This is a genomic window from Kitasatospora sp. NPDC087315, from assembly GCF_044744345.1.
Taxonomy (GTDB): domain Bacteria; phylum Actinomycetota; class Actinomycetes; order Streptomycetales; family Streptomycetaceae; genus Kitasatospora.
The window spans coordinates 1-41,961 of sequence record NZ_JBIUYD010000027.1 but is presented as its reverse complement, the minus strand read 5'-3'; the positions used below and the strand labels follow the sequence as shown (position 1 = coordinate 41,961).

36 protein-coding genes and 1 pseudogene are annotated in these 41,961 nt (G+C 73.2%); 26 read left to right on the top strand and 11 right to left on the bottom strand.

Going from position 1 to position 41,961, the window contains the following annotated elements:
- The first annotated feature begins 215 nt into the window (after positions 1 to 215).
- The 5 genes from ACIO5D_RS31495 to ACIO5D_RS31475 all read left to right on the top strand — a co-directional run bounded on the left by ACIO5D_RS31495 (position 216) and on the right by ACIO5D_RS31475 (position 4,937).
- Positions 216 to 701, top strand: a complete 486-nt coding sequence (locus tag ACIO5D_RS31495) for a DUF1453 domain-containing protein (RefSeq protein ID WP_363613163.1) — start codon at positions 216 to 218, stop codon at positions 699 to 701.
- A 34-nt stretch (positions 702 to 735) separates the two neighbouring features.
- On the top strand, positions 736 to 1,926 hold the full coding sequence (locus tag ACIO5D_RS31490; RefSeq protein WP_363613165.1) for a histidine kinase: 1,191 nt from the start codon (positions 736 to 738) through the stop codon (positions 1,924 to 1,926).
- A gap of 114 nt (positions 1,927 to 2,040) precedes the next feature.
- Positions 2,041 to 2,688: a response regulator gene (locus ACIO5D_RS31485; RefSeq protein ID WP_400657440.1), complete on the top strand. Its 648-nt coding sequence runs from the start codon at positions 2,041 to 2,043 to the stop codon at positions 2,686 to 2,688.
- A 123-nt stretch (positions 2,689 to 2,811) separates the two neighbouring features.
- Positions 2,812 to 3,270, top strand: a complete 459-nt coding sequence (locus ACIO5D_RS31480; RefSeq protein ID WP_363613169.1) for a DUF485 domain-containing protein — start codon at positions 2,812 to 2,814, stop codon at positions 3,268 to 3,270.
- Positions 3,267 to 4,937, top strand: coding sequence for a cation acetate symporter (locus ACIO5D_RS31475; RefSeq protein ID WP_363613171.1), 1,671 nt, complete (start codon positions 3,267 to 3,269; stop codon positions 4,935 to 4,937). The genes ACIO5D_RS31480 and ACIO5D_RS31475 overlap by 4 nt, the downstream gene beginning before the upstream one ends.
- A 77-nt stretch (positions 4,938 to 5,014) precedes the next feature.
- Here the strand turns inward: ACIO5D_RS31475 and ACIO5D_RS31470 are convergent, their stop codons facing one another.
- Both ACIO5D_RS31470 and ACIO5D_RS31465 read right to left on the bottom strand, forming a co-directional pair.
- Entirely contained in the window at positions 5,015 to 5,704 is a 690-nt protein-coding gene (locus tag ACIO5D_RS31470) for a response regulator (RefSeq protein WP_400657353.1), read from the bottom strand.
- Positions 5,704 to 7,275 (bottom strand): sensor histidine kinase, encoded by a 1,572-nt coding sequence (locus ACIO5D_RS31465; RefSeq protein ID WP_363613175.1) that lies wholly within the window; start codon positions 7,273 to 7,275, stop codon positions 5,704 to 5,706. The genes ACIO5D_RS31470 and ACIO5D_RS31465 overlap by 1 nt, the downstream gene beginning before the upstream one ends.
- Before the next feature lie 357 nt (positions 7,276 to 7,632).
- On the opposite strand from ACIO5D_RS31465, the gene ACIO5D_RS31460 reads away from it, so the two are divergent.
- From ACIO5D_RS31460 to ACIO5D_RS31450, 3 genes are read left to right on the top strand one after another with little or no spacing between them, the layout of a single operon-like run.
- On the top strand, positions 7,633 to 8,469 hold the full coding sequence (locus ACIO5D_RS31460) for an ABC transporter ATP-binding protein (protein ID WP_400657350.1): 837 nt from the start codon (positions 7,633 to 7,635) through the stop codon (positions 8,467 to 8,469).
- Positions 8,459 to 9,337, top strand: coding sequence for an ABC transporter permease (locus tag ACIO5D_RS31455; RefSeq protein WP_400657348.1), 879 nt, complete (start codon positions 8,459 to 8,461; stop codon positions 9,335 to 9,337). Before ACIO5D_RS31460 ends, ACIO5D_RS31455 begins: the two co-directional genes overlap by 11 nt.
- Positions 9,338 to 9,373: 36 nt before the next feature.
- A complete protein-coding gene (locus ACIO5D_RS31450; protein WP_400657346.1) occupies positions 9,374 to 10,447 on the top strand; it encodes an ABC transporter substrate-binding protein in 1,074 nt (357 codons plus the stop codon).
- 90 nt (positions 10,448 to 10,537) lie between these two features.
- Here ACIO5D_RS31450 and ACIO5D_RS31445 read toward each other — a convergent pair whose 3' ends face one another.
- Positions 10,538 to 11,440: a sucrase ferredoxin gene (locus ACIO5D_RS31445; RefSeq protein WP_400799336.1), complete on the bottom strand. Its 903-nt coding sequence runs from the start codon at positions 11,438 to 11,440 to the stop codon at positions 10,538 to 10,540.
- A 212-nt stretch (positions 11,441 to 11,652) separates the two neighbouring features.
- On the bottom strand, positions 11,653 to 14,103 hold the full coding sequence (locus tag ACIO5D_RS31440; RefSeq protein ID WP_400657341.1) for a DNA topoisomerase (ATP-hydrolyzing) subunit A: 2,451 nt from the start codon (positions 14,101 to 14,103) through the stop codon (positions 11,653 to 11,655).
- A gap of 238 nt (positions 14,104 to 14,341) precedes the next feature.
- Between ACIO5D_RS31440 and ACIO5D_RS31435 the strand changes: the two genes are divergently transcribed.
- From ACIO5D_RS31435 to ACIO5D_RS31425, 3 genes are all read left to right on the top strand, one after another.
- Positions 14,342 to 15,703 (top strand): pitrilysin family protein, encoded by a 1,362-nt coding sequence (locus ACIO5D_RS31435; protein ID WP_363613185.1) that lies wholly within the window; start codon positions 14,342 to 14,344, stop codon positions 15,701 to 15,703.
- A 20-nt stretch (positions 15,704 to 15,723) separates the two neighbouring features.
- Positions 15,724 to 17,091, top strand: coding sequence for a M16 family metallopeptidase (locus ACIO5D_RS31430; RefSeq protein WP_400799385.1), 1,368 nt, complete (start codon positions 15,724 to 15,726; stop codon positions 17,089 to 17,091).
- Positions 17,092 to 17,404: 313 nt separating this feature from the next.
- Entirely contained in the window at positions 17,405 to 18,598 is a 1,194-nt protein-coding gene (locus ACIO5D_RS31425; protein WP_363613189.1) for an RtcB family protein, read from the top strand.
- A gap of 141 nt (positions 18,599 to 18,739) precedes the next feature.
- Here the strand turns inward: ACIO5D_RS31425 and ACIO5D_RS31420 are convergent, their stop codons facing one another.
- The gene (locus ACIO5D_RS31420) at positions 18,740 to 19,021 is read right to left on the bottom strand and encodes an HPr family phosphocarrier protein (protein WP_363613191.1); all 282 of its coding nucleotides are present in this window, start codon (positions 19,019 to 19,021) and stop codon (positions 18,740 to 18,742) included.
- Positions 19,022 to 19,322: 301 nt separating this feature from the next.
- Here ACIO5D_RS31420 and ACIO5D_RS31415 point away from each other — a divergent pair, with 301 nt between their 5' ends.
- The 4 genes from ACIO5D_RS31415 (at position 19,323) to ACIO5D_RS31400 (ending at position 24,840) form a co-directional block, all read left to right on the top strand.
- Positions 19,323 to 22,199, top strand: a complete 2,877-nt coding sequence (locus ACIO5D_RS31415) for a GNAT family N-acetyltransferase (RefSeq protein WP_363613226.1) — start codon at positions 19,323 to 19,325, stop codon at positions 22,197 to 22,199.
- A 94-nt stretch (positions 22,200 to 22,293) separates the two neighbouring features.
- Complete coding sequence (locus ACIO5D_RS31410; protein ID WP_363613193.1) at positions 22,294 to 22,893, top strand: DUF5998 family protein; 600 nt, start codon at positions 22,294 to 22,296, stop codon at positions 22,891 to 22,893.
- A 41-nt stretch (positions 22,894 to 22,934) separates the two neighbouring features.
- Positions 22,935 to 24,122, top strand: a complete 1,188-nt coding sequence (locus ACIO5D_RS31405) for a nucleotide pyrophosphatase/phosphodiesterase family protein (protein ID WP_363613195.1) — start codon at positions 22,935 to 22,937, stop codon at positions 24,120 to 24,122.
- Between the two features lie 61 nt (positions 24,123 to 24,183).
- Positions 24,184 to 24,840 carry a thymidine kinase gene (locus ACIO5D_RS31400; protein WP_363613197.1) on the top strand — a complete coding sequence of 219 codons (657 nt, stop codon included), beginning with the start codon at positions 24,184 to 24,186 and terminating at the stop codon, positions 24,838 to 24,840.
- Between the two features lie 3 nt (positions 24,841 to 24,843).
- On the opposite strand, the gene ACIO5D_RS31395 is transcribed toward ACIO5D_RS31400, so the two are convergent.
- A complete protein-coding gene (locus ACIO5D_RS31395) occupies positions 24,844 to 25,593 on the bottom strand; it encodes a VOC family protein (protein ID WP_363613199.1) in 750 nt (249 codons plus the stop codon).
- Between the two features lie 153 nt (positions 25,594 to 25,746).
- Here ACIO5D_RS31395 and ACIO5D_RS31390 point away from each other — a divergent pair, with 153 nt between their 5' ends.
- The gene (locus tag ACIO5D_RS31390) at positions 25,747 to 26,607 is read left to right on the top strand and encodes a sulfurtransferase (protein ID WP_400799332.1); all 861 of its coding nucleotides are present in this window, start codon (positions 25,747 to 25,749) and stop codon (positions 26,605 to 26,607) included.
- Between the two features lie 77 nt (positions 26,608 to 26,684).
- Here ACIO5D_RS31390 and sepH read toward each other — a convergent pair whose 3' ends face one another.
- Complete coding sequence (gene sepH, locus ACIO5D_RS31385) at positions 26,685 to 27,758, bottom strand: septation protein SepH (RefSeq protein WP_363613202.1); 1,074 nt, start codon at positions 27,756 to 27,758, stop codon at positions 26,685 to 26,687.
- 624 nt (positions 27,759 to 28,382) lie between these two features.
- Here sepH and ACIO5D_RS31380 point away from each other — a divergent pair.
- Complete coding sequence (locus ACIO5D_RS31380) at positions 28,383 to 29,153, top strand: hypothetical protein (RefSeq protein WP_400657330.1); 771 nt, start codon at positions 28,383 to 28,385, stop codon at positions 29,151 to 29,153.
- Positions 29,154 to 29,187: 34 nt separating this feature from the next.
- Here ACIO5D_RS31380 and ACIO5D_RS31375 read toward each other — a convergent pair whose 3' ends face one another.
- Entirely contained in the window at positions 29,188 to 30,510 is a 1,323-nt protein-coding gene (locus ACIO5D_RS31375) for a D-arabinono-1,4-lactone oxidase (protein WP_400799329.1), read from the bottom strand.
- 103 nt (positions 30,511 to 30,613) lie between these two features.
- Positions 30,614 to 31,879, bottom strand: coding sequence for an MFS transporter (locus ACIO5D_RS31370; RefSeq protein WP_400657326.1), 1,266 nt, complete (start codon positions 31,877 to 31,879; stop codon positions 30,614 to 30,616).
- A gap of 129 nt (positions 31,880 to 32,008) precedes the next feature.
- Between ACIO5D_RS31370 and ACIO5D_RS31365 the strand changes: the two genes are divergently transcribed.
- Both ACIO5D_RS31365 and ACIO5D_RS31360 read left to right on the top strand, forming a co-directional pair.
- On the top strand, positions 32,009 to 33,166 hold the full coding sequence (locus tag ACIO5D_RS31365; protein ID WP_363613210.1) for a ferrochelatase: 1,158 nt from the start codon (positions 32,009 to 32,011) through the stop codon (positions 33,164 to 33,166).
- Between the two features lie 21 nt (positions 33,167 to 33,187).
- Positions 33,188 to 33,997, top strand: coding sequence for an inositol monophosphatase family protein (locus tag ACIO5D_RS31360; RefSeq protein WP_363613212.1), 810 nt, complete (start codon positions 33,188 to 33,190; stop codon positions 33,995 to 33,997).
- A gap of 153 nt (positions 33,998 to 34,150) precedes the next feature.
- On the opposite strand, the gene ACIO5D_RS31355 is transcribed toward ACIO5D_RS31360, so the two are convergent.
- Complete coding sequence (locus ACIO5D_RS31355) at positions 34,151 to 34,336, bottom strand: hypothetical protein (protein ID WP_363613213.1); 186 nt, start codon at positions 34,334 to 34,336, stop codon at positions 34,151 to 34,153.
- Between the two features lie 443 nt (positions 34,337 to 34,779).
- Here ACIO5D_RS31355 and ACIO5D_RS31350 point away from each other — a divergent pair, with 443 nt between their 5' ends.
- The 4 genes from ACIO5D_RS31350 to ACIO5D_RS31335 all read left to right on the top strand — a co-directional run bounded on the left by ACIO5D_RS31350 (position 34,780) and on the right by ACIO5D_RS31335 (position 38,951).
- Complete coding sequence (locus ACIO5D_RS31350) at positions 34,780 to 35,433, top strand: response regulator transcription factor (protein WP_363613214.1); 654 nt, start codon at positions 34,780 to 34,782, stop codon at positions 35,431 to 35,433.
- 83 nt (positions 35,434 to 35,516) lie between these two features.
- Entirely contained in the window at positions 35,517 to 36,815 is a 1,299-nt protein-coding gene (locus ACIO5D_RS31345; RefSeq protein WP_400657322.1) for a sensor histidine kinase, read from the top strand.
- A gap of 242 nt (positions 36,816 to 37,057) precedes the next feature.
- Positions 37,058 to 38,041: an acyl-ACP desaturase gene (locus tag ACIO5D_RS31340; RefSeq protein WP_363613216.1), complete on the top strand. Its 984-nt coding sequence runs from the start codon at positions 37,058 to 37,060 to the stop codon at positions 38,039 to 38,041.
- Positions 38,042 to 38,651: 610 nt separating this feature from the next.
- On the top strand, positions 38,652 to 38,951 hold the full coding sequence (locus ACIO5D_RS31335; RefSeq protein ID WP_148642658.1) for a DUF4193 domain-containing protein: 300 nt from the start codon (positions 38,652 to 38,654) through the stop codon (positions 38,949 to 38,951).
- A gap of 281 nt (positions 38,952 to 39,232) precedes the next feature.
- Here ACIO5D_RS31335 and ACIO5D_RS31330 read toward each other — a convergent pair whose 3' ends face one another.
- The gene (locus ACIO5D_RS31330) at positions 39,233 to 39,682 is read right to left on the bottom strand and encodes a DUF3093 domain-containing protein (RefSeq protein WP_363613218.1); all 450 of its coding nucleotides are present in this window, start codon (positions 39,680 to 39,682) and stop codon (positions 39,233 to 39,235) included.
- A gap of 144 nt (positions 39,683 to 39,826) precedes the next feature.
- On the opposite strand from ACIO5D_RS31330, the gene ACIO5D_RS31325 reads away from it, so the two are divergent.
- The 3 genes and pseudogenes from ACIO5D_RS31325 to ACIO5D_RS31315 all read left to right on the top strand — a co-directional run bounded on the left by ACIO5D_RS31325 (position 39,827) and on the right by ACIO5D_RS31315 (position 41,748).
- Positions 39,827 to 40,411 (top strand): PaaI family thioesterase, encoded by a 585-nt coding sequence (locus ACIO5D_RS31325; RefSeq protein WP_363613230.1) that lies wholly within the window; start codon positions 39,827 to 39,829, stop codon positions 40,409 to 40,411.
- Positions 40,408 to 40,942 (top strand): annotated as a pseudogene (gene dut / locus ACIO5D_RS31320) (dUTP diphosphatase). Before ACIO5D_RS31325 ends, dut begins: the two are co-directional and overlap by 4 nt.
- A gap of 2 nt (positions 40,943 to 40,944) precedes the next feature.
- Complete coding sequence (locus tag ACIO5D_RS31315; protein ID WP_363613222.1) at positions 40,945 to 41,748, top strand: DUF3710 domain-containing protein; 804 nt, start codon at positions 40,945 to 40,947, stop codon at positions 41,746 to 41,748.
- Positions 41,749 to 41,961: the final 213 nt, after the last annotated feature.

The window sequence follows — 41,961 nt, the reverse complement described above, 5'->3', positions numbered from 1 at the left end:
TGTGTGTGCCCCGGCGGGCGCCCGCCCCCCCCCCCCCGCCCCCCCCCCGGGGGGCGGGGGGGGGGGCCGCCCCCCCCCCCCCCCCCCGGGGGGGGGGGGCCCCCCCCCGCTGCCGGTTCCACCCCCGGTCCACCCCGGCTCCGATCACCGGGCGGCGCCGGATCCGTAGCGTCGGAGAGGTCAGCCCAGCCCTTCCCGTCGGGACGGAGAGTCCGATGACCGGCCTCGTCAACGTACTTGTGATCATCGCGGTGATCGCCCTGGTGGCCCGCCGCCAGCTGCGCGCCCAGCGTCTGGACACCGAACGCCGCTTCTGGCTGCTGCCGGTGATCCTGGCCGTGCTCGCGCTGCGCGACCCGCGGCTGGTCGACCAGGCGCACCCCGGCCTCTCGGTGGCGCTGCTGGCCGCCTCGCTGCTGGCCGTGCTCGCGATGGGCTGCGTCTGGGGCTGGACCGTCCGGCTCTGGCACGGCAAGGACGGCGCGGTCTGGGCGCAGGGCACCAGGGCCACCGTGGCCGCCTGGGCCGGCCTGATCGCCATCCGGCTGGGCCTGTACGGCCTCGGAGCCGCGCTGCACGTCCACCAGGGCGCCAACGCGCTGCTGCTCGGCCTGGCGGTCCTGCTGCTGGTCAGGGCCGGCGTGGTGAACTGGAGGGCACGGACCCTGGAGAGCCCGCACCGCGTCGGCCTGGCCGGCTGAACCGCCGCCGTCCACCGGTCGGTCCGATGAGCCGATGAGCCGCCGAATCCAGGAGGAGGTACCCGTGCCCGGGTGGAACCGGACCCGCTGGCCGTCCCGCGAGGGGCTGGAACGGGAGCCCGAGAGCCCGGCCCGGCGGACCCTCTCGCTGATCGGGCGGACCGTGCTGGTCGCCACCGTGGTCTGGGGGACGTATTCCGGGGGCGGGTACAGCGGCTGGGGCGCGGTCGCGGTCGGGGCCGGACTGGTCGCGACGGTCGCGCAGGCGGCGGCCTTCCTGCGGGTCAGCCGCGAGCAGCTGCTCCGGCCCACGCTCGCGCTGGCCGTCACCCTGGTCGGCAGCGGCTGGCTCGCCGAGTGGGGGCGGGCCCACCTGCTGGCCGACTTCGTCTGGGGCGGGCTGGCGCTCACCGCGCTGGTCCGGCTGCCGTCCGTCGCCGCGCTCGGCACGGCGGTGGCGGGCTTCGGCTCCTACACGGTGGCCGGCTGGGAGAACTGGCTGGGCATCACGGCCACGGTCGGCGGGCTCGGGCTGCTGGGCTACCTGCTGCGGATGGACACCGAGGCGCGCGGCACGGCCCGCCGGCTGCTGGCCCAGGAGCGCGCCGCCCGGGCCGCCGAGGCGGAGAGCGCGGCGCTCGCCGAACGGGCCAGGATCGCCCGGGAGATCCACGACGTCCTGGCCCACAGCCTCTCCGCGCAGCTCGTCCACCTGGAGGCGGCCCGGCTGATGCTGGACGCCGGGACCGACCGGGAGCAGATCCGGGAGCGGGTGGTGGCGGCCCGGCGGATGGCGCAGGACGGCCTGGCCGAGACCAGACAGGCGCTCTCGGCGCTGCGTGGCGAGTTCACCCCAGTGGGGGAGTTCCTGGTGGAACTGACGGGCCGGGAGCGGGCCGCGCTCACCGTCACCGGCACACCGCGCCCGCTCGCCGCCGAGGCCGGGCTGGCGGTTCGGCGCACGGCGCAGGAGGCGCTGACCAACGTCCGCAAGCACGCGCCGGGCGCGCGGTGCACGGTCGAACTGCGCTATCTGCCGGGGGCGGTGGAGCTGGAGGTGCGCAACGTCCGTGCCCCGCGCGGCGAATCGCCCGGTGAGCTGGCGGCCAGTGGCAGCGGGTACGGTCTGCTGGGGATGCGCGAACGTGCGGAACTGCTCGGCGGCACCCTGCTGGCGGGCCCGGAGGAGGGCGGCTGGCGGGTGCTGCTGCGGCTGCCGGGGTGAGCGGGCGGTACGAGGCGGACGAGCGCGGATGAGCGAGGTGGACACGTGAACGGGGAGCGGCCGACCAGGGTGCTGGTCGCGGACGACCAGACGGTGGTGCGCGAGGGCATCGTGATGCTGCTCGGGCTGCTGCCGGGCATCGAGGTGGTCGGCGCCGCCGCCGACGGCGAGGAGGCCGTCGCCCTGGTGGAACGGCACCACCCCGACGTGGTCCTGATGGACCTGCGGATGCCGCGCTGCGACGGCGTCGAGGCCACCCGCCGGATCCGGGCCGCCCACCCGGAGACCGAGGTGGTGGTGCTCACCACGTACGCCGACGACGACTCGCTGTTCCCGGCGTTGCGGGCCGGCGCGCGCGGCTACCTCACCAAGGACGCGGGCGGCGAGGAGATCGCCCGGGCCATCGCGGACGTCCGCTCGGGTGCGGCCGGGCTCTCGCCGCAGGTGCAACTGCGCCTGCTGGAGCGGCTGGCGGACGCCGGACCGGTGGCCCCGGCCGCTCCCGGGGCTTCGGCGGGCGCCGGGGCGTCGGCCGCCGCCGACCGGGGCGAGCTGCCCGACGGGCTGACCGCCCGGGAGGCCGAGGTCCTGGCGCTGATCGCCGAGGGCCTCTCCAACACCGAGATCGCCCAGCGGCTGTTCGTCAGCCCGGCCACCGTGAAGACGCACATCAACAACCTGTTCGCCAAGACCGCCGTCCGCGACCGGGCGCAGGCCGTCGCGTACGCCTTCCGACACGGAATCACGAGTACGCAGCAGTAGTCGGATGAGTGCCAGTCGGATGATCGATCACCTCATTGAGTGAACGTATCTGTATCCGGCGTTGGCGGTGCCCGGGGGCGCCCATCATGGTGTCGGTCAGACGACCCCGGCTCAGGAGCAGTAGTGCCACAGCAGCAGACGAGCAGCCCGGAGCAAGGGCGGCGATTGGACTCGTGGGCCGCTCAGGCCGCCGCCCCCGGCCAATCGGCCCAATCCGCCCCGCCCGTCCCCACCCGGTCGGCGCAGTCCGCCCCCGGCCGGGCCGCCGACAGCAGCGCGGTGTACCGCGCCGTCCAGGGCAGCGAGGCCTTCCAGGAGATCCGGCGCAGCTACCGGTCCTTCGTCTTCCCGGCCTGTGGGGCCTTCCTGGGCTGGTACCTGCTGTACGTCGCGGCCCAGGCGGGCGCGCCCGGTGTGATGCGCCGTCCGGTGGCCGGTCCGATCAATGTGGCGTGGCTGCTGGGCCTGCTCCAGTTCGCCTCCACCTTCCTGCTCACCTGGCTCTACGCCCGCCACGCGCGCACCCGGCGCGACCGGGCCGCCCTGGAGCTCCGCTGGGACACCCAGGACCAGCTGCGATGACGACCGCCACCCCGCCCCCCGTCGCCGCCACCGGCGACCACCACGACCTGGCCATCGTGCTGTTCGCCGTCATCGTCCTGGTCACCCTGGGGATCACCCTCTGGGTGGGCCGCCGGGGCGGCGCCGCCGAGGACTTCTACGTCGGAGGGCGCGACTTCACCCCGCTGCAGAACGGCTTCGCGCTCTCCGGGGACTACCTCTCCGCCGCCTCCTTCCTCGGTGTCGCCGGGCTGATCGCGCTGTACGGCTACGACGGCGCGCTCTACAGCATCGGCTTCCTGGTCGCCTGGCTGGTGGTGCTGATGCTGGTCGCCGAACTGGTCCGCAACGCCGGCCGGTACACCCTGGCGGACGTGCTGGCGCTGCGGCTGCGCCGCCGCAAGGTCCGGGCGGCGGCCGGCGGGGCCAGCGTGGTCGTGACGCTGCTCTACCTGGTCGCCCAGATGGTCGGCGCGGGCAGCCTGGTCGCCCTGCTGCTCGGCACCAGCAGTGCCCAGGCCCGGACATGGACCATCGTGGCGGTCGGCGGTCTGATGATCATCTATGTCACGGTCGGCGGGATGCGGGCCACCACCTGGATCCAGATCGTCAAGGCGTTCCTGCTGATCGCCGGATCGGTTCTGCTCACCGTGCTGCTGCTGATCCGGTTCCACGGGGACGTGGCCGAGCTGATGCGCCAGGCGGCCCAGCACAGCGGCGCCGGACAGCGCTACCTGGAGCCGGGGCTCAAGTACGGCGGGAGCTTCACCAGCCGGCTGGACTTCTTCAGCCTGGGCCTGGCCCTGGTGCTGGGCACCGCCGGTCTGCCGCACATCCTCTCCCGCTTCTACACCGTGCCGACCGCCCGGGCCGCCCGCCGCTCCACGATGTGGGCGATCGGGCTGGTCGGGAGCTTCTACCTGATGGCCATCGCGCTCGGCCTGGGCGCCACCGCACTGGTCGGCTCCGGCGAGGTCCGGCACGCCAACGCGGCGGGCAACACGGCCGTTCCGCTGCTGGCCCTGGTCCTCGGCGGCGGCAACGGCAGCACCGGCGGGGTCGTGCTGTTCGCGCTGATCTCGGCGATCGCCTTCGCCACCATCCTCGCCGTGGTCGCCGGGCTGACCCTGGCCTCCTCGGCGGCCTTCGCCCACGACATCTGGGCGGGCGCCTGGCGCGGCCGTCCGCGCCGCGGACAGGGCGCGGTACCGGCCTCCCGGCAGTCGGACGGCGAGGCCGTCGAGCACGAGGAGGTCGGCGTCGCCCGGATCGCGGCGGTGGGGATCGGGGCGATCGCGATCGTGCTCAGCCTCTTCGCCCAGCAGCTGAACGTCGCCTTCCTGGTCGGTCTGGCCTTCGCCGTCGCGGCCTCCGCCAATCTGCCGGTGCTGCTCTACAGCCTGTTCTGGCGGCGGTTCACCGCCCGGGGCGCGGTCTGGTCGGTGTACGGCGGGCTGATTCCGGCGGTGCTGCTGGTGGTCTTCTCACCGGTGGTCTCCGGCACCAGGACGGCGCTCTTCCCCGGGATGGACTTCCACTGGTTCCCGCTGGAGAACCCGGGAGTGGTCTCCATCCCGCTCGGCTTCCTGGCCGGCTGGATCGGGACGATGACCTCGGCCGAGCCGGCCGATCCGGACCGCTACGCCGAGCTGGAGGTCCGCGCCCTGACCGGCGCCGGTGCCGCCTGAGAAGCCGCTCCGCACCGAACGGCGACGGTGAACCCCGGTGGGGCCTCGGGCCCGCCGGGGTTCACCACGTCCGGGTCTCACGCCCTGACGGCCAGTCCGTAGCGGTGCTCGGGCCGCCCGGTGTCGCCGTACCGGAGGGTGAGCCGCAGCCGGCTGTCGCGTTCCAGCTGCTTGAGGTAGCGCTGCGCGGTGGACCGGCTCAGCCCGGTGGCGTCGGCGACCTCCTGCGCCGAGAGCGGCCGGGCGGCCCGGCGGAGCACCCCGAGCACCAGGTCGGTGGTGGGCGCCGAGTGCCCCTTGGGCAGGGCGGTGGCCGGGGAGGCGGTACCGCGCAGGGTCGCGAAGAGCCGGTCCACCTCGTCCTGCCCGGCCTCGCGTGCGGCCGGCCCGGCCAGCGCGTGCCGCAGCCGCGCGTACGCCACCAGCTTCTCCCGCAGCCCGCCGAAAGTGAACGGTTTGACCAGGTACTGCAACGCGCCGTGCTGCATCGCCGCGTGCACGGTGGAGACGTCGCGGGCGGCCGTCACCATCATCACGTCGCAGCTCACCTGCCGTTCGCGCAGCCGCCGTACCAGGGCGAGCCCGGTCTCGTCCGGCAGATGGTGGTCGAGCAGCAGGAGGTCCACCGGGCGGCGCTCCAGCGCGGCCAGCGCCTCGCCGGCCGAGTGCGCCGTGCCGGTCACCCGGAAGCCGGGCACCTTGGCCACGTACGCGGCGTGCACATCGGCGACCCGGAAGTCGTCGTCCACCACGAGTACGTCGATCATCACGCCTCCACGAGCGGTGCGGCGGGCAGGGCCCCGGTGCGCAGGGCCTCGGGCAGTTCCACGGTGAACCGGGCGCCGCCGAGCGGTCCGGTGTCGAGCACGATCCGGCCGCCGGTCCGTTCGACCAGCCGCCGGACCATCGCCAGCCCCAGCCCGCGCGGCCGGTGCGCCGGCGCGTCCTTGCTGCTCCACCCCTCCTCGAAGACCTGCTCACGCAGACGCTCCGGAACGCCCGGTCCGCTGTCCGCGACCTCGACCAGCAGGGTGGAGCCGGCCGCCGCCAGCGTCACCGCCACCTGCCCGCCCCCGCCGGGCGCCAGCGCGTCCACGGCGTTGTCGACCAGATTGCCGAGCACGGTGACCAGCGTCCGGGCGTCCACCACCGCGTCCGGCAGATGCGCGGCCGGGGCGACCACCAACCGGACCCCGCGCTCGCCCGCCACCGCGGACTTCCCGGCCAGCAGCGCCGCGACGTGCGGGTCCTGCACCTGTTCGGCGATCCGCGCCGCGACCGCCGCGTGCGAACCGGACTGCTCCGAGATGAACTCCACCGCCTGCTCGTGCCGGCCCAGTTCCAGCAGCCCCAGCAGGGTGTGCATCCGGTTGGCGTGCTCGTGGTCCTGCGCCCGCAGCGCCTCGGTGAGACTGCGGGTGGTGTCCAGCTCCCGGACCAGCGACTCCAGCTCGGTCCGGTCGCGCAGCGTCACCACCGCGCCGCCCTCGGCCGTCGCCATCCGGTTCACCACCAGCACCCGGTCGTCCCGGACGGCCGGCAGATCGGCGCCGGTGATCCGCCCGGTCAGGACATCGGCCAGCCGCCCGGCCGGCAGCACCTCGTCGATCGGCCGGCCGGCGCAGTCGTCGGGCAGGCCGAGCAGCCGGCCCGCCTCGTCGTTGGCCAGCCGGATCCGGCCCCCTTCGTCCAGCGCCACCATGCCCTCACGGATCCCGTGCAGCATCGCCTCGCGCTCGACCAGCAGCGCCGAGATGTCCGCCAGCGCGATGTTGTGGGTGCGGCGCTTCAGCCGTCGGGCCAGCGCCAGGGTGGCGACGGTGCCCGCGGTGAGGCCCGCGCCCGCGCAGAGCAGGATCCCGGTGAGCATCTTCAGCAGCCGGCGCCGGATCGAGTCGTCGCTGATGCCCACCGACACCTCGCCGACGATCCGCCCGTCGGCGACCCGCAGCGGCACCTTGCCGCGCGCGGTGCGCCCCAACGTGCCCTCCTGGATGGCGGTGATGCTGCGCCCGCTCAGCGCGGGCTCGGGATCGGTGCTGACCCGGTGGCCGATCCGGACCGGGTCGGTGTGCGAGAGCCGGATCCCGTCCAGGTCGGTGACCACGACGAAGCTGGCGCCGGTGGCCAGCCGGATCTGCTCGGCGTTGCGCTGGGCGGCGGCGGAGTCGCGGTCCTCGGCGGCCCGGGCGATCGTCTCGTCGGCGGCGGTGGCCTGGGCGATCGACAGCGCGCGCTGCATCGCGTCGTGGTCCAGCTCGGAGCTGACCGGTGCGAGGAACAGTCCGGCGGTGACGATGGTGACGCCGACGGTGACCACCGTCTGGCCGAGCAGCAACTGGGCGAAGACCCGGCGGGGCCACCGGGGACGGTGGGTCAGGCGGGGCCGATGGGACGGACGAGGCCCGTGCGGCCCGTGCGGTCGGTGTGGGCGGTGTGGGCGGTGGGGGCGCGACATCCGGGCCTCCTCTCGGCAGCGGACGGGCGGGTGGTGCGGCTGGTGCGCGCGGCAGGGGTGGTGGCACACCCTATGTTTCCGACGTGTTTCTGTCAGCCGCGCCCCCCGTTGTTGTAGCGGAAGCAAAACGAGCAGAACACCCCTCAACGCGGAGAACCCGCAGTACGCCGAGAAGCCTCCCGCCACCCCCCGGGCCACTCCTAGCCTCCCGGAGCAAGCACAGACCCGGGAGGTCATATGAGCACAACCCCGGCGCCGGTCCCGGCGATCGAGCTGACCGGCGCGACCAAGCGGTTCCGCACCCCCTCCGGGGGCCTGCACACCGCCGTCCGCGATCTCGGCCTCACCGTCGCCGAGGGCGAGTTCGTCGCCGTCGTCGGCCCCACCGGCTGCGGCAAGTCCACCACGCTGACCCTGGTCAGCGGCCTGGAGGAGCCCACCGAGGGAGAGGTCCGGGTGTACGGCGAGCCGGTCGACGGGATCAACCCGCAGGTCGGCTTCGTCTTCCAGCAGGACGCCGTGTTCCCCTGGCGGACCGTTCTGTCGAACGTCACGGCCGGCCCGCGCTTTCGCGGTGTTCCCGCCACCGAGGCCCGGGAACGGGCCCGGGACTGGCTGGCCCGGGTGGGCCTGGGCGCGTTCGAGGACCGCTATCCGCACCAGCTGTCCGGCGGTATGCGCAAGCGCGTCGCGCTCGCCCAGACCTTCGTCAACGAGCCGAAGATCCTGCTGATGGACGAGCCCTTCTCGGCGCTGGACGTGCAGACCCGCGCCCTGATGTCCGACCAGCTGCTGGAGCTGTGGGCCGGTGCGGGCACCGCCGGCAACGCGGCCTCGGTCGTCTTCGTCACGCACGACCTGGACGAGGCGATCGCGCTCGCCGACCGGGTCGTGGTGATGACGGCCGGCCCGGCCACCGTCAAGGAGATCTTCACCGTCGACCTGCCGCGCCCGCGCACCGTGGAGGCCGTCCGGCTGGAGCCGAGGTTCGTCGAGCTGTACCGCGAGATCTGGGCCTCGCTCGGCGAAGAGGTGCGCATCACCCGGGAGAGAGGAGCGGGTCGTGCCGCTTGAGACCGCTTCGACCGCCGCCGTCGCCGGGAAGCCCCCGGCCGTCGCCGCCAGCAGAACCGAGGCCCGCCAACGGGCCGCCCGCAACCGGAGACTGGGGGTGTACGGGGCCCGGGGCGCGGTGCTCGTCGCCTTCCTCGGCCTCTGGGAGCTCTGCGCCCGGACCGAGGTCGTCGACCCGTTCAACTTCTCGCAGCCGTCGAAGATCTGGGCGCAGATCTGGCAGTGGACCACCCACGGCACGGCGCAGGGCTCGCTGGGCGAGCAGATCGGCTACACCCTCTACGAGGCCCTCACCGGCTGGGTGATCGGCGTCACCGGCGGTGTGCTGCTGGGCATCGCGCTCGGCCGGATCCGCTTCCTGGCCGATGTGTTCGGGCCCTACATCAAGGTGCTGAACGCCATTCCGCGGATCGTGCTGGCCCCGATCTTCCTGATCTGGTTCGGTCTCGGCCCGGCCTCCAAGGTGGCCTCGGCGGTGGTCCTGGTGTTCTTCCCGGTGTTCTTCAACGCCTTCCAGGGCGCCCGCGAGGTGGACCGCAACCTCGTCGCCAACGCCCGCATCCTGGGCGCCGACAACCGCAAGGTCACCCTTCAGGTGGTCATCCCCGCAGCCACCACCTGGATCTTCACCAGCCTGCACGTCAGCTTCGGCTTCGCGCTGATCGGCGCCATCGTCGGCGAGTACATCGGCGCGACCAAGGGCCTCGGCCTGCTGGTCGCGGCCGCCCAGGGCACCTTCAACGCGGCCGGTGTGTACGCCGCCATGACGATCCTCGCGGTCGTCGCGCTGCTCACCGAGGGGCTGCTGACCTTCGCCGAGAAGAAGCTGTTCCGCTGGAAGCCCGCCGACTCCGGCGACGGCCGCTGACCCCCACCCCCGTTCCGTAGAGAGGCACCCCCACCCATGCGCCGCAACCCGATCGGCAGAACCACCGCAGCCGCCCTCGCCGCCGTCCTCCTCCTCCCGCTCGCCGCCTGCGCCAACGACGCCGCCTCCTCGCACAACGGCGCGGCCCCGGCCGGCCGGCAGGTCGACGGGCCCAAGGTCAAGATCATGGTCGGTGGCCTGGACAAGGTCATCTACCTGCCCGCCATGCTCACCCAGCGCCTCGGCTTCTTCGCCGACGCCGGTGTCAACGTCGAGCTGATGAGCGAGCCCGCCGGCGTCAACGCCACCACCGCGCTGCTCGCCGGGGACGTCCAGGGCGCGGTCGGCTTCTACGACCACACCATCGACCTTCAGGCCAAGGGCAAGAACGTCGAGTCCGTGGTCCAGTTCTCCCAGGCCCCGGGCGAGGTCGAGCTCGTCTCCACCAAGCAGGCCGAGGCCATCAGGTCCGGTGCGGACTTCAAGGGCAAGAAGCTCGGCGTGACCAGCGTCGGCTCCTCCACCGACTTCCTCACCAAGTACCTCGCCGTCAAGAACGGCACCGCGGTGGCCGAGTTCAGCCCGATCGCGGTCGGCGCCGGCCAGACCTTCATCGCCGCCCTCCAACAGGGCAGCATCGACGCCGGTATGACGACGGACCCGACGGTCGCGACCGTCCTCGACAAGGGCCTCGGCAAGATCCTCTACGACATGCGGACCCCCGAGGGCTCGCGCGAGGCGCTCGGCGGCCTCTACCCCTCGTCCTCGCTCTACATGAACACCGACTGGGTGGAGAAGAACAAGGACACCACCCAGAAGCTCGCCAACGCGTTCGTGAAGACCCTCAAGTGGATGTCCACCCACACCCCCGCGGAGATCGCCGAGAAGATGCCCGCCGACTACGCGCAGGGCGGGGCCGAGCAGTACGCGGCGGCGATCAAGGCGACCCTGCCGATGTTCACCACGGACGGCGTGATGCCGGCCGACGGCCCGAAGACGGTGCTCGCCGTGCTCGCGGCCTTCCACCCGGACGTCAAGGGCAAGGAGGGCTCGATCGACCTCGCCCGCACCTACACCACCGAGTTCGTCAGCAAGGCCGCCACGGGCTGACCACCGCGCCGACGGTCCCGCGTCCACCCCCACGGGCGCGGGGTCGTCACCGTGCCGGAAGCAGCGGGAGCCGACGACGGGGGAGGGCCGTCACCGCGCCCGGACGACCGTCACGTCCATCCGCGACGGCGTGCCCGCCGCCTTGCCACAGCTCTCCGGGCGCGGCGGCTCGCTCGCCCCCTCCACGACCTCGACCTCCCAGGCCCGGCCGTCCTCGTGCACCACGTCCACCAGCCAGCGCCCCTCGCCCGCCGGCGACTGGGCCAGGGTCAGCGCGTCCGCCCTGGTCTCCCCGGTGGCCAGCCGCACCGCGTGGTCGGCCGCCTGGCCCGGGCGGTCCCAGCCCGAGCAGCCCCGCGACCACTCCGGCACCATGTGTCCGGAGGCCGTCGCGGCCAGTACCTCCTTGGCGCTCTCCGGCGTCAGCCGCCCGTAGGCGTAGCCGTACGGCAGCACCAGCATGGTGGGGGAGAAGCGGTGCCCGCCCAGGTGCGTCACCTCCCACACCTCGCTGTGCCCGGCCGCCGCCAGCTCGGCCGCCAGCGGACGCCCCAGCAGCGCGCAGCAGCGGTCCCGCCGGCCGTTGGTGCACACCAGGGCGACGGGACCGCCGACGTGCGCCGTGCCGAAGCCTCCGTGGTCGCCCGCCCCGAGCTCGCCGAAGTCCAGCCCGAGCAGCTCCGCCGGGTCGGCCACCGTGGCCCGGCGCACCCAGCCCCGGCCCGGCACGGTGTGCGCCACGATCACCTCGTGCCGGGCGGTCGGCAGGCAGTCCGCGTGCCGCCCGGGCCGGCGGATCAGTGCCACCCGCACCCCGGTTCCCGCCGCGGCCGCCTCCAGGGCCCGGCCCACGGCGGCGTCCAGATGGCTCTCACCGAGCGCCTTCGCCCCCCACGGTCCGTTCTGCTCGACCAGCAGCCAGGTGGTGGCGGTCGCCGCCGTGGCGGCCAGTGGTTCGGACAGTTCACGCGACACGGTCGCACAGGTGCTCACGCAGGCAAGGCTACCCTTGGCGCCTCGGCCGACGGCGGCCCCGGCCCGGGGCGCCGCCGTGGGCTCCCGGGGCCCGCCCTGGACCGGGGGCCTGGCCCGACCCCGCTTCCACCGGGACCCGTACCGCAGCCGGTCTCCCGGCACAGGCCCGGAACGACGAAAACGGGGGCGGGGAACCGGCCTCCGGTGCCCCGCCCCCGCCCCGGACCCTGCTACGCCGGGCCCGCCACCACGGCGATCGGCGTCGTCACCGGAGTGCCCGAGCCGTCACGGCGCGGGTCGCGCTCGGGGAGGTCGACCGGGGCCGCCTTGGCCGTCGCGGCACGGGCCGGGGCCGCGCCCGCCCAGGCGAAGGCGAGGGCGTCCTCACCGCGGAGGAAGCGCTGGCAGCGCACGCCGCCCGTCGCCCGCCCCTTGCGCGGGTACTGCTCGAACGGCGTCACCTTCCAGGAGCTCTGCTCCTCGCCGGCCAGCGTGCCCGTGGTGCCCGCCACCGTGACCACCACCGCGTCCGCCGCCGGGTCCACCGCGGTGAACGACAGCACCCGGGCGCCGTCCGACAGCTTGATGCCGGCCATGCCGCCCGCCGGGCGGCCCTGCGGACGGACCTGGCCCGCCGGGTAGCGCAGCAGCTGCGCGTCCGAGGCGATGAAGACCAAGTCCTCCTCGCCGGTACGCAGTTCGACCGCACCGACCAGCTCGTCACCCTCCTTGAGGGCGATCACCTCGAACTCGTCCTTGTTCGCCGGCCACTCCGGCACCACCCGCTTCACCACGCCCTGCGCCGTGCCCAGCGCCAGACCCGGCGAGGACTCGTCGAGCGTGGTCAGCGCCAGCGCCCGCTCGCCCGCCTCCAGCCGCAGGAACTCGCCCACCGCGGCGCCGCCCGCCAGCGTCGGCGACGGCGTCGGCGGCAGCGCCGGCAGGTCGATCACCGGCAGCCGCAGCACCCGGCCCGCCGAGGTGACGACACCCACGTCCGCCCGCGCGGTGGCAGGCACCGCCGACACGATCACGTCGTGCTTGGCGCGCTTCTCCGACAGCTCGAACGGCTCGCCATCCGCCGTCCGCGCCAGCAGGCCCGTCGAGGACAGCAGCACCCGGCACGGGTCGTCCGCCACCTCCAGCGGCACCGACAGCGCCGCCGACGGCGCCGCGCCCGCCTCCAGCAGGACCGTCCGCCGCTCGGTACCGAACTGCTTGGCCACCGCGGCCAGTTCGCCCGACACCACACTGCGCAGCCGGGTGTCCGACTCCAGGATCTCGGTCAGCTCCGCGATCTCGGAGTTGAGCTTGGCCTGCTCCTCCTCCAGCTCCACCCGGTCGAAACGGGTCAGCCGGCGCAGCGGGGTGTCCAGGATGTACGCCGTCTGCGTCTCCGACAGCGAGAAGCGCTCCATCAGGCGCTCCTTCGCCTGCGCCGCGTTGTCGCTGGACCGGATGATCGCGATGACCTCGTCGATGTCGACCAGCGCCACCAGCAGACCCTCGACCAGGTGCAGCCGCTCCTGACGCTTGCGCCGACGGAAGTCGCTGCGCCGGCGGACCACCGAGAAGCGGTGGTCGACGTAGACCTCCAGCAGCTCCTTCAGGCCCAGCGTCAGCGGCTGGCCGTCCACCAGCGCCACGTTGTTGATGCCGAAGGTCTCCTCCATCGGCGTCAGCTTGTACAGCTGCTCCAGCAGCGCCTCCGGCACGAAGCCGTTCTTCACCTCGATCACCAGCCGCAGCCCGTGCGCGCGGTCGGTCAGGTCCTTGACGTCCGCGATGCCCTGCAGCTTCTTCGCGTTGACCAGGTCCTTGATCTTCGAGATGACCTTCTCCGGGCCGACGTTGTACGGCAGCTCGGTGACCACGATGCCCTTGCGGCGGGCCGTGACGCTCTCGATCGACGTGGTCGCGCGGATCTTGAAGGTGCCGCGCCCCGACTCGTACGCGTCCCGGATGCCCGACAGACCGACGATCCGGCCGCCGGTCGGCAGGTCCGGACCGGGGACGAACCGCATCAGCGTGTCCAGGTCCGCGTTCGGGTGCTTGATCAGATGCCGGGCGGCCGCGACCACCTCGGACAGGTTGTGCGGCGGCATGTTGGTCGCCATGCCGACCGCGATCCCGGTCGCGCCGTTCACCAGCAGGTTGGGGAAGGCGGCCGGCAGCGCCATCGGCTCCTGCTCGCTGCCGTCGTAGTTCGGGCCGAAGTCGACGGTGTCCTCGTGGATCGACTCCACCAGCGCCATCGACGCCGCCGTCAGCCGCGACTCGGTGTACCGCATCGCGGCCGGCGGGTCGTCGTTGCCCAGCGAACCGAAGTTGCCGTGGCCGTCGATCAGCGGCAGACGCATCGAGAACGGCTGCGCCATCCGGACGACCGAGTCGTAGATGGAGGCGTCACCGTGCGGGTGCAGCCGGCCCATCACCTCGCCCACCAGGCGGGCGCACTTGACGTGTCCGCGGTCCGGCCGCAGGCCCATCTCGTTGGCCTGGTACAGGATCCGCCGGTGCACCGGCTTCAGACCGTCCCGCGCGTCGGGCAGCGCACGCGAGTAGATCACCGAGTAGGCGTACTCCAGGAAGGAGCCCTGCATCTCGTCCACGACGTCGACGTCGAGGATCCGCTCCTCGAAGTCTTCGGGCGGCGGGGTCTGCGAACTGCGGCGGGCCATCGCGGCGGGGCTCCCTTACGTCTCGCTTGCGTCTCGTCTGCGTCTGTCATCGGCTGGTCGTCAACAGGGCTCAGCGCCCCCATTGTGGACCCTCACGCCGACACTCCCAGCCAGCGCCCCTCTTCCGCCCCTGGCGAACGCCCTGTCCGCGCGGACACATCCGCGCCCCCCGTGCGTTGCACCACAATGGGGGACGCCACACGAACCCCGACATCGACGACGGGAAGGACCCGAGCGCATGGCCAACCCGGCCCCCGCATCAGCCTCCACCGGAGGAACTGGCGCTGCCATCGCCATCACCGAGCACCGCCTGGCCAACGGCCTGCGTGTCGTCCTCTCCGAGGACCACCTCACCCCGGTCGCCGCCGTCTGCCTCTGGTACGACGTCGGCTCCCGCCACGAGGTGAAGGGCCGCACCGGGCTGGCCCACCTGTTCGAGCACCTCATGTTCCAGGGCTCCGCCAACGTCTCCAACAACGGCCACTTCGAACTGGTCCAGGGCGCCGGCGGCTCCCTCAACGGCACCACCAGCTTCGAGCGGACCAACTACTTCGAGACCATGCCCGCCCACCAGTTGGAGCTCGCGCTCTGGCTGGAGGCCGACCGGATGGGCTCGCTGCTCGCCGCCCTCGACGAGACGTCGATGGAGAACCAGCGCGACGTCGTCAAGAACGAGCGCCGCCAGCGCTACGACAACGTCCCGTACGGCACCGCCTTCGAGAAGCTCACCGCACTCTCCTTCCCCGACGGCCACCCGTACCACCACACCCCGATCGGCTCCATGGCCGACCTGGACGCGGCCACGCTGGAGGACGCCCGCGCGTTCTTCCGCACCTACTACGCGCCCAACAACGCCGTCATCTCCGTCGTCGGCGACATCGACCCCGAGCAGACCATCGCCTGGGTCGAGAAGTACTTCGGCAGCATCCCCGCCCACGACGGCAAGCAGCCCCCGCGCGACGGCACCCTGCCCGACACCATCGGCCGTGAGATCCGCGAGCTGATCCGCGAGGACGTCCCGTCCCGCGCCCTGATGGCCGCCTACCGCCTCCCGCACGACGGCACCCGCGAGGCCGACGCCGCCGACCTGGCCCTGACCATCATCGGCAGCGGCGAGTCCAGCCGCCTCTACAACCGCCTGGTCCGTCGTGACCGCTCCGCCGTCGCGGCCGGCTTCGGCCTGCTCCGCCTCGCCGGCGCACCCAGCCTCGGCTGGCTCGACGTCAAGACCTCCGGTGACGCCACCATCGAGCAGATCGACAGGGCCGTCGACGAGGAGCTCGCCCGGTTCGCCGCCGAGGGCCCCACCCCGGCCGAACTCGAGCGCGCCCAGGCCCAGATCGAGCGCGAATGGCTCGACCGTCTCACCACCGTCGCCGGCCGCGCCGACGAACTCTGCCGTTTCGCCGTCCTGTTCGGCGACCCGAAGCTGGTGAACGAAGCCCTCCCCAAGGTCCTCGACATCACCGCCGAGGAGGTCCAGGCCGTCGCCAAGACCCGGCTGAACCCCGAGAACCGGGCCGTCCTCGTCTACGAGCCCACCGCCGACGACGAGACCGCCGCCACCGCCGAGACCGACGAGGAGGGCGCTGCCGCATGAGCACCGACTACGTCCCCGCCATGACGTTCCACCCCCAGCCCCAGCCCGGCACCCCCAGCCCGTGGGCGTTCCCCGCCCCCGAGCGCACCGCCCTCGGCAACGGCATCACCGTCCTGCACTGCCACCGTCCCGGCCAGCAGCTGGTCGCCGTCGACGTCCTCGTCGACGCCCCGCTCGCCGCCGAGCCCGAGGGCCTGGACGGCATCGCCGGCATCCTCGCCCGCGCCCTCAACGAGGGCACCGACACCCTCAGCGCCGAGGAGTTCGCCGCCGAGCTGGAGCGCGCCGGAGCCACCCTCGACGCGCACGCCGACCACCCGTGCATCCGGGTCTCGCTGGAGGTCCCCGCCTCCCGCCTGGCCCGCGGCCTCGGCCTGCTCGCGGACGCGCTGCGCGCCCCCGCGCTGCCCGAGGACGAGATCGAGCGGCTGGTCGCCAACCGCCTCGACGAGATCGTCCACGAGCAGGCCAACCCGGCCCGCCGCGCCGCCAAGGCCCTGTACGCCGAGCTCTTCGACGGCGCCGACCGCCTCTCCCGCCCCCGCGGCGGCACCGCGGAGACGGTCAAGTCCATCGACCGGGCCGCCGTCAGGGCCTTCTACGAGGCCCACATCCGCCCCGCCACCACCACCGTCGTCGTGGTCGGCGACCTCACCGGCGCCGACCTGCCCGCGCTGCTGGAGGCCACCCTCGGTACCTGGACCGGCTCCGCCGCCGCGCCCAGCGTCCACGCCCCGGTCACCGGCGACGACACCGGCCGCGTCGTCATCGTCGACCGTCCCGGCTCGGTGCAGACCCAGCTGCTCATCGGGCGCATCGGCCCCGACCGGCACGACCCCGCCTGGGCCGCCCAGATCCTCGGCACCTACTGCCTCGGCGGCACCCTCACCTCCCGCCTGGACCGCGTCCTGCGCGAGGAGAAGGGCTACACCTACGGCGTCCGGGCGTTCGCCCAGCCGCTGCGCTCCTCGGCCGACGGCAGCGGCCGCTCGCTGCTCGCGATCAGCGGCTCGGTGGACACCGCCTCCACCGCCCCGGCGCTCGCCGACACCTGGACCATCCTGCGCACCCTCGCCGCCGAGGGCCTCACCGACGCCGAGCGCGACGAGGCCGTGCAGTTCCTGGTCGGCGTCGCCCCGCTGAAGTACGAGACCGCGGGCTCGGTCGCCGGCACCCTGGCGGACCAGGTGGAGCAGCATCTGCCGGACGACTACCAGGCGGAGGTCTACCGGCAGCTGGCGGAGCTGCCGACGGCCGCCGCCACCGAGGCCGTCGTGGCGGCCTTCCCGCCGGAGCGCCTGGTCACGGTCCTCGTCGGCGACGCCGCCACGATCGCCGACCCGGTGCGCGAGCTCGGCATCGGTGAGGTCACCGTGGTCAGCGCCTGACGTCCGGCGCCCGAACCCCGGCACCCGGCGTGCCGAACGGGGCCCGGTGGAGCGTTTCGCTCCGCCGGGCCCGCCGCGTTAATTCCCTTGCGGGGGCTGTTCGCCGCATGGGTAGATATCCCCTGGCACACACGGACGAAAGGAGGCGGTCACATGCGGGTCGAGCAAGCCATACGGCGCTCCCCGAGGCCGTCCTCCCGATGTGCCCTGGGCGCCTGAGCACCCTCCCACGCTTCTCCCGAGCCGCACCGGGCTTCTCCGTGCGGCACCCCGCCTAGGCTTGAACCAACCGACCTTTGGAGGTCGTTCCGCCATGCCGTACACCGAGGTACCCGGCGTCCGGGTTCCGATCCGGATGTGGACCGACCCGGCCACCGTCGAGGGCCAGGCCATGCAGCAGCTGCGCAACATCAGCTCGCTGCCCTGGCTGCACGGCCTCGCCGTGATGCCCGACGTCCACCTGGGCAAGGGCGCCACGGTCGGCTCCGTGATCGCCATGAAGGGCGCCGTCTGCCCGGCGGCGGTCGGGGTGGACATCGGCTGCGGGATGAGCGCGGTGAAGACCTCGCTCACCGCCAAGGACCTGCCGGACGACCTCTCCCGCCTCCGCTCCAAGATCGAGGAGGCCATCCCGGTGGGTCGCGGTCTGCACACCGACCCGGTCGACCCGCGCAAGCTGCACGGCTTCGCCACGGTGGGCTGGGACGACTTCTGGCAGCGCTTCGACGGCGTGGCCCAGGAGGTCAAGTGGCGCCGCGAGCGGGCCGCGCAGCAGATGGCGACCCTGGGCGGCGGTAATCATTTCATCGAGTTGTGTGTTGATGACACCGGCGCCGTCTGGCTGATGCTGCACTCCGGTTCTCGCAACATCGGCAAGGAGCTGGCGGAGCACCACATGGGCGTCGCCCGTTCGCTGCCGCACAACCAGGGGCTGATCGACCGTGATCTCGCGGTCTTCATCGCGGACACCCCGCAGATGGCCGCCTACCGCCAGGACCTCTTCTGGGCCCAGGAGTACGCCAAGAACAACCGGGCCCTGATGATGGCGCTCTTCCAGGACGTGGTCCGCCGTGAGTTCCGCCGGGCGAAGGTCACCTTCGACGAGGTGATCAGCTGCCACCACAACTACGTCAGCGAGGAGCGCTACGACGGTGTCGACCTGCTGGTGACCCGCAAGGGCGCGATCAAGGCCGGCTCCGGTGACTTCGGCATCATCCCGGGCTCGATGGGCACCGGCTCGTACATCGTCCGCGGCCTGGGCAACGAGGCGGCGTTCAACTCCGCCTCGCACGGCGCCGGCCGCAAGATGAGCCGGACGGCGGCGAAGAAGCGGTTCACCACGCATGACCTGGCCGAGCAGACCAAGGGCGTGGAATGCCGCAAGGACAGCGGGGTGGTGGACGAGATCCCCGGCGCCTACAAGCCGATCGAGAAGGTCATCGCCCAGCAGAAGGACCTCGTCGAGGTCGTGGCGCACCTGAAGCAGGTGGTCTGCGTCAAGGGCTGACGCGGGTGGCGCGGCCCCTCTGATGACTCCCGGGGTGGCCCGGCGACGGCGGCGGGGCCGTGCGGCCACCGGCCGTGTCGGGAGCCGGTCATGCCGCGAGGGGTGCACCGCGATGACGGTGCACCCCTCGTGTGACGGTGCTCAGGCGGCGGCCGGCAGCTCGTCGAGGCCCTCCTGGACCAGCTTGGCGAGGCGGTCCAGGGCCTGGTCGGCGCCCTCGGCGTCGGAGGCGAGGACGACCTCCTCGCCGCCCTGGGCGCCGAGGCCGAGCAGCCCGAGCATGGAGGCGGCGTTGACCGGGTTGCCGCCGGGCTTGGCGATGGTGACGGGCACGCCGGTGGCCGTGACGGCCCGGACGAAGATGGAGGCGGGACGGGCGTGCAGGCCCTCGGCCCAACCGATGGTGACGCGGCGCTCAGCCATGAGACGTGCCTTTCCGGTGAAGCTGTCACGGCCGTGCTCGGGGTGGCGGCCATGTTGTCTAGACCAGTGTTGCACGCAGGTGACCCCTCCGAGCCGCCGCGTTCGGGACTTGTGATTGTTTCTTTCGGGGGCATAAGCCCCGGCCAGTGGCCCTGTCCACCCTGCCGCGAGCGCACACCCGACGCCATTCGGCTCGCCGCCGGATAACCTGACGAATGTGGACGACTCCGCGGCACCGCGCCCCCAGCAGGACCCCGGCCAGACCCCCCGTCGGGACCTCGTAAAGGCCTCCCGAACGGACCTGAAGCGGGACCCGCAGGACACCGAACCGGACTACCCGCAGCACTGGGAAGCCGACATCCTGTTGCGCGACGGCGGCACGGCGCGGATCCGGCCGATCACACCCGCGGACGCGGGCCGGCTGGTCGAGTTCTACGAACAGGTCTCGGACCAGTCCAAGTACTTCCGCTTCTTCGCGCCCTACCCCCGGCTCTCCGACAAGGACGTCCGCCGCTTCACCCACCACGACTTCGTGAACCGGGTCGGCCTCGCCGTCGTGATCCGCGACCGCTTCATCGCCACCGTCCGCTACGACCGGATCGACGCCGACGGCCGGCCCTCCATCACCGGCACCGACGCCGAGGTGGCGTTCCTGGTGCAGGACGCCCACCAGGGCCGCGGCGTGGCCTCGGCCCTGCTGGAGCACATCGCGGCGGTGGCGCAGGAGCGCGGCATCCGCCGCTTCCAGGCCGAGGTGCTGCCGGAGAACCGCAAGATGGTGAAGGTCTTCACCGACGCCGGCTACACCCAGCACCGCAGCTTCGCCGACGGCGTGGTGCACCTGGAGTTCGACCTGGAGCCGACCGCCGCCTCACTCGCCGTCATGCGGGCGCGCGAGCACCGTGCCGAGGCGCGGTCCGTGCAGCGGCTGCTCACCCCACGCTCGGTGGCGGTGCTCGGCGTCTCGCGCAATCCGCAGACCGTCGGCCGGGCGATCCTGCGCGACCTGCTCGGCGACTTCACCGCCAAGAACCGCGACTCCACCGCGGATGACGGCGACGGCACCGCCCGGGACGGCGACCCCACCACCGGAGACGGCCGCACGGTCTACGCGGTGAACCGCAACGCCCCGCCCGGCACCGAGCTGGACGGCGTCCCGGTGCACCGCTCGATCCTGGAGATCCCCGGGCCGGTCGACCTCGCGGTGATCGCCGTCCCCGCCGCCGCCGTCCCCGCCGCCGTCGCCGAGTGCGGCGCGCACGGCGTGCAGGGCCTCGTGGTGGTCACCGCCGGGTACGCCGAGACCGGCCCGGAGGGCCGCGACCGCCAGCGCGCCCTGGTCCGCCAGGCCCGCGCGGCCGGCATGCGGGTGATCGGCCCGAACGCCTTCGGCCTGATCAACACCGACCCCGACCGGCCGCTCAACGCCTCGCTCGCCCCCGTCCTGCCCGAGCGCGGTGGCTTCGGCATCTTCTGCCAGTCCGGCGCGATCGGCGTCGCCCTGCTGGAGGCCGCCCACCGGCGTGGCCTGGGCGTCTCCTCCTTCGCCTCGGTCGGCAACCGGTCCGACGTCTCCGGCAACGACTTCCTCCAGTACTGGGCGGAGGACCCGGCCACCGACGTGGTGCTGCTCTACCTGGAGTCCTTCGGCAACCCCCGCAAGTTCACCCGGATTGCCCGCCGGCTCGCCACCGCCAAGCCGATCGTGGTCGTCAAGGGCGCCCGCCACACCGGCAGCCTGCCGCCCGGCCACGCCGTCCCGGCCACCGCCACCGGACTGCGCGACGCCACCGTGGACGCGCTGTTCCAGCAGGCCGGGGTGACCAGGGTGGAGACCATCACCGAGCTGTACGACACCGGCGAGCTGCTCGCCCAGCAGCCGCTGCCGGCCGGCGGCCGGGTCGCCGTCGTCGGCAACTCCGACTCGCTCGGCCTGCTCACCCACGACGCCTGCCTCAGCGCCGGCCTGCGCCCCCGGACGCCCGTCGACCTGACCACCGCCGCGACCGGCGAGAACTTCCGGATCGCCCTGGACGTGGCGCTCGGCGACCCGGCGGTGGACGCGGTGATCGCCGTCGCCATCCCGCCGATCGGCACCTCCGCCCACGCCTTCATGGGCGGCCGGCTGACCGGCCCGGACGACCCCGAGATGGGCTCGGACGACCCGGAGATCGCCGCCGCCCTGCTCGACGCCGGCCGGCGCGCCCAGGAGCTGGGCAAGCCGCTGCTGCTGGCCCACCTGGCGCTGACCGACCTGCCGGCCCGGCTGCGCCCGGGCGGCATCCCCGCCTACCCCGCGCCCGAGCGGGCCGTCCGTGCCCTCGCGCACGCCGTCCACTACGCCGAGTGGCGCCGCCGGATGGCCGAGGCGGAGGAGACCGCCCGCGTCCCCGAGCTGGACCGGATCGACGAGGGCGGCGCCCGCGCCCTGGTCGAGGCCGCGCTCAGCACCCGCACCGCGATCGCCGCCCGCACCCAGCCCGGCGGCGCCCGGATCACCCTGCCGGACGCGGACACCGCCGGGCTGCTCGCCCACTACGGCATCGACGTCCACCCCACCCTGCCCGCGCCCGACGAGGAGACCGCCGTCCGGGCGGCCGCCACCCTCGGCTACCCGGTCGCGCTCAAGGCCACCGCCCCGCACCTGCGCCACCGGCCCGACCTCGGCAGCGTCCGCCTCGACCTGACCGGCGAGCCGGGGCTGCGCCGGGCCCACCGCGAGCTGGACGCGCTGCTCGGCGGCGCCGCCCAGGCCGAGCTGGTGGTGCAACGGCTGGCCCCGCGCGGTGTGGACACCGTGATCGGCGCCACCGTGGACCCGGCGGTCGGCGCGATCCTCTCCTTCGGCCTCGCCGGCGCCCCCGCGGAACTGCTCGGCGATGTCGCCCACCGCCTGGTGCCCGCGACCGACCAGGACGTGGCCGGGCTGATCCGGGAGGTCCGGGCGGCGCCGCTGCTGTTCGGCTGGCGCGGCGCCGAGGCGGTGGACACCGGTGCCCTGGAGGAACTGCTGCTGCGGGTCTCCCGACTGGTCGACGACATTCCCGAGGTCGCCTCGGTGGACCTCGAACCGGTGGTCGTCGCCCCGCACGGCCTGGCGATCCTGGGCGCGCGGGTGCGTATAGCACCTCTGCCCGTCCGAAGCGATCTGGGCCCGCGCGCCATGAGCACGCTGTAACCTTCCTTGGTTGCGCCCTGCTCGGGGGCGCTGTCGTCCGGAAGCTCGGCGCCGCGCCGCCCGCTTCGTCGGCGGACCATGCCAGGATGGAGTTATGGCGAAGACCGGTACCACCACCACTCAGGACCTGCGCTCGGCGATCGAGCGCAGTGGCTACTACCCGGCCCTGGTGTCCGAGGCGGTCGAGTCCGCGGTGGGCCCGGAGCCGATCAGCTCCTACCTGGTGCACCAGGAGACCACTTTCGACGCCAACGAGGTCCGCCGGCATGTCACGGTGCTGGTCCTGACCCCGACCCGGTTCGTGGTGAGCCACACCGACGAGCAGACCGGCGACGGGGCCGGCCCCGCCGTGCCGTACGCGACCACCTCCACCGAGAGCGTGCGTCTCGACCGGATCGGTTCGGTCGTGGTGAGCCGGATGGTCGCCAACCCGGAGACGTACACCCCGGGCACCCTGCCGCGCGAGGTCGTGCTGACCATCGGCTGGGGCGCCGTGCAGCGCCTGGACCTGGAGCCGGCCGGCTGCTCGGACCCGAACTGCGAGGCGGACCACGGCTACACCGGTTCGGCCACCGCCGACGACCTGTCACTTCGGGTCAGCGAGGCGGGGGACGGCCCGGAGACGGTCGCCCAGGCGCTGGTGTTCGCCCGCGCGCTCTCCGACGCGACGATCAGCACCGCCCCGCGGGCCTGAGCGGCGACGGACCGGAAAGCCAGGGAACCAGACCCGCCGATATGTCCTTCGCACCCGCCGACGGTTACGACGCCTTCGAGATCCTCGACCCTGCCGGAGCCCCCGCGCCCCCGTACGGCAGCGGTTCGCTCTGCGACCTGCTCCCCTCCGTGGCGGCCGGGCTCGGCGTCCCCGGCTTCACCGCCACCCTGCCGATCGCGCCCGCCGACCGGGCGGTGGTCTTCCTGGTCGACGGTCTCGGCTGGGAGCTGCTGCTGCGCCATCCCGAGTACGCGCCGTTCCTCTCCTCGCTGGTCGGCAGCTCGCTGGGCGGCACCGGGCGCCCGTTGACGGCCGGCTTCCCGTCCACCACCGCGACCTCGCTGGCCTCGGTGGGCACCGGCACCCCGCCGGGCCTGCACGGCCTGGTCGGATACACCGTGGCGGTGCCCGGCGCCGGGTACCTGATGAACCAGCTGCGCTGGCAGCCGCCGACCGACCCCGGCACCTGGCAGCCGTACCCGACGGTCTTCGAACAGACCCACGCCGCCGGGGTGGCGACCGCGCAGGTCTCCTCGCCGCTGTTCGCGCAGACCCCGCTGACCCGGGTGGCGCTCTCCGGCGGCACCTTCCTCGGCCGCACCACCGGCGAGGAGCGGATGGACCAGACCGCCCGCTGGCTGGCCGAGCACGACCGGGCCCTCGTCTACACCTACGTCAGCGAGCTGGACGGCGCGGGGCACCGCTTCGGCGTGGACTCCGACGAGTGGCGGATGACGCTGGACGCGGTGGACCGCCTGGCCCGGCGTCTGGCCGAGCAGCTGCCGCCGCGCTCGGCGATGTACGTCACCGCCGACCACGGCATGATCGACATCGCGCCGGAGGACCGGATCGACTTCGACGAGGACTGGGAGCTCGGCGCGGGCGTCGCCCTGCTCGGCGGCGAGGGCCGGGCCCGGCACGTGTACGCGGTGCCGGGGGCGGCCGCCGATGTGTACACGGTCTGGAGCGAGGTGCTCGGCGACCGGATGTGGGTGGCCACCCGGGACGAGGCGATCGCGGCCGGCTGGTTCGGCCCGTCCGTGGACGACCGGGTCTACCAGCGGATCGGCGACGTGGTCGCCGCCGCCCGGGACGACATCGCGATCACCGCCTCCCGCAACGAGCCCGGCGAGTCCGCGATGATCGGCCTGCACGGCTCGATGACCCCGGTGGAGCAGTTCGTGCCCCTGCTCGAAGTCCGCCGGTAGGAGGTCTGTTCGATGAACCAGGCCCCCAACTCCCCTGATGTGAAAGGCCTCTGCACCACCCATGGCTGAACTGGTGTTCTTCTCGGGCACGATGGACTGCGGGAAGTCGACGCTCGCGCTCCAGATGGACCACAACCACGCCGCCCGCGGCCGGCAGGGGATCATCCTCACCCGCAACGACCGGGCCGGCGCGGCCACCGTATCCAGCCGGCTCGGCCTGCGTACCGAGGCGGTGGAGGTGACGGACGACTTCGACTTCCACGCCCATGTCGTGCACCGGCTCTCGGCCGGCGGCCGGGTGGACTACCTGATCTGCGACGAGGCCCAGTTCTTCGCCGCCGAGCAGGTCGACCAGCTGGCCCGGGTGGTGGACGAACTCGGCATCGACGTCTTCACCTTCGGTATCGCCACCGATTTCCGCACCCGGCTCTTCCCCGGCTCACAGCGGCTGATCGAACTCGCCGACCGGGTCGAGGTGCTCCAGGTCGAGGCCCTGTGCTGGTGCGGCGCGCGGGCCACCCACAACGCCCGTACGGTCGGCGGCGTGATGGTGGTCGAGGGCGCCCAGGTCGTGATCGGCGACATCTCGGTGCGCGAGGACGAGGTCGGTTACGAGGTGCTCTGCCGCCGTCACCACCGCCGCCGGCTGACGGCCGCCACCGCCCGTGCCTCGGTGCTCTCCCCGGACGTCCTGCCCTTCGAGGAACAGCAGGCCTGAGCCCTATCCGGTCTGCAGGACCGAGAAGTGGCCGCCCTGCGGGTCGGCCAGCCGGGCGACCCGGCCGCGTTCGGTCTCCTGCGGCTCCACGAGCACCCCGCCCCCCAGCTCGACCGCCCGACCGGCCGTCAGCGCGGCGTCCCGGACGGCGAAGTGGACCCGCCAGCGCGGCGGATGCCCGCGCAGCTCACCGCTGTGCCGGATGCCCGCCACCGGCCGGCCGTTCACCAGCAGTGCGGACCCGCCGGCCGAGGACTCCACCGGCCGGCCGAGCACCGCGCCGTAGAAGGCGGCGGAGCCCGGTTCGTCCGGGGTGAGCAGCTCGGCCCAGGCCGGGCCGCCGGGCTCGGGCCCCGCCTCCCGGCCGAGGTGTTCCCCGCCCTCCCAGAGCCCGAAGACGGCGCCGGACACGTCGGCCGCGATCGCCAGCCGCCCGGCCTGCTCCGCCTGGAGCGGTCCGACCGCGACCGTGCCACCGCACTCGCGCACCTGCTGGGCCGTCCGGTCGGCGCTGTCCACCGCGAAGTACGTGGTCCACTGCACCGGGAAGCCCGTCACGGAGGAGACCCCGAGACCGGCGACGGGTGTGCCGCCCAGCTCCGCCCGGACGTACGCGCCGAGCTGGCCGGGGCCCGGGGTGTACGTCCAGCCGAGCAGCCCGCCGTAGAAGGCGCGGGCACCGGCCAGGTCGTCGGTCATCAGGCTGACCCAGCACGGTGTGCCCTGGGCCAGCCGGAGTTTCACCGCGGGCATGCGGGCCTCCTCAGGGGCGGTTGGCGCACGAAGGCGCGCACGTGAGGGTGATGGTTCCACCCTGGCGCGCGTCGAACCCTCGGGCCGCGCGGAAAGTCCGGCAAAGACCGCACAAAGAGCCTCGCGGCGGTCGCGCTGCGCGAGAATGACCGCATGACCACCAATAACGACGGGTCCCCGCTGATCTCGGCGGCCGGTCTGCGGGAGGCGCTCGCCTCCGACCGTCCGCCGGTCCTGCTCGATGTGCGCTGGCAGCTCGGCGGCCCGCCCGGCATCGAGGACTACACGCTCGGCCATCTGCCCGGCGCCCACTTCGTCGCCCTGGACCAGGACCTCGCCGCCCCGGCCGGCCCGCCCGGGCGCGGTGGGCGCCATCCGCTGCCCGACCCCGAGGAGTTCGGTGCCGCGCTGCGCCGCTCCGGTGTCTCGGCCGGGCGCCCGGTGGTGGTGTACGACGGCGCGACCTCGCTGGCGGCGGCGCGGGCCTGGTGGCTGCTGCGCTGGGCCGGCCACCCGGAGGTCCGGGTGCTGGACGGCGGATTCGCGGCCTGGCAGGCGGCCGGCCTGCCGGTGACCACCGAGGTGCCGGAGCCGGCGGGGGGCGACTTCAAGCCGGTGCCCGGGCAACTGCCGACGGTGGACGGGGACGGCGCCGCCGCGCTGGCCCGCACCGGTCTGCTGCTGGACGCCCGCGCGGGGGAGCGCTACCGGGGTGAGAGCGAGCCGATCGACCCGCGCGCCGGCCACATCCCGGGGGCGCTCTCCGCGCCGACCACCGAGAACGTCGGCCCGGACGGGCGGTTCCGGCCGGCCGCCGAACTGGCCGAGCGGTTCCGGGCGCTGGGCGCGGGCGAGCGGGAGACCGCGGTCTACTGCGGTTCGGGCGTGACGGCGGCTCACCAGATCCTGGCGCTGGCGGTGGCGGGCCTGCCGGCCGCGCTGTACCCGGGCTCGTGGAGCGAGTGGTCGAGCGACGCCACCCGCCCGGTGGCGGTCACCGGACAGCCGGGCTGATCCCGGCACGGCGAACACGGCGAACACGCGAAGGAGGGGGCGCCGACCAGGTCGGCGCCCCCTCCTTCGTCGTGCGTCTACTCCTGCTTCTTGCGCCGGCTGCCGAAGACGATCTCGTCCCAGCTCGGCACGGTGGCCCGGCGGCCGGGCCGTACGCCGTCCGCCTCGGCCTGCCGGTCGGTCGTGCCGACCAGACGCTCCCGGTGCGGGGCGACGGCGCGCGGCATCAGGATGTCCGCGTACGCCGAGCCCGCGCCGACGGCAGGTGCGGCGGCGGCCGGCTCCTCGGTCTCCTCGGCGACCTCGGCGGCCACCGGCTCGATCGGGGCGGGGCCGACCGCGAGGTCGCCCCGGAAGGCCGGGACGACGTCGAGCAGGCTGGTCAGTGAGTCGCGGGACTCCGCCGTGGCCTCACGGGACTCGCGCACCTCGCGGGACGACATGATGCGGTCGGCCGAGGGCCGGTCGATCATCGGGCGCGGCGGCCGCTCCTGGGGGAGCCGGGCGATGCGCGGGATGAACGGGAAGACCGACTCCTCCTCGCGCTCGACGTTCTCGCCGATCAGCGCGCGGGCCTCGTCGTCGTTCGGCTGGACCAGGCGCCGGGGCGGGTCGTACGTCCAGGAGGCGCTGCGGCCCTCGCCGTCGGCCCGGTAGGAGAGGATGACCTCCCAGGTGCCGTCGTCGCGCCGCCAGGAGTCCCAGCGTTCGGTGTCCTTCTCGGCGCCGCGCAGCGCGAGCCGCTCGGCGACGGCCTCGCCCAACTGCGGTCCGGTGGACTCGCCGTGCCGACGGATCGCGGTCTTGCGGGCCCGCTCGGCCATGAAGGCTCGCTCGGCCAGCACCGGTCCCTCGAAGCGGCGGACCCGGTCGACGGAGATGCCGGCCGCCTGCGCGACCTCCTCAGCGGAGGCACCGGCTCGTATCCGCGCCTGGATGTCACGGGGGCGGAGATGGCTCTCCACCTCGATCTCGATCTGGCCGAGGCGCGGACGGTCACCACGGATGGCGGCGCGCAGCCGCTCATCGATGGGAAGGGTGTACTCCGTGCTGTCGGCGGCCTTGAGCACCAGCCGTGTGCCGTCGTTGCTGACGGCCACAACCCGCAGTTCGGGCACGGTTACCTCCCGGGTGGTGCCTGCCGACGTCACCTGCGTCGCTGCTCCCGTACTGAGTGTGGCCTGCCCACTCGCGACTGGCCACAACCTTGCTGAGTTCCCCGGCGTGTCGGGGTTACGCCCGGGAACGCCACTGTGGCACGGTTGCCTTTTTGCCACGTCATCCATCGACGTCGCGTCTGGGTGTCCCGGCCGTCCTCGCACGAGCAGTGACGCGACGATCCGGGACGGGCGTCGCCGTGCGTGCCTGCGCCGTGGCTCTTTGTCCAGCTGCCGGTTGAGAGGCAGTCGACAAGTCGACCCAAGGCTCAGGCTTTACGAACAGTACTCCATTCGTGGCATCCAAAGGGGCGGCTCGCCGCTCAAGTCTCCCGCGATTTACGGGAATCTCAAGAGCGTGCCCCTCCAATGGCCGACGACCGATCGGGGAACGGTGATCATCTTCACATATATCGACCGCGGAGAACCGCATTTTCGACCCTTGTGTCCTTCTTTGTGCAAGATGGAGTGACTTGTTCGAGGAACAGTCGTACGGACCGAGGGATGTTGATGCCGGAGCGGAAGGCCGTCGAGGAGGGCGGCAAGGAAGGTCGCAAGCGAATTGATCTGAGTGTGGCTCAGGTCGCGGCAAGCGCACTGGCAACCGTGGTGGGGGCCTTGCTGGCTTCCGAACTCGGGGTGTACGGAACGATTCTGGGCGCGGCGGTGGTCAGCATCGGCGCGACCACCGGTGGCGCGGTGTTCCAGCACATCTTCAAGCGCACCGGTGAGCAGCTGCGCGAGGCGGTGGACCGGACCGGTCCCGGGCCGGCGGTGAACGGGCTGCGCCAGGTGCCGGCCGACTCCCCGTCCGCTCCGGTCACCCGGCCGCGGCTCTCCGAGGAGTGGAACGAACCGCGGACGGTCCGGGCGCGTCGGCGGTGGAGCTGGAAGACGTACGCGGCGGTCTCCTCGCTGGTGTTCGTCCTGGCGATGGTGCCGATCCTGGCCTTCGAGCTGGCGACCGGGCAGCCGGTGTCGGCGACGGTGAAGGGGGAGTCGGGCAACGGCACCTCGCTGGGCGGCACGGTCGGCACGAAGCCGTCGAGCCCGCCAGCTGACGCTCCGTCGCACGGTCCGTCGAGTCCGCCGTCCACGGGCGGGCGCGCCCCGGAGGCCTCGCCGTCCGCCGGCGGTGGCGCCTCGGCGCCGGCGCCCTCCAAGCCCGGTCCGGACCAGAGCTCCAGCCCGGGTGCGGGGACCGACGGCGGCGGCAAGGCCTCGCCCTCGGCGGGCCCGAGCGCGACGCCGTCCGCCCAACCGACCCCGTCGGGTGGCACCGGTGCGAAGCCGTCCGGCGCGGCGAGCCCGCAGCCGCCCGTTCCCAGCGGTGCGGCCGCCGGGGTCTCCCCGCCGCCCGCCGCCCCGACCGGAGAGCCGGCGCCGTAGGGCGGGATCCGCCCCGGGAACCGCCGGAGCGGCCCTACGCCCCGAGCACCCGCCGCAGATAGTCGTTGCCGAAGACGCGCCGCGGGTCGAGTTCGTCGCGCAGTGCGGTGAACTCGGCGAAGTGCGGGTACACCTCGCGGAGGTAGCCGGCGTCCCGGGTGTGCAGCTTGCCCCAGTGGGGGCGGCCCCGGTGGGCGGTCATCAGGCGTTCGACCTCGGTGAAGTAGCCCTGGTCGGCGGTGCCCCGGTAGAGGTGGACGGCGATGTAGGCGGTGTCCCGGCCGCCGGCGGTGGAGAGCCAGAGGTCGTCGGCCGGGGCGAAGCGCACCTCGACCGGGAAGCTGATCCTCCAGTCGGAGCGCTCGATCAGGGCCCTGAGCTCGCGCAGCACCCCGGCGGCCGCCTCGCGCGGCACCGCGTACTCCATCTCGACGAAGCGGACCTTGCGCGGGCTGGTGAACACCCGGTACGCGGTGTCGGTGTAACTGCGGTCCGACCAGGCGCGGCTGGCCAGGGAGGCGATGGCGGGGACGGATCGGGGGAAGCGCCGGCCGACCCGGCAGGCGCCCTCCCAGACGGTGTTGGAGAGGAAGTCGTCCTCCAGCCACTCCCTGAACCGGGGCAGTGGGGCGGCCGGACCCTGGCTGCGGTTGTTGCGCTTGGTGGAGCAGCGGTCGGTGTGCGGGAACCAGTAGAACTCGAAGTGCTCGTTGACGGCGGTGAGGTCGTCGAGCCGGTCCAGCACCTCGTCGAAGCGCATCGGCTGCTCGTGGGCGGTGAGCAGGAAGGCGGGCTCGACCGCGAGGGTGAGCGCGGTGATCACGCCGAGCGCGCCGAGGCCGAGCCGGGCGCCCTGGAAGAGCCGCGGGTTCTCGGTGGGGGAACAGCGGTGGACGCTGCCGTCGGCCAGGACGATCTCCAGCGCCCGGATCTGGGCGGCGAGCGAGCCGGAGTCCCGTCCGGTGCCGTGGGTGCCGGTGCTGGTCGCCCCGGCGACGGTCTGCACCTCGATGTCGCCCATGTTGGTGAGCGAGAGGCCGGCCGTGGCGAGCAGCCGGTTGAGCCTGGCCAGCGGCAGGCCGGCCTCGACGGTGACGGTGCCGGCCGCGCGGTCGATCTCCCGGACGGCGGTCATCGCGTAGGGGCGGACCAGGACGCCGTCACCGGCCGAGGCGATCGAGGTGAAGGAGTGGCCGGAGCCGACGGCCTTGACCGTCCGGCCCTGCTCGGCGGCGCGCAGGATCTCCTTGGCCAGCTCCTCCGCCGTCCCCGGGGTGACCACCTTGGCGGGCCGGGCACTCTGGTTGCCGGCCCAGTTGGTCCAGCGGGTCCGGGGGGCGGTACTGGCCTGGGGCATGCGGTGCCTCCTGCTCCGTGGCCGAACGGTGTCGGCGCGCTCAGGGGCGGCCCGGCCGCCCTACCCGCGGGTAGACCCGCGAGTAGGGAGGAGAGTAGTCAGTTCACCGTTCGAGGTCTACGGTCTGCGCGGGGGTCTCGACGGCCTCGCCGGCCGCAGCGGTGGAGAGCCCGCCGCGCAGCCGGGGCAGGCCGATCAGAGCGGTGACGGCGCCGAACACCCCTGCCGTCAGCGGCACCCAGTAACCGGCGGCGGCCCCGGACGCGTCGATCACCCAGCCGCCGGCCGAGGAGCCGAGGGCGACGCCGAGCGCCAGCCCGGTGGTGGTCCAGGTCATGCCCTCGGTCAGCTTGGCGGCCGGGACGAGCCGCTCGACCAGGGCCATCGCGGTGATCAGGGTGGGGGAGATGGCGATACCGGCCACCAGCAGCGCGGCGCCGACCGCGACCAGCCCGCCGACCCCGTGCACCCACTCGGCGACCAGCAGCAGCGGCAGCATGCTGAGCGCCATCAGCACGACGCCGCCGAAGAAGCGTCCGGCCATCGAGCCGTTGAGCCTGAGGGTGCCGAACACCACGCCCGCCAGGCAGGAACCGAGGGCCCAGAGCGCGAGCACCACGCTGGCGACGGCCTTGTGGCCCTGCTCGTCGGCGAAGGCCACGGTGACGACCTCCACCGAGCCGAAGATCGCGCCGGTGGCGATGAAGGTGAGGACCAGCACGACGAGCCCGCCGTTGAAGATCGCGCTGCCGCCGCTCTGCGCGGCCGCCGGGTGGACCGGGGGCTCGGTGCGGCGCTGCGCGGTGAACATCACGATGCCCACCGCCAGGGCGACGCCGGCCAGCATGACGCCCGACTCCGGGAAGACCGTGGTCGCCAGGCCGACGGCGAGGATCGGGCCGACGATGAAGCAGACCTCGTCGACCACGGCCTCGAAGGAGTACGCGGTGTGCAGTCTGGGCGCGTCGTCCCGGTAGAGGTGCGCCCAGCGGGCCCGGACCATCGCGCCGGTGCTCGGCATCACGCCCATGCCGGCGGCGAAGACGAACAGCGTCCAGACCGGCGCGTTGTAGTGGGCGCAGAGCAGCAGCCCGGTCGCGGCGACGACGGTGATCGCGGCAGCCGGCAGGGCGACCCGGCGCTGTCCGTGGCGGTCCACCAGCCAGGAGACCAGCGGTCCCAGGACCGCGGCGGACAGTGCCAGCACCGCCGATACCAGGCCCGCCACCCCGTAGGAGCCGCGCAGCTGGGAGAGCATGGTGACGATGCCGATGCCGGTCATGGAGATCGGCAAGCGGGCTATGAAGCCGGTGGAGGAGAAGGCCAGACTGCCGGGGGCGGCGAATATCTGGCGGTAGCTGGACAGCACGGGAGCTCCGTCGAGGGTAAGGAACGAGGCTGGCCCAGACAGCTTACGTACCTTGGCAAACCGTATTTTCCGGACACCCTACGCGGCCCCGCCGACGTCACCGGCCCCCGCAGTGGCAGGATCGGTCGCATGTCCGACGTGCGCAATCCCTCGCCTTCCGGCACCGCTCAGGCTGGGGCCCAGCCCTACGACGCGCTGCTGCTGCTCTCCTTCGGCGGTCCCGAGGCCCCCGAGGACGTCGTCCCGTTCCTGGAGAACGTCACCAGGGGCCGGGGCATCCCGAAGGAGCGGCTGAAGGAGGTGGGCAAGCACTACTTCCTGTTCGGCGGGGTGAGCCCGATCAACGAACAGAACCGCGAGCTGCTGGCCGCGCTGCGCAAGGACTTCGCCGAGCACGGCCTGGACCTGCCGGTCTACTGGGGCAACCGGAACTGGGCCCCCTACCTGGTGGACACCCTGCGCGAGATCGTCGCCGACGGGCACCGCCGGGTCGCCGTCCTCGCGACGAGCGCCTACGCCGGCTACTCCGGCTGCCGCCAGTACCGCGAGAACCTCGCCGACGCGCTGGCCGCGCTCGCCGCGGAGGGGCTGCCCGGGCTCCGGGTGGACAAGCTGCGGCACTTCTACAACCACCCGGGCTTCGTCCAGCCGATGATCGAGGCCACCCTGGCCGCCCTGGAGCGGCTGCCCGCCGGGGCCCGCCCCGGCGCCCGGCTGGCGTTCACCACCCACTCCATCCCGGACACCATGGCCGAGACCTCCGGCGCCCCGGACGACCCGGCGCGCGGCCGCCCCGGCGGCGCGTACGTGGCCCAGCACCTCGACGTCGCCCGGCTGATCGCCGAGGCCGTCGCCGAGCGCACCGGCGTGACCGACCGCCCCTGGGAGCTCGTCTTCCAGAGCCGCAGCGGCGCCCCGCACATCCCGTGGCTGGAACCCGACATCTGCGACCACCTGGAGGCCCAGCACGCCGACGGCGCGCCCGCCGTGGTGATGGTCCCGATCGGCTTCGTCTCCGACCACATGGAGGTCAAGTACGACCTGGACACCGAGGCCGCGGCCAAGGCCGCCGAACTCGGCCTGCCGGTCGCCCGCGCCGCGACCGTCGGCGCCGACCCCCGCTTCACCGCCGCCGTGCGCGACCTCGTGCTGGAGCGGGCCGCCACCGAGCGCGGCGAGACCGTGACCCGCTGCGCCCTCGGCACGCTCGGCCCCAGCCATGACGTGTGCGCGGTGGCCTGCTGCCCCAACCCGCGCGCCCCCCGCCCGGCCGTCGCCGAGCGCTGACCCCTTCCCGAGGAGACCCCCGTGCCCAGCCCGAGCCCCGAACTGCTCGACGAACTGCTCGATGTCGCCCTGGACGCCGCCCGGCAGGCGGGCGCCCTGCTGCGGGACGGCCGGCCCGCCGACCTCGGCGTGGCGGGCACCAAGAGCAGCCCGGTGGACGTGGTCACCGAGATGGACCTCGCCTCCGAGAAGCTCGTCCTGGAGCTGATCTCCGACCGCCGCCCGGACGACGGCTACCTCGGGGAGGAAGGCGCCGAGCGGCCCGGCACCAGCGGGGTGCGCTGGGTGGTCGATCCCCTCGACGGCACGGTCAACTACCTGTACGGACTGCCCTCGTGGGCCGTCAGCGTGGCCGCCGAGCTGGACGGCGAGGCGGTCGTCGGCGTGGTGTACGCGCCGGCCCGCGGCGAGCTGTTCCACGCGGTGCTCGGCCGTGGCGCCCACCTGGACGGCCGGCCGATCGCCGCCCGGCAGGCCCCGCCGTGGGGGCAGGCGCTGATCGGCACCGGCTTCAACTACGTGCAGCCGGTGCGGGTCCGGCAGGCCGAGGTGCTGCTCGCGCTGATGCCCGAGGTGCGTGACATCCGCCGGGGCGGGGCCGCCGCCGTGGACCTCTGTGACGTCGCCGCGGGCCGGCTGGACGGCTACTACGAGCGCGGGCTGGCGCCCTGGGACCGCGCCGCCGGCTGCCTGATCGCCGCCGAGGCGGGCGCCCAGGTCGGTGGCCGCCCCGGGCAGGGCCCCGACGGCGAGCTGACCGTCGCCGCCGCGCCCGGTGTCTACCAGCCGCTCCAGGAACGGCTGGCCGAACTGCGCGCCTGGGCCGACTGAGTGGCGGCCCGGGTTCCGGGCCGGCCCCTCTCCCGGGGCGGGCGCGGAACCCGGGCAGCGAAGAGCCCTGGCATACGGGGAATGCCAGGGCTTGAGGTTTCGCACGGCCCCCGCAGGGCCGCTGGTGCCGGAGGTCCGGCGCGGGTGGACGGGTCAGGCGGCGGTGCGGTGCCGCCCGAGCACCGTGTCCACGCCGTGTTCGGCGGCGAGCCGGCGGAGATCGTCCAGCTCGGACTGCTCCACCTCGGCCAGGAATTCGTCCCCGGCCTCGATCGCGCGGTGCAGGTCCTGCTCGGCGTTGGCTATGCGCTGCAGGATTCCGGCGGTGAAGGCGTCCATACGGGCCCCCTTACTGTGTCGGACGTGCACGTTCGTGCGTCCCCCGCCCCAGGGTGATGGTGGCCGGCGGAAGCGTCCGAGCCGGCAGGTCGGAATCTCCGGTCGGGCGCGGAGACGGCCTTCGGCCGCTCCCGGCGACGCCCCAGCCCCAGGGCCGGCGCGGATGAACGCACGGCGGGTGGGTGCGATCGGCCAGTGGCCAGATCGCGGGTGTGCAGCACTCCTCCCCCCGCCCGGGCCGGGGAAACCTCCCGGGGCGAGAAAGTTGCCTGTGTCACAGTCCAAGCGGAGTGTTCCCGACACGAATCGTGACCGGCGGCCCCGCGCGGGGCCCTGCCTCCGGGGCAGCTTATCGCTGCTTTACCGCTGGACCAGGCAGGATGGAGGCACCGTCGGAGCCGTGCGTCCGCTTCCGGGGCCGGCCTGGAGAAGGGACAACCACCGTGCGGGTTCTCGTCGTCGAGGACGAGCAGCTGCTCGCCGAGGCCGTCGCCACCGGCCTGCGCCGCGAGGCGATGGCCGTCGACGTGGTGTACGACGGGGAGGCCGCGCTCCAGCGCATCGCGGTCAACGACTACGACGTGGTCGTGCTCGACCGGGACCTGCCGCTGGTCCACGGGGACGACGTCTGCCGCAGTGTGGTCGACCAGGGCCTGGCCACCCGGGTGATCATGCTGACCGCCTCCGGCGACATCAGCGACCGGGTCGAGGGCCTGGAGATCGGTGCGGACGACTACCTTCCGAAACCGTTCGCCTTCAGTGAACTCGTCGCCCGGGTCAGGGCACTGGGCCGCCGGGCGACCGTCCCGCTGCCGCCGGTGCTGGAGCGGGCCGGCATCTCGCTCGACCCCGGCCGCCGCGAGGTGATCCGCGAGGGGCGGACCGTCCAGCTCGCCCCCAAGGAGTTCGCCGTTCTGGAGGTGCTGATGCGGGCCGGCGGCGCCGTCGTCTCCGCCGAGCAGCTGCTGGAGAAGGCCTGGGACGAGCACACCGACCCGTTCACCAACGTGGTGCGCGTCACCGTGATGACGCTGCGCCGCAAGCTCGGCGATCCGCCGGTGATCGTCACGGTTCCCGGCTCCGGCTACCGGATCTGACCGGACCACTTCACTTCTGAACCGGATCCCTTCGGGTCCGACTGTCACGCGCCCGCCCCGGCGGACGCTCCGAGAGGACGATCATGACCACCCCGCCCCCGGCCGGCGGGCCCTCCGGTGCGCCTGCCGGCGGCCGCGCCGTACCGCCCAAGCCCGTGCACCCGCCGCGCGCCCCGCGCCTGCGCACCGCCCCGCACGACGGCTACGTCCCCGGCGACGGCATGCTCGCCTGGCTGCCCTTCCGCCCCACCATCCGCATCCGGCTCACCCTGCTCTACGGCGGGATGTTCCTGATGGCGGGGGTCGTCCTGCTGCTGCTGATGTACTTCTTCGTCGGGCAGGCCCTGAGCATCCTCCAGCCGCCGCCGTTCAACTTCGGGCCGGACGGCGCCGTGGTCAACGGCGTCCGGATGAGCAGCGACCAGTTCAACCAGGCCCTCGCCCACCAGTTCGACGGCAACTCCAACGCGGCGCTCAACACCCTGCTCCGCAAGTCCCTCACGGTGCTGGTCTGCCTCGCCGTGATCGCCTTCGCCACCGGGTACGCGATGGCCGGCCGGGTCCTGCACCCGCTCGGCCGGATCACCCGCACCGCCCGTGAGGTGGCCAGCTCCGACCTGCACCGCCGGATCGAACTGGACGGGCCGGACGACGAGCTCAAGGAACTCGCCGACACCTTCGACGACATGCTGGACCGCCTGGACCGCTCCTTCGACTCCCAGCGCCGTTTCGTCGCCAACGCCTCGCACGAGCTGCGCACCCCGCTGGCGATCAACCGGACCCTGCTGGAGGTCCAGCTCTCCGATCCGGGCGCCTCGGCCGATCTCCAGCATCTCGGCAAGATCCTGCTGGCCACCAACGAGCGCAGCGAGCAGCTGGTGGAGGGCCTGCTGCTGCTCGCCCGCAGCGACAACAACCTCACCGACCGCCGCCCGGTGGAGCTGTCCGAGGTGGCCACCAGGGCGCTGGAGCAGACCCGGGCCGAGGCCACCAAGCGCGAGGTGGAACTGCGTTCGACGCTGGACCCGGCCGTCGTGTCGGGCAACGGCGTGCTGCTGGAGCGGATCGCGCTCAACCTGCTGCAGAACGCCGTGCGCTACAACGTCGCGGACGGCTGGGTCGAGATCTCCACCGCCGCGGTGCCCGGCGGCGGCGAGCTGGTGGTCTCCAACACCGGCCCGGTCGTGCCGGGGTACGAACTGGAGCACATCTTCGAACCGTTCCGCCGGGTCAAGGGCGCCGACCGCACCCGCAGCGACAAGGGCGTCGGGCTCGGCCTCTCCATCGTCCGGTCGGTGGTCCGGGCCCACGGAGGTGTCATCGAGGCCATTCCGCGCACCGGTGGCGGCCTCACCATGCGGGTCCGCCTCCCGGCCGCCTGACCGGCCCCCTGGGCCCGTCCGTGCCCCACTGTGCCGCCCGGGCGTCACCGCTTCGCGCGCCGACCGTTTCCAGCCGCCCCCGCCAGGTCTGTCAAGACGACATAAGGCCTGGCGGGGGCGGCTTGTCATTTCCGGCCCGAGCAACTTACGGTGTCGTAACCTACGCAACCGTAAGTGCGTTTTCCGACGTGTCCGCCCAACGCGCCCGTCCCGCGCGTGCCCGTCCCTCAGGAGCAAGACTCGTGACCATCGCCCCCGTGCAGCGCACCGCTTCTCCCGGTTCGAGCGCCTGGACCGACGCGCGGCTGATCATGGCCCTCGAAGAGGTGGTGGAGAAGGAGCTCGACCGCCACCTGAAGGTCGCCAAGGACTGGATGCCCCACGAGTTCGTCCCGTGGAGCCAGGGCCGTGACTTCGACGGCGTACTGGGCGGCGAGGCCTGGGCGGTGGAGCAGTCGCAGGTCACCCCGCTCGGCCGGGTGTCGCTCGTGGTCAACCTGCTGACCGAGGACAACCTCCCCAGCTACCACCACGAGATCGCCACCATGTTCGGCCGCGAGGGTGCCTGGGGCACCTGGGTGCACCGCTGGACCGCCGAGGAGGGCCGGCACGGCATCGCGATCCGTGACTTCCTGCTCGCCACCCGGGCCGTCGACCCGAACGAGCTGGAGCGGGCCCGGATGAGCCACATGTCGGAGGGCTTCGAGTCCGACAACGCGCACAGCATGCTGCACTCGGTCGCCTACGTGGCCTTCCAGGAGCTCGCGACCCGCATCTCGCACCGCAACACCGGCCACTTCGCCGGGGACCCGCTCTGCGACCAGCTGCTCGCGAAGATCGCCAACGACGAGAACCTGCACATGATCTTCTACCGGAACCTGCTGAAGGCGGCTCTGGAGATAGCCCCTGACCAGGCCATGCGGGCCATCGCCGACGTGATCATCAACTTCCGGATGCCCGGCCACGGCATCCCCGGTTTCGAGCGGGCCGCCGCCCAGATCGCCATCGGCGGCGTCTACAACCTGCGGATCCACCACGACGACGTGCTGCAGCCGGTGCTGCGACACCTCAAGGTCATGGAGATCGGCGGGCTCGGCCCGGAGGGCCTGCAGGCCCAGGACGAGCTCGGCGCCTTCCTCGGCGGGCTGGACGCGCAGGCGTCCAAGTTCGCCGAGCGGCAGGCCGCGCTGCTGGCCCGCCGGGCCGCCCGCGTGGCCGCCCGGTAGCGGACGGCAGGCCCGGACGCGAGGCCCGGACGCGAGGCCGTCGGAGGGAGCACGCCCGGTCGGGGGCGTGCGGCCCGTTCGGGGAGCGCGCGGCCGGGCCGCACGAGCGGCGGGGCACGAACCGCGCGGCCGGCCGACCCGGGGATCCACCCGCTCCGCTTGGGTGGATTTTCCGTGGTTTGCCCCGGAAGATTCAGAACGTGAGCAAGCTCACACAAAGTCGCCCCGAGCGTTGGAGCGACCCCGGAGAGTGATCATGTCGACGGGCGCCCCGGTCGCCGTCCGTGAGGAGCCGGGTGGCCGGTGGCGCTCGGGCGGGTTGACGGGCGTCCCTGGTGGGCAAGGGAATTGGCAGGCCTCCGCAGGGCTTATGATCACCGTGAGTGTCCGCCGGGCGGGCCCCGTCCCAGATCGGCGATGGCCCAGCGTGAGGCCCTCAGCGCCCGACCGGATCACCCCAACGGACCCCCGGCTGAGTGTCGATTGAGTAACAGGGCTTGAAGTAAGGCAAAATCTCCGCCTCGGGTCGGGCACAAGACCGACCCCCCATGCGTTACGTGCGCTGGAGATACCGCACACACCGCACAAACCCGGAGGGGGAGAGCGAAAAATGGCAACGGACTACGACACCCCACGCAAGACCGATGACGACCTCAACGAGGACAGCATCGAGGAACTGAAGGCTCGGCGGAACGAGAAGACCGGTAGCTCGGTCGACGTCGACGAGTTCGAGGCGGCCGAGGGCCTGGAGCTCCCGGGCGCGGACCTCTCGAACGAGGAGCTCTCGGTCCGGGTGCTGCCCCGGCAGGCCGACGAGTTCACCTGCATGAGCTGCTTCCTGGTGCACCACCGCAGCCAGCTGTACAGCGAGAAGAACGGCAACCCGATCTGCCGGGACTGCGGCGCCTGAGCGCCAGGGCGGCCATGGTCCGGGCCTCGCGGCTCCCGCGAGACCGGCACACCGCCCCTTCCGGCCCCGGGCAGCGGGGCCGGACGGCAGTTCCGGCGGCCGTCGAGGCGGACGCACCGGCAGTACGGGGTCAGGTCATACCGGCGCAGTACCTCGTACCGCGCTTTTCTGTGCAGCACGGAGAGATTTGGGACGGTCCCGCATCGCGGAACCGTCCCTCTCCGTTTTCCGGGTCTTCTTTCCGGGTCTTCGCGCGGCCCCGGCCGGGACCGGCCGGACGCTCAGGCCCGGGCGCCGCGGCGGGCCTCTTCCAGGGCCTCGGCCAGCTTCATCGGCGAGCGGGTCGACAGATACAGGTACGGCGTGGGATCGGCCGGGTCGCTGACCTCGACGCGCAGTGCGGTCGGGACGTAGCTGCGCAGCAGCATGAAGGCGCGCGGATCGGCCTTCGGCCCGCGCCAGGCGACCGCCTCGGCCGGGCTGAGCGGGTGCGCGGCGCCGAGGGCGTCGACCGGGATCCGGGCCGGGCCGGCCACCAGCGAGCCCTGCACCACCCGGATCCGGGCCGAGCCGTAGCTGCTGATCGCGGCCGCGCCGGCCGCGATGCCGACCACCAGCCCGACCAGCGCGCCCACCGCGCTGAAACGCAGCAGGATCATCGCGAGCGTGAGCCCGATCGCGACCGGGAGCAACCACCAGGAGCGCGGCACGGTGAGGCGTTCGTCGTACATGCCCCCATTGTGATCGCCGTGACGGACGGAGCGGGACGGCACCCCCGCTTCCCGGCTTCCTACCGCTGGGTAGGGTTGGTCGCCGTGACCGGTTCCATAGCTTCTCCGTCCGCAGCCTCCCCGTCCGCGCAGTCGTCCGCGCACCTGCCCGCCGTCCTGTCGCCGACCACGCCGCCCCCGGACGCCGTGCTGCCGCCCCGGGCCCCGCAGGCGCCGGCCCCGGGCACCCGGCTCGGCTCGCACTACGAGCACTGCTTCGGCTGCGGCCCGCAGCACCCCGGCGGCCTGCGGATCGACGCGGTGGCCGGCGAGGGACTGGACGTCACCGCCGAGTTCACCGTCGGCCAGGCCCACCAGGGCGGCCCGGGCCTGGCCCACGGCGGCCTGCTGACCACCGCCATGGACGAGACCCTCGGCACGCTGAACTGGCTGCTGCACGCCCCCGCCGTCACCGGCCGGCTGGAGACCGATTTCGTCGCCCCGGTGCCGGTCGGTTCCGTGCTGCACCTGCGGGCCTGGATCACCGGCGTGCACGGCCGGAAGATCTACAGCGCCGGCGAGGCGCGGATCGGCGGCCCGGACGGACCGGTCGCGGTGCGTGCGCAGGCGCTCTTCATTCAGGTGAAGCTGGAACACTTCACCAAGAACGGTCGACCCGAGGACATCGAGAAGGTTCTCGACGACCCCGACCTGATGAAGCGCGCCCGAGCCTTTGAGGTGAACCCTTGAGCAGCACCCCCCGTCCGCCGGTAGACGTCCTGATCAGGCGAATCGACCCCGACCTGCCGCTGCCCGCGTACGCGCAGCCCGGCGACGCGGGCGCCGATCTGCGGACCACCGTCGACGCCGAGCTGGCCCCCGGCGAGCGGGTCGTCCTCCCCACCGGCGTGGCCATCGCCCTGCCCGACGGCTACGCGGCGTTCGTCCACCCCCGCTCCGGGCTCGCAGCTCGTTGCGGAGTTGCTCTGGTGAACGCCCCAGGGACGGTCGATGCCGGGTACCGTGGAGAGATCAAGGTGATCGTCGTCAATCTGGACCCGCGCGAGGGGGTCAGCTTCCGCCGAGGGGACCGGATCGCCCAGCTGGTCGTCCAGCAGGTCGAGAAGGCCCGCTTCCACGAGGTGGCCGAGCTGCCGGGGTCGGCACGCGCCGAGGGCGGGTTCGGGTCGACCGGCGGCCACGCCGCGGTCTAGCATGCCCGCGGCCTCGCAGGAAGCCGAGCAGGTATTCGCATCGGTCTTGGACCGGGAAGGACAGTGACCGTGTTCCGTCGTCGCCAGAAGAGCGAGGACGCTGTCGAGCAGCTCGCCGACGACGCCATCAGCGCCGACGAGACGGCCGATGACGTCGAAGGTTCCGCCGAGAGCGAGAACGTGACCGAGCTGGACCCGACGGACCGGGTCGGGCTGCCGCCGGCCCCGCGTCCGGACGGTCCGTGGGACCACTCCGAGCTGGAGAAGCCGGAGGAGGGCCGGGTGGACCTCGGGGGTCTGCTGGTCCCCGGTGTCGAGGGGATGGAACTGCGCGTCGAGGTGGCCGGCGAGTCGATCGTGGCCGCGACGCTGGTCCTCGGCAACAGCGCCATCCAGCTCCAGGCCTTCGCGGCTCCCAAGTCCGAGGGCATCTGGGGCGAGGTCCGCGAGGAGATCGCCAGTGGCATCACCTCGCAGGGCGGCATCGTGGACGAGGAGGAGGGCCCGCTCGGCTGGCACCTCCGCGCCCAGGTCCCCGTGCAGCTGCCGGACGGCACGCAGGGTGTGCAGCTGGTGCGCTTCGTCGGCTGCGACGGGCCGCGCTGGTTCCTCCGGGGTGTGATCTCCGGCCAGGCCGCCGTGCAGCCCGAGATGGCCGGAATCCTGGAGCAGGTCTTCCAGCAGACGGTCGTCGTCCGTGGTGAGAGCCCGATGGCGCCTCGCGACCCGATCGTGCTGAAGCTTCCGGAGGACGCCCAGATGGTCGCCGACGGTGGCGCCACCGCGGCGGCCGGCGGCGAGGGCGAGAACCGCTTCGGTGGCACCGCGCTCGATCCGTTCGCCCGCGGCCCGGAGATCACCGAGGTCCGCTGAGCACGTCGATCGCCCCCGCCCGGGAAGCCCGGGCGGGGGCGATTTGCATGTGGCGTGCCCGGGCCCGTACAGTTCCGGAGTCGCACCGAGAGGGGCGGCGGAAAGCGAATCCGATGAATGAAACTCCGGAAAACGGGGCGGAAAACATCTGATAAGCTGAGAACACGAAAGAACGAAGCGCCCGGAGGGCCCGCTGGAAGGCGGCCTGAAGGA

What these genes read in the sequence shown, in the direction of transcription:
- ACIO5D_RS31495 (WP_363613163.1), top strand. Translation starts at nt 216, where the DNA reads ATGACCGGCCTCGTCAACGTACTTGTGATCATCGCGGTGATCGCCCTG.
- ACIO5D_RS31490 (WP_363613165.1), top strand. Translation starts at nt 736, where the DNA reads ATGAGCCGCCGAATCCAGGAGGAGGTACCCGTGCCCGGGTGGAACCGG.
- ACIO5D_RS31485 (WP_400657440.1), top strand. Translation starts at nt 2,041, where the DNA reads ATGCTGCTCGGGCTGCTGCCGGGCATCGAGGTGGTCGGCGCCGCCGCC.
- ACIO5D_RS31475 (WP_363613171.1), top strand. Translation starts at nt 3,267, where the DNA reads ATGACGACCGCCACCCCGCCCCCCGTCGCCGCCACCGGCGACCACCAC.
- ACIO5D_RS31470 (WP_400657353.1), bottom strand. Translation starts at nt 5,704, where the DNA reads ATGATCGACGTACTCGTGGTGGACGACGACTTCCGGGTCGCCGATGTG.
- ACIO5D_RS31460 (WP_400657350.1), top strand. Translation starts at nt 7,633, where the DNA reads ATGAGCACAACCCCGGCGCCGGTCCCGGCGATCGAGCTGACCGGCGCG.
- ACIO5D_RS31450 (WP_400657346.1), top strand. Translation starts at nt 9,374, where the DNA reads ATGCGCCGCAACCCGATCGGCAGAACCACCGCAGCCGCCCTCGCCGCC.
- ACIO5D_RS31440 (WP_400657341.1), bottom strand. Translation starts at nt 14,103, where the DNA reads ATGGCCCGCCGCAGTTCGCAGACCCCGCCGCCCGAAGACTTCGAGGAG.
- ACIO5D_RS31435 (WP_363613185.1), top strand. Translation starts at nt 14,342, where the DNA reads ATGGCCAACCCGGCCCCCGCATCAGCCTCCACCGGAGGAACTGGCGCT.
- ACIO5D_RS31430 (WP_400799385.1), top strand. Translation starts at nt 15,724, where the DNA reads ATGACGTTCCACCCCCAGCCCCAGCCCGGCACCCCCAGCCCGTGGGCG.
- ACIO5D_RS31425 (WP_363613189.1), top strand. Translation starts at nt 17,405, where the DNA reads ATGCCGTACACCGAGGTACCCGGCGTCCGGGTTCCGATCCGGATGTGG.
- ACIO5D_RS31420 (WP_363613191.1), bottom strand. Translation starts at nt 19,021, where the DNA reads ATGGCTGAGCGCCGCGTCACCATCGGTTGGGCCGAGGGCCTGCACGCC.
- ACIO5D_RS31410 (WP_363613193.1), top strand. Translation starts at nt 22,294, where the DNA reads ATGGCGAAGACCGGTACCACCACCACTCAGGACCTGCGCTCGGCGATC.
- ACIO5D_RS31405 (WP_363613195.1), top strand. Translation starts at nt 22,935, where the DNA reads ATGTCCTTCGCACCCGCCGACGGTTACGACGCCTTCGAGATCCTCGAC.
- ACIO5D_RS31400 (WP_363613197.1), top strand. Translation starts at nt 24,184, where the DNA reads ATGGCTGAACTGGTGTTCTTCTCGGGCACGATGGACTGCGGGAAGTCG.
- ACIO5D_RS31395 (WP_363613199.1), bottom strand. Translation starts at nt 25,593, where the DNA reads ATGCCCGCGGTGAAACTCCGGCTGGCCCAGGGCACACCGTGCTGGGTC.
- ACIO5D_RS31390 (WP_400799332.1), top strand. Translation starts at nt 25,747, where the DNA reads ATGACCACCAATAACGACGGGTCCCCGCTGATCTCGGCGGCCGGTCTG.
- ACIO5D_RS31375 (WP_400799329.1), bottom strand. Translation starts at nt 30,510, where the DNA reads ATGCCCCAGGCCAGTACCGCCCCCCGGACCCGCTGGACCAACTGGGCC.
- ACIO5D_RS31365 (WP_363613210.1), top strand. Translation starts at nt 32,009, where the DNA reads ATGTCCGACGTGCGCAATCCCTCGCCTTCCGGCACCGCTCAGGCTGGG.
- ACIO5D_RS31355 (WP_363613213.1), bottom strand. Translation starts at nt 34,336, where the DNA reads ATGGACGCCTTCACCGCCGGAATCCTGCAGCGCATAGCCAACGCCGAG.
- ACIO5D_RS31345 (WP_400657322.1), top strand. Translation starts at nt 35,517, where the DNA reads ATGACCACCCCGCCCCCGGCCGGCGGGCCCTCCGGTGCGCCTGCCGGC.
- ACIO5D_RS31335 (WP_148642658.1), top strand. Translation starts at nt 38,652, where the DNA reads ATGGCAACGGACTACGACACCCCACGCAAGACCGATGACGACCTCAAC.
- ACIO5D_RS31330 (WP_363613218.1), bottom strand. Translation starts at nt 39,682, where the DNA reads ATGTACGACGAACGCCTCACCGTGCCGCGCTCCTGGTGGTTGCTCCCG.